General features: G+C 74.2%; 41 protein-coding genes (1 of these 41 only partly in view). 19 read left to right on the top strand and 22 right to left on the bottom strand.

From position 1 onward, the window contains the following. From FHL80_RS04895 to FHL80_RS04915, 6 genes are all read left to right on the top strand, one after another. Positions 1–1,222 carry the 3' portion of an acyl-CoA carboxylase subunit beta gene (locus FHL80_RS04895; RefSeq protein WP_138732338.1) on the top strand. The gene continues 407 nt to the left of window position 1, outside the view, so 1,222 of the gene's 1,629 nt are visible here — the last part of the coding sequence; its start codon lies beyond the left edge, outside the window; the stop codon is at positions 1,220–1,222. 137 nt (positions 1,223–1,359) lie between these two features. Further along, complete coding sequence (locus tag FHL80_RS04900) at positions 1,360–1,548, top strand: acyl-CoA carboxylase subunit epsilon (RefSeq protein ID WP_281283431.1); 189 nt, start codon at positions 1,360–1,362, stop codon at positions 1,546–1,548. Next, positions 1,545–2,153: a Maf family protein gene (locus FHL80_RS04905; protein ID WP_138732339.1), complete on the top strand. Its 609-nt coding sequence runs from the start codon at positions 1,545–1,547 to the stop codon at positions 2,151–2,153. Before FHL80_RS04900 ends, FHL80_RS04905 begins: the two co-directional genes overlap by 4 nt. Positions 2,154–2,220: 67 nt before the next feature. Then, on the top strand, positions 2,221–2,982 hold the full coding sequence (locus FHL80_RS04910) for a serine hydrolase (RefSeq protein ID WP_138732340.1): 762 nt from the start codon (positions 2,221–2,223) through the stop codon (positions 2,980–2,982). A gap of 145 nt (positions 2,983–3,127) precedes the next feature. Then, on the top strand, positions 3,128–3,265 hold the full coding sequence (locus FHL80_RS25225; protein ID WP_216870428.1) for a hypothetical protein: 138 nt from the start codon (positions 3,128–3,130) through the stop codon (positions 3,263–3,265). 74 nt (positions 3,266–3,339) lie between these two features. Beyond that, complete coding sequence (locus tag FHL80_RS04915) at positions 3,340–5,112, top strand: acetyl/propionyl/methylcrotonyl-CoA carboxylase subunit alpha (protein WP_138732341.1); 1,773 nt, start codon at positions 3,340–3,342, stop codon at positions 5,110–5,112. Positions 5,113–5,124: 12 nt separating this feature from the next. On the opposite strand, the gene FHL80_RS04920 is transcribed toward FHL80_RS04915, so the two are convergent. Then, positions 5,125–8,829, bottom strand: coding sequence for a S8 family serine peptidase (locus tag FHL80_RS04920; protein ID WP_138732342.1), 3,705 nt, complete (start codon positions 8,827–8,829; stop codon positions 5,125–5,127). 116 nt (positions 8,830–8,945) lie between these two features. Further along, positions 8,946–10,355: an NAD(P)H-quinone dehydrogenase gene (locus tag FHL80_RS04925; protein WP_138732343.1), complete on the bottom strand. Its 1,410-nt coding sequence runs from the start codon at positions 10,353–10,355 to the stop codon at positions 8,946–8,948. Positions 10,356–10,460: 105 nt separating this feature from the next. Here FHL80_RS04925 and FHL80_RS04930 point away from each other — a divergent pair, with 105 nt between their 5' ends. The 4 genes from FHL80_RS04930 (at position 10,461) to FHL80_RS04945 (ending at position 12,850) form a co-directional block, all read left to right on the top strand. Next, entirely contained in the window at positions 10,461–10,934 is a 474-nt protein-coding gene (locus FHL80_RS04930) for a gamma-glutamylcyclotransferase family protein (RefSeq protein WP_138732344.1), read from the top strand. A gap of 104 nt (positions 10,935–11,038) precedes the next feature. Further along, positions 11,039–11,722 carry an IspD/TarI family cytidylyltransferase gene (locus tag FHL80_RS04935; protein WP_138732345.1) on the top strand — a complete coding sequence of 228 codons (684 nt, stop codon included), beginning with the start codon at positions 11,039–11,041 and terminating at the stop codon, positions 11,720–11,722. After that, a complete protein-coding gene (locus FHL80_RS04940) occupies positions 11,715–12,428 on the top strand; it encodes an SDR family NAD(P)-dependent oxidoreductase (protein WP_246078464.1) in 714 nt (237 codons plus the stop codon). The genes FHL80_RS04935 and FHL80_RS04940 overlap by 8 nt, the downstream gene beginning before the upstream one ends. Before the next feature lie 5 nt (positions 12,429–12,433). After that, on the top strand, positions 12,434–12,850 hold the full coding sequence (locus FHL80_RS04945) for a GtrA family protein (protein WP_138732346.1): 417 nt from the start codon (positions 12,434–12,436) through the stop codon (positions 12,848–12,850). A gap of 5 nt (positions 12,851–12,855) precedes the next feature. On the opposite strand, the gene meaB is transcribed toward FHL80_RS04945, so the two are convergent. The 5 genes from meaB to FHL80_RS04970 are packed head-to-tail and all read right to left on the bottom strand — an operon-like array spanning position 12,856 to position 20,480. Beyond that, positions 12,856–13,851: a methylmalonyl Co-A mutase-associated GTPase MeaB gene (meaB, locus tag FHL80_RS04950; RefSeq protein ID WP_138732347.1), complete on the bottom strand. Its 996-nt coding sequence runs from the start codon at positions 13,849–13,851 to the stop codon at positions 12,856–12,858. 31 nt (positions 13,852–13,882) lie between these two features. Beyond that, positions 13,883–16,093, bottom strand: coding sequence for a methylmalonyl-CoA mutase (gene scpA / locus FHL80_RS04955; protein WP_138732348.1), 2,211 nt, complete (start codon positions 16,091–16,093; stop codon positions 13,883–13,885). Next, positions 16,090–18,036 carry a methylmalonyl-CoA mutase family protein gene (locus tag FHL80_RS04960; RefSeq protein ID WP_138732349.1) on the bottom strand — a complete coding sequence of 649 codons (1,947 nt, stop codon included), beginning with the start codon at positions 18,034–18,036 and terminating at the stop codon, positions 16,090–16,092. Before FHL80_RS04960 ends, scpA begins: the two co-directional genes overlap by 4 nt. A gap of 36 nt (positions 18,037–18,072) precedes the next feature. After that, positions 18,073–19,329, bottom strand: coding sequence for an amidohydrolase (locus FHL80_RS04965; protein WP_138732350.1), 1,257 nt, complete (start codon positions 19,327–19,329; stop codon positions 18,073–18,075). Further along, positions 19,326–20,480: a glutamate--cysteine ligase gene (locus FHL80_RS04970; protein ID WP_138732351.1), complete on the bottom strand. Its 1,155-nt coding sequence runs from the start codon at positions 20,478–20,480 to the stop codon at positions 19,326–19,328. Before FHL80_RS04970 ends, FHL80_RS04965 begins: the two co-directional genes overlap by 4 nt. 109 nt (positions 20,481–20,589) lie before the next feature. Between FHL80_RS04970 and FHL80_RS04975 the strand changes: the two genes are divergently transcribed. The 3 genes from FHL80_RS04975 (at position 20,590) to FHL80_RS04990 (ending at position 24,026) form a co-directional block, all read left to right on the top strand. Then, positions 20,590–21,438, top strand: coding sequence for a purine-nucleoside phosphorylase (locus tag FHL80_RS04975; RefSeq protein ID WP_138732352.1), 849 nt, complete (start codon positions 20,590–20,592; stop codon positions 21,436–21,438). Positions 21,439–21,543: 105 nt separating this feature from the next. Beyond that, positions 21,544–22,401: an NAD-dependent epimerase/dehydratase family protein gene (locus tag FHL80_RS04985; protein WP_138732353.1), complete on the top strand. Its 858-nt coding sequence runs from the start codon at positions 21,544–21,546 to the stop codon at positions 22,399–22,401. Next, positions 22,398–24,026 carry a phospho-sugar mutase gene (locus FHL80_RS04990; RefSeq protein ID WP_138732354.1) on the top strand — a complete coding sequence of 543 codons (1,629 nt, stop codon included), beginning with the start codon at positions 22,398–22,400 and terminating at the stop codon, positions 24,024–24,026. The genes FHL80_RS04985 and FHL80_RS04990 overlap by 4 nt, the downstream gene beginning before the upstream one ends. A 4-nt stretch (positions 24,027–24,030) precedes the next feature. On the opposite strand, the gene FHL80_RS04995 is transcribed toward FHL80_RS04990, so the two are convergent. Further along, positions 24,031–25,302 (bottom strand): ArgE/DapE family deacylase, encoded by a 1,272-nt coding sequence (locus tag FHL80_RS04995; RefSeq protein ID WP_138732355.1) that lies wholly within the window; start codon positions 25,300–25,302, stop codon positions 24,031–24,033. Between the two features lie 138 nt (positions 25,303–25,440). Between FHL80_RS04995 and FHL80_RS05000 the strand changes: the two genes are divergently transcribed. Then, the gene (locus tag FHL80_RS05000; RefSeq protein ID WP_138732356.1) at positions 25,441–25,899 is read left to right on the top strand and encodes an Lrp/AsnC family transcriptional regulator; all 459 of its coding nucleotides are present in this window, start codon (positions 25,441–25,443) and stop codon (positions 25,897–25,899) included. A gap of 9 nt (positions 25,900–25,908) precedes the next feature. Here the strand turns inward: FHL80_RS05000 and FHL80_RS05005 are convergent, their stop codons facing one another. The 4 genes from FHL80_RS05005 to FHL80_RS05020 all read right to left on the bottom strand — a co-directional run bounded on the left by FHL80_RS05005 (position 25,909) and on the right by FHL80_RS05020 (position 29,284). Beyond that, positions 25,909–26,379 carry a DUF805 domain-containing protein gene (locus FHL80_RS05005; protein WP_216870429.1) on the bottom strand — a complete coding sequence of 157 codons (471 nt, stop codon included), beginning with the start codon at positions 26,377–26,379 and terminating at the stop codon, positions 25,909–25,911. A gap of 66 nt (positions 26,380–26,445) precedes the next feature. Beyond that, positions 26,446–27,333, bottom strand: coding sequence for a Gfo/Idh/MocA family protein (locus FHL80_RS05010; RefSeq protein ID WP_138732358.1), 888 nt, complete (start codon positions 27,331–27,333; stop codon positions 26,446–26,448). An 84-nt stretch (positions 27,334–27,417) separates the two neighbouring features. Continuing rightward, on the bottom strand, positions 27,418–28,041 hold the full coding sequence (upp, locus tag FHL80_RS05015) for a uracil phosphoribosyltransferase (protein ID WP_138732359.1): 624 nt from the start codon (positions 28,039–28,041) through the stop codon (positions 27,418–27,420). Positions 28,042–28,171: 130 nt separating this feature from the next. Beyond that, positions 28,172–29,284: a calcium:cation antiporter gene (locus tag FHL80_RS05020; protein WP_138732360.1), complete on the bottom strand. Its 1,113-nt coding sequence runs from the start codon at positions 29,282–29,284 to the stop codon at positions 28,172–28,174. 83 nt (positions 29,285–29,367) lie between these two features. On the opposite strand from FHL80_RS05020, the gene deoC reads away from it, so the two are divergent. From deoC to FHL80_RS05040, 4 genes are all read left to right on the top strand, one after another. Next, a complete protein-coding gene (gene deoC, locus FHL80_RS05025) occupies positions 29,368–30,363 on the top strand; it encodes a deoxyribose-phosphate aldolase (protein ID WP_246078465.1) in 996 nt (331 codons plus the stop codon). Positions 30,364–30,366: 3 nt separating this feature from the next. Further along, positions 30,367–31,809, top strand: a complete 1,443-nt coding sequence (locus FHL80_RS05030) for an aldehyde dehydrogenase family protein (RefSeq protein ID WP_138732361.1) — start codon at positions 30,367–30,369, stop codon at positions 31,807–31,809. Next, positions 31,809–32,675, top strand: a complete 867-nt coding sequence (locus FHL80_RS05035; RefSeq protein ID WP_138732362.1) for an aldehyde dehydrogenase family protein — start codon at positions 31,809–31,811, stop codon at positions 32,673–32,675. Before FHL80_RS05030 ends, FHL80_RS05035 begins: the two co-directional genes overlap by 1 nt. Positions 32,676–32,809: 134 nt before the next feature. Further along, positions 32,810–34,240 (top strand): SatS C-terminal domain-containing protein, encoded by a 1,431-nt coding sequence (locus tag FHL80_RS05040; protein ID WP_138732363.1) that lies wholly within the window; start codon positions 32,810–32,812, stop codon positions 34,238–34,240. A gap of 74 nt (positions 34,241–34,314) precedes the next feature. On the opposite strand, the gene FHL80_RS05045 is transcribed toward FHL80_RS05040, so the two are convergent. The 10 genes from FHL80_RS05045 to FHL80_RS05090 form a co-directional block, all read right to left on the bottom strand. Further along, positions 34,315–35,886 carry a DEAD/DEAH box helicase gene (locus tag FHL80_RS05045; protein WP_246078466.1) on the bottom strand — a complete coding sequence of 524 codons (1,572 nt, stop codon included), beginning with the start codon at positions 35,884–35,886 and terminating at the stop codon, positions 34,315–34,317. 295 nt (positions 35,887–36,181) lie between these two features. Next, complete coding sequence (locus FHL80_RS05050; RefSeq protein ID WP_138732365.1) at positions 36,182–37,258, bottom strand: adenosine deaminase; 1,077 nt, start codon at positions 37,256–37,258, stop codon at positions 36,182–36,184. 68 nt (positions 37,259–37,326) lie between these two features. Next, on the bottom strand, positions 37,327–38,139 hold the full coding sequence (locus tag FHL80_RS05055; protein ID WP_138732366.1) for an ABC transporter permease: 813 nt from the start codon (positions 38,137–38,139) through the stop codon (positions 37,327–37,329). Beyond that, a complete protein-coding gene (locus FHL80_RS05060) occupies positions 38,136–38,993 on the bottom strand; it encodes an ABC transporter ATP-binding protein (RefSeq protein ID WP_216870431.1) in 858 nt (285 codons plus the stop codon). The genes FHL80_RS05055 and FHL80_RS05060 overlap by 4 nt, the downstream gene beginning before the upstream one ends. 153 nt (positions 38,994–39,146) lie before the next feature. Then, on the bottom strand, positions 39,147–40,427 hold the full coding sequence (locus FHL80_RS05065; RefSeq protein ID WP_138732367.1) for a thymidine phosphorylase: 1,281 nt from the start codon (positions 40,425–40,427) through the stop codon (positions 39,147–39,149). Continuing rightward, positions 40,424–40,852, bottom strand: coding sequence for a cytidine deaminase (locus FHL80_RS05070; RefSeq protein ID WP_138732368.1), 429 nt, complete (start codon positions 40,850–40,852; stop codon positions 40,424–40,426). Before FHL80_RS05070 ends, FHL80_RS05065 begins: the two co-directional genes overlap by 4 nt. A gap of 31 nt (positions 40,853–40,883) precedes the next feature. Beyond that, positions 40,884–42,173 carry an ABC transporter permease gene (locus tag FHL80_RS05075; RefSeq protein WP_138732369.1) on the bottom strand — a complete coding sequence of 430 codons (1,290 nt, stop codon included), beginning with the start codon at positions 42,171–42,173 and terminating at the stop codon, positions 40,884–40,886. After that, positions 42,170–43,336, bottom strand: a complete 1,167-nt coding sequence (locus FHL80_RS05080) for an ABC transporter permease (RefSeq protein WP_138732370.1) — start codon at positions 43,334–43,336, stop codon at positions 42,170–42,172. Before FHL80_RS05080 ends, FHL80_RS05075 begins: the two co-directional genes overlap by 4 nt. After that, positions 43,333–44,877, bottom strand: a complete 1,545-nt coding sequence (locus FHL80_RS05085; protein ID WP_138732371.1) for an ABC transporter ATP-binding protein — start codon at positions 44,875–44,877, stop codon at positions 43,333–43,335. Before FHL80_RS05085 ends, FHL80_RS05080 begins: the two co-directional genes overlap by 4 nt. A gap of 181 nt (positions 44,878–45,058) precedes the next feature. Beyond that, positions 45,059–46,114: a BMP family lipoprotein gene (locus FHL80_RS05090; RefSeq protein ID WP_246078467.1), complete on the bottom strand. Its 1,056-nt coding sequence runs from the start codon at positions 46,112–46,114 to the stop codon at positions 45,059–45,061. A 294-nt stretch (positions 46,115–46,408) separates the two neighbouring features. Between FHL80_RS05090 and FHL80_RS05095 the strand changes: the two genes are divergently transcribed. After that, positions 46,409–47,453: D-alanyl-D-alanine carboxypeptidase family protein (locus tag FHL80_RS05095; protein ID WP_138732372.1), on the top strand; the 1,045-nt coding region annotated here is incomplete at its 3' end.

Consider the following 47,453-nt stretch of genomic DNA (forward strand, 5'->3'; position numbering starts at 1 on the left):
GGTGCGCACCGGCTGCCCGATCATCGGCATCAACGAGGGCGGTGGCGCCCGGATCCAGGAGGGCGTGGTCTCCCTCGGCCTCTACGCGGAGATCTTCCGGCGCAACGTGCACGCCTCCGGCGTCATCCCGCAGATCTCCCTGGTGATGGGCGCCGCGGCCGGCGGGCACGTCTACTCCCCCGCCCTCACCGACTTCATCGTCATGGTCGACCAGACCAGCCAGATGTTCATCACCGGCCCCGACGTGGTCAAGACCGTCACCGGTGAGGACGTCACCCTCGAAGAACTGGGCGGGGCGCGCACCCACAACACCAAGTCCGGGGTCGCGCACTACCTGGCCGCCGACGAGACCGACGCCCTGGACTACGTCAAAGCGCTGCTGTCCTACCTGCCCAGCAACAACCTGGACCCGCTGCCGGTCATCGAGACCGCACCGGTGGACATCGGCCTGCCCGAGGCGGTCACCGAGGCAGACCGGGAGCTGGACACGTTCATCCCCGACTCGCCCAACACCCCCTACGACATGCACACCGTGATCACCTCCGTGCTCGACGACGGGGAGTTCTGCGAGGTGCAGGCGCTGTTCGGGCCCAACATCGTGGTCGGCTTCGGCCGGGTCGAGGGCCGCCCCGTGGGTGTGGTGGCCAACCAGCCCACCCAGTTCGCCGGCACCCTGGACATCGACGCCAGCGAGAAGGCCGCCCGGTTCGTGCGCACCTGCGACGCCTTCAACATCCCGGTGCTCACCTTCGTCGACGTCCCCGGCTTCCTGCCCGGCACCTCCCAGGAGTGGGACGGCATCATCCGCCGCGGCGCGAAGCTGATCTACGCCTACGCCGAGGCCACCGTCCCGCTGATCACCGTGATCACCCGCAAGGCCTACGGCGGCGCCTACGACGTGATGGGCTCCAAGCACCTGGGCGCCGACGTCAACCTGGCCTGGCCCACCGCCCAGATCGCCGTCATCGGCGCCCAGGGCGCGGTCGGCATCCTCTACCGCAAGGAACTCGCCGCCGCCGCCGACCCCGAGGCCCTGCGCACCGAGCTGATCGGCGAGTACGAGGACACCCTCGCCAACCCCTACATCGCCGCCGACCGCGGCTACGTCGACGCGGTCATCCCGCCCTCCCACACCCGGATCCACATCGTCCGGGCGCTCCGGCTGCTGGCCAACAAGCGCCAGACCCTGCCGCCCAAGAAGCACGGGAACATCCCGCTGTGACATCGCGATCCTCCGGACCGCACCGCGGCCAGGAGCCGTCCCCGGCCACCGCTGAGCCGCTCGGTCGCTCGATCGCGGGACCCTCCGGGCCCCACTCCTCACGACAGGACGACGAGCTGGTCCCCCCTCTCCTGCGGGTGGTGAAGGGCGAGCCCACCGCCGACGAGCTCGCCGCACTCACCGTCGTCCTCGCCGCGCTGTCCCAGCAGCGCCGGCCCCGCCGTCGGCCGACCCCGGTCGGTGCCTGGGCTTCTCGTGCGGACGTCGTCCGGACCCCGCTCCAGCCCGGCCCCGGTGGCTGGCGCGCCGCGGGACGGTTCGCATGAGCGACGTCCGCCGGCTGGTGCTGGCCTCGCAGTCGCCGGCCCGGCTGCAGTTGATGCGCCAGGCCGGGCTCGACCCGGACGTCGTGATCAGCGGCGTCGACGAGAGCACCGTGCGGGCCCCCCGGGTGGCCGAGCTGGTCGCCCTGCTCGCCGCCGCCAAGGCCACCGCGGTCGCCGGCCAGGAGACCGACGCGCTCGTCGTCGCGGCGGACTCGCTGCTGGAGTTCCGCGGCCAGGCGATGGGCAAGCCGGCCGACGTCGCCGAGGCCCGGCTCCGCTGGGAGCGGATGCGCGGCCGCAGCGGTGTGCTGCACACCGGCCAGGCGGTCTTCGACGTGCGGGACGGCGCGGTGACCCAGCGGGACGTCGGCGTCGCCTCCACCGTCGTCCACTTCGACTCCCCCACCGCGGCGGAGCTGGAGGCCTACCTGGCCAGCGGTGAGCCGCTGGCCGTGGCCGGCGCGTTCACCCTCGACGGCCTGGGGGCACCGTTCGTCCGCCGCATCGAGGGCGACCCGTCGGCGGTCATCGGCCTGTCCCTGCCCCTGCTGCGCACCCAGCTGTCGAAGCTCGGTACGTCACTGGTCGACCTCTGGCCCCATTGACCACGCCCCGGCTGGACCGGCCCTGACCCCCGTGTGAGCGTCGGTCGGGACCACGGGGGAGTTGTCGTTGAAGCGTCGTGCGAGGGCACTGCTGTGCCTGCTGACCGGACTGGTCGCCGTCCTCGGGCCGGTCTCGGCCGCCCGGGCGGACCAGTGGCAGGACCGGGTCTGGGCCGGCAGCGGCTACGCCGCCGGCGCGGGGAGCACGGTCGAGATCGCGATGCTGGACCGGCGCACCGGGCTGTACCGCGACAACGGCGCCGCCGCGCACACCCGGATCGAGTCGGCCTCGGTGATGAAGCTGTTCATCGCCGAGAACCTGCTGCACCGGCGCGACCTCGGGCAGATCCGGCTGTCCGCGACGGACATGGCCGACATGTCGCGGATGCTCCGCGAGTCCTACGACGCCGCGGCCAACCGGTTCTGGAGCGGCTACGGCACCAACGCGATCGTCAGCGACGTCATCGGCCGGTACGGCCTGACCGAGACCGGCCTGACCAGCAACGTCCGCTACTGGGGCAACACGCTGATCACCGCCCACGACATGGTGGTCTTCTACCAGCGGCTGATGGACGGCTCCGGCGGCCTGTCCGCCTCCTCCCGCACCTGGATCGTGGACCAGCTGCGGCAGTCGACCGAGCAGGGCGACGGTGGCCGGCAGTTCTTCGGGCTGCACGACGGCTTGCCGCTCGAGCAGGTGATCGCCCAGAAGCAGGGCTGGATCTGCTGCGTCAACGGCAACGCCTACCGGCACTCCACCGGCCTGGTGGGCCCGGACAGCCGCTACGTCCTCGTCGCGCTCAGCCGGCCACCGGGACGGCGGTGGTGACCCTGACCGGCGCCGGCGAGCTGCGGGCCCCTTCACCGGCCAGTGCTCCTCCACCGCGGGCGGCACCCGGCTGGAGGGTTCCGCAGACACCGCGACGATCCGGCTCGACGTCACCCCCGCCGGTGCCCACCTCGCGCTCGACGACGTGGGGTTGTCGGCCACCTCCGACGTCGCGACCGGGCGGTACGACGTCTCCGGGCGGCACCTCTCCCTCGCCGCCCTCCTCGTCCACGACGGCCGGTCGACCGGTTCGGTCGAACTGGAGATCGACTGCGGCGGCTGAGCTGCCCGCCCTGCGCGGGCAGGCGCCGACCGCGCTGGCTAGAGTCCGGGCGTCCGCTCGAAGGGAGTTCGTCGGTGCAGAAGGTCCTGATCGCCAACCGCGGTGAGATCGCGGTGCGGGTCGCGCGCGCCTGCCGGGACGCGGGGCTGACCAGCGTCGCCGTCTACGCCGAGACCGACCGGGACGCCCTGCACGTGCGCGCCGCCGACGAGGCCTTCGCCCTGGGCGGCACCACGCCCGGGGACTCCTACCTGGTCATCGACAAGATCATCGACGCCGCCCGGGCCTCGGGCGCGGACGCGGTGCACCCCGGCTACGGCTTCCTGAGCGAGAACGCCGAGTTCGCCTCCGCCGTGATCGACGCCGGGCTGACCTGGATCGGCCCCTCCCCCCAGGCGATCATCGACCTGGGTGACAAGGTCGCCGCCCGGCACATCGCCACCAAGGTGGGCGCGCCGCTGGTGCCCGGCACCACCGACCCGGTCGCCGATGCCGACGAGGTCGTCGCCTTCGCCCGCGAGCACGGGCTGCCGGTGGCGATCAAGGCGGCGTTCGGCGGCGGCGGTCGCGGGCTGAAGGTGGCCCGCACGATGGAGGAGATCCCCGAGCTGTTCGACTCCGCCGTCCGCGAGGCGGTGTCGGCCTTCGGCCGCGGCGAGTGCTTCGTCGAACGCTTCCTGGACAAGCCCCGCCACGTCGAGGCCCAGGTGCTCGCCGACACCCACGGCACCGTCATCGTCGTCGGCACCCGGGACTGCTCGCTGCAGCGGCGCAACCAGAAGCTGGTGGAGGAGGCCCCCGCGCCGTTCCTCACCGACTCCCAGCGCGAGCGGATCCACTCCTCGGCCAAGGCCATCTGCGCCGAGGCCGGCTACGTCGGCGCGGGCACCGTGGAGTACCTGGTCGGCACCGACGGGTCGATCTCCTTCCTGGAGGTCAACACCCGGCTGCAGGTCGAGCACCCGGTCAGCGAGGAGACCTCCGGCATCGACCTGGTGCGCCAGCAGTTCCGGATCGCCGACGGTCTGCCGCTGGAGATCACCGCCGACCCGACCCCGCGCGGGCACAGCATCGAGTTCCGGATCAACGCCGAGGACGCCGGCCGCAACTTCATGCCCGCCCCCGGCCCGGTCACGAAGCTGGAGATCCCCCAGGGACCCGGCGTGCGCTGGGACTCCGGGGTGGAGACCGGCGGCGAGGTCGCCGGCGCGTTCGACTCCATGCTGGCCAAGCTGATCATCACCGGCGCCACCCGCACCGAGACGCTGCAGCGGGCCCGCCGCGCGCTGGCCGAACTGGTCGTCGAGGGCATGCCCACCGTCGTCCCGTTCCACCGCGCCGTCGTCTCCGACGAGGCGTTCACCAGCGAACCGTTCAGCGTGCACACCCGCTGGATCGAGACCGAGTGGGACAACCGGGTCACCCCCTACGGCCCGGCCGCCGAGAGCGACGAGGCCGAGCCGCGGCAGACCGTCGTCGTCGAGGTGGGCGGCCGCCGGCTCGAGGTGTCCCTGCCCGCCGGGCTCACCGCCGGCGGACCGGCCCCCGCCGCCAACGGGGCCGCCAAGCCGCGCAAGCGCGCCGGCGGGCACGGCGGGACGGCCGCCTCCGGGGACTCCCTCACCGCGCCCATGCAGGGCACCATCGTCAAGGTCGCCGTCGCCGACGGCGCCACCGTCGCCGCCGGCGACCTCATCGTCGTGCTCGAGGCGATGAAGATGGAACAGCCCATCACCGCCCACAAGTCCGGCACCATCGTGGGCCTGTCCGCCGAGGTCGGCGCCAGCGTCACCAGCGGCGCCGTCCTCTGCACCATCACCGACGCCGCGGAGCAGCCTGCCGGGTGACCGACGCGGCGGTCAGTAGGCGACCCGGACCTCGTTGGTGGCCGCGACGTAGCTGAGGATCCCGCCCTGGAAACGCTGGGCGGTCCCCCCGGGCACCGCGCGCTCCTCCTCGACCGGGTAGCCCAGCCGGCCGTTCTCCCAGCCCAGGGAGCCCCAACGGTCACGGGTGTACCGGTTGGTCAGGGTGTGCGCGCCGCTGGCCGGCGACCAGTAGGCCGAGCCCTTCTGGAACACCTGGAAGCAGCCGCCGTCACGCAGCCCGCACACCTCATCGGCGGTCGGGTAGCCCAACGGGCCGTTCTCCCAGCCCGAGGCGCCCCACCGGTCGCGCAGCGCCCCCTTCACGATCGCAGCGGGTGACCCGGAACTGGTGTACACCGACCCGCCCTGGAACTGCTGGAAGCAGCCACCGCCGGTCAGCCCGCAGATCGTGTCACCCGTCGGGTAGCCCAACGTCCCGGTCTCCCAGCGCGTCGCCGCCCACCGGTCCCGGACCGCCCCCGACAGCACCAGCCGCGCACCGGTGGAGGTCGACCGGTAGACCGCGCCCCTCTGGAAGACCTGGAAGCAGCCGCCGTCACGCAGCCCGCACACCTGGTCGGCGGTCGGGTAGCCCAGCGGGCCGTTCTCCCAGCCCGAGGCGCCCCACCGGTCGCGAAGCGCGCCCTTCACGATCGCAGCGGGTGACCCGGAACTGGTGTACACCGACCCGCCCTGGAACTGCTGGAAGCAGCCTCCGCCGGTCAGCCCGCAGATCGTGTCACCCGTCGGGTAGCCCAGCGTCCCGGTCTCCCAGCGCGTCGCTGCCCACCGGTCCCGGACCGGTCCCGACAGCACCAGCCGCGCGCCCGTGCCCGGCGACCAGTAGACGACCCCGCGTTCGAAGGCCTGGAAGCAGCCACCGCCCGTCAGGCCGCAGGTCTCCTCGCCGACCGGGTAGCCCAGCGGCCCGGCCTGGTGGCCGGATGCGGCCCACCGGTCCCGGATCGAGCCCCACACCACCCGGGCTCCGCCGGCCGTGCTGCTGTAGACCGACCCGAACTGGAATGCCTGCGAGCAGCCGCCGCCGGCGAGCCCGCACACGGTGTCGCCCACCGGGTAGCCCAGCGCCCCGTTCTCCCAGCGCGTCGCCGCCCACCGGTCCCGGACCGGTCCGGACAGCACCAGCCGCGCGTCCGTGCCCGGCGACCAGTAGACGGCACCGCGCTCGAACGTCTGGAAGCAGCCACCGCTCCTGAGCCCGCACACCCTCGGCGCGGTGGACGCGCCGAGCGGTCCGGCCGAGCCACCACTGGCGGCCCAGGCCTGGCCGATCGGGTCGGTGGACCGCGGCACGGCCGGGGGGCTGGGCGTGCTGGCCGGGCCGGTGCCCGCCGCGTTGGTCGCGGTGACGGTGAAGGTGTACGCCGTGCCGTTGGCCAGCCCGGTCACCGACCCGAAGGTGTCCCCCGTCGTCCTCGTCGCCCCACCCGGGGACGCCGTGATGGTGTACCGGGTGACGGGGCTGCCGTTGCCGTCCGCCGGCGTCCACTGCAGGGCCACGCTGCCGTCGTTGGGCGTCGCCGCGACCGGGCCCGGGGCCCCGGGCACCCCGAAGGGCACCGCGTGCGCCGCGGCGCTGGTGGGCCCGGTGCCCGCGGCGCTGGTCGCCGTGACCGTGAGCGTGTACCAGGTGCCGTTGGTCAACCCGGTCAGCGTCGCCGTCGTCGCGCCGGTCGTGGTCGCCGTCGCCCCACCCGGGGACGCGGTCACCGTGTAGCCGGTGACCGGGCTGCCGTTGGCGGTCGCCGCGGTCCAGGACACGGTCGCGCTGCGGTCGCCGCCGACGGCGGTCACGCCGGTCGGTGCGGCCGGGGGCGAGGCGCCGTCCGGGGTGAGGGTCACGGTCGACGTCGGGCCGGACTGCCCCCAGGCGTCGACGACGGCGACCGCGTAGGTGCGGGTCACGCCCACCGGGGCGGAGAGCGTGGCCCCCGCGGTCCTCGGGCCGGCCACGACCGAGCCGCCCACGCTGACCGTGTAGGTGTACGCGGGGCCGGCGTCGTCCCAGCTGAGCAGCACACGGCCGCCGTCGGTCGTGCCGGTCAGCCCGGTCGGCGCCGCGGGCGGAGCGGGGCGGTTCGTGCCGGTGGTGATCGCGTTGGAGGCGGCCGACGCGCGCCCCAGGTCGTCGACGCCGCGCAGCTGCCACCGCGTCTCGTAGGCCGGCATCGCGCCGAGGGTCAGGCCGAAGGTCTGCGGCGAGCCGGTGAGCGGGAGGGCGTAGGTCCCGACGCTGACGCCGTCCTGGAGCAGCGAGTAGCGCGACGCGACCGGGCCGCTCACCGACGCGGTGACGTCCAGGACGGCGCTGCTGCCGGAGGTGCGCAGCATGGCCGCCTGCAGGGTCGGGGTGGCCGGGGCCCCGGCGCCGACGGACGCCAGCGCGGGGAGGCTGCGTGCGCCGCCGTCCGGTTGCACGTCGACCGCGACCTGGGTGCCGTCGGTCAGCCCGGTCACCCGGGCGCTGGTCCCCGGCACGGTGGCCCGGACGACGCCGTCCACCCGCACCGTGTACTGGGTGGCCCCGGCGACCGCGGGCCAGGAGACGTCGACGGTCCCCGCGGACGGCGTGACGGTGGGCGCGGTCCCGGCCCGGTCGGCGGCGGCGAAGGCGGCCGGCACGTCGAGCCGGCCGGCGCCGTGACCCCGGTCCCAGGTGCCGCCGCTGTCCGCGCCGGCCTGCAGCGCAGCCTGCACCTGCGCGGGGCTGATCCCCGGGTGCCCGGCGCGGAGGAGGGCGACCGCCCCGGCCACGGCCGGACCGGAGAACGACGTCCCGGACCCGCTCAGGTAGCCGCCCCGGCCCGGCAGCAGGACGTTCTCGCCGACGGCGGAGACGTCGACCTGCCAGCCGTGCTGCGCCCACGGCGCCGGGTCGGCGTAGGGCGTGGTGGCCGAGACCGCGACGACCCCCTCGAGGGCGGCCGGGTACATCACCGCGTTGCCGGTCTGCCCGTCGTTGCCGGCGGAGGCGACCACCGAGATGCCCTTGTCCAGCGCGTAGCGGACGGCGGCGGCGGTGACGTCGGAGTACCCGCCGGACAGGGACATGTTGATGACGTCCGCGCCGTGGTCGGCGGCCCAGAGGACGCCGCGGGCGACGGCGGCCGACGGGCACGTCGCGCTGCTGCAGACCCGCACGGGCAGGAGCCGGGCCTCCGGCGCCATCCCGGCGCTGCCCTCGTCGTTCCCGGCGCGCGCGGCGATGACCCCGGCCACGCCCGTGCCGTGCCACTCGTCGGGATCGGTGGCCAGCCCCGTGGTGTCGGTGCCGGGGAGGGCCGCGCCGACGAGGTCGGGGTGGCTGCTGTCGACCGCGGTGTCCAGCACGGCCACCACCTGGCCGGCGCCGCGCGTGCGGGACCAGACGTCGAGGACGTGGCTCATCGCCTGCGGGTCGTCGGCCGACCAGAGGGGGTCGGTGCCCGCGTCGAGCCGGTAGTCGACCGCGGCGTCGGCCGCGACGACGTCGGCCCGGTCCTCCAGCGTCTCCTCGGTCGCCGCCGCCCGGTCCCGGGGCGCGGTGACGGTGTCGACGACGTACTCGCCGTCGACGACGGTGAGCACGTCGATGGTGACCTGCTCGCCGTCGGCGGCCGACGCGGACGGGGCGCCCGCCACGCAGGTGAGCACGCCGAGGAACGAGCCGGCCAGCGCGACGGAGAGCCGGCGCAAGGGGTGATGCTGCACATCGGTGTCATCGGCAACCTGCTGCCGCGACCGGATCCCCCGATCGCGTGTCGCCCGGCCGGGGTGCCCGCTCCCCCTGCCTCAGCCCCGCCGTGCGCAGGTCAGCTGTGCTCGTCCTCGATGCCCATGAGCCGGCGGCCGGCCTCGGTGATCGAGCCGGACAGCGACGGGTAGATCGCGAAGGTCTGCGCCAGGTCACCCGCCGTGAGCCCCTTGGTGACCGCCAGCGCGATCGGCAGGATCAGCTCCGACGCCCCGGGGGCCACCACGACACCGCCGATGACGACATCGGTCGAGCGCCGGGCGTACAGCTTCACGAAGCCGGAGTGCAGGTCGCCCATCTTGGCCCGCGCGTTGGTGGCCAGCGGCAGCTGGATGACCTCGACGTCCGCCCCCTCGGTGAGCGACTTCTCCTGCACGCCGACGGTGGCGATCTCCGGGTGGGTGAAGACGTTGGCCGCGACCGTCTTGAGCCGGATCGGCGCCACCGCCTCCCCGAGTGCGTGCCACATCGCGATGCGGCCCTGCATCGCCGCGACCGAGGCGAGCTGGAAGACGCCGGTCACGTCACCGGCGGCGTAGATCCCCGGGGTGGTGGTGCGGGAGACCCGGTCGACCACGATGTGCCCGGCCTCGGTCACCTCGACGCCGCACGCCGCCAGGTTCAGGCCGTCGGTGTTCGGGACGGTGCCCACGGTCATCAGCGCGTGCGAGCCCTCGACGACGCGGCCGTCGGTCAGCTCGACCCGGACGCCCTTCTCGGTGCGCAGCACCTTCTCGGCCCGGCCGCGCTCGGCGATCCGCCCGCCGCGGGACTGGAAGACCTCCTCGACGACGGCCGCCGCGTCGGCGTCCTCACCGGGCAGCACCTGGTCGCGGGAGGAGACCAGGGTCACCGGGACGCCGGCCTCGAGGTAGCCGGAGGCGAACTCGGCGCCGGTCACGCCCGACCCCACGACGACCAGGTGGTCGGGCAGCTCGTCGAGGTCGTAGACGTCCCGCCAGGACAGGATCCGCTCGCCGTCCGGCTCGGCGCCGGGCAGCACCCGGGGGTCGGCGCCGGTGGCGATGAGGACGACGTCGCCCTCCAGCTCCTCGACCACCGTGCCCGCCCGGTCGAGCACCTCGACGCGGTGCGCGACCAGGCCGCGCTCGTCGTCGGAGAGCCGGCCCTGGCCGTTGACCAGCCGGACGCCCTCGGACTCCAGCCGGGCGTGGATGTCGGCGGACTGGGCCACCGCCAGGCCCTTGATCCGCTGGTTGACCGCCGCCAGGTCCAGGCCCACGGTGCCCAGGTCGGTGCCGCGCAGCCCCAGGACGGCGGAGTCGCGGACCGCGGTCATCGCGCCCGCGGCGGCGATGAAGGTCTTGGACGGGACGCAGTCGGTGAGCACGCTGGCGCCCCCGACGCCGTCGCGTTCGATCACGGTGACGTCCGCACCGAGCTGGGCGGCGACGAGCGCGGCCTCGTAGCCGGCCGGGCCACCGCCGATGATGACGATGCGGGTCATGAGTGCTGGTCTCCAGTCTGGGTCGACGATCCGGGCCCATTGTCCCCGCTGCCCGCGACCGACGCCGGGAGGCCTCGGCCCCGCGCGCTCGCTATCGTCAGTGGGATGGCCCTCTACGCCGCGTACGGGTCGAACATGGACCCCGCGCAGATGCTGCAGCGCTGCCCGTCGTCCCCGTTCTCCGGCACCGGCTGGATCCCGGGCTGGCGACTGACCTTCGGCGGGGAGGAGTACGGCTGGGAGGGCGCGCTGCCCACCCTGGTCCCGGCCGAGGGTGCCGGGTCGGGTGGGGAGGACGCCGGCGTCTTCGTCGCCCTCTACGACCTCACCGAGGCCGACGAGTCGGCGCTGGACGCCTGGGAGGGCGTCGACCACGGCCTGTACCGCAAGGTGCGGCTGCGGGTGCACACCCTGGCGGGGGACGTGGTGGCCTTCGCCTACGCCCTCGACGCCTTCGAGGGCGGGCTGCCCGCGGCCCGCCACCTGGGCGCCATCGCCGACGCGGCCGAGGCCGCCGGTGCGCCCGCCGACTACCTGCTGGAGCTCCGCCGCCGCGACTGCCGCTCCACCAGCATCTGACGCCCCACCCGTCGCGGGGGTCCTCCGCGCGCGGCGGGACGCCGCCCCGTCCCGGTTACCCTCGAGCCGCCTCCGGTTCCCCCTCAGCCAGTCAGAGGATCAACGTGTACACACTCGTGCTGCTCAACGGCGGCAGTGGACGGCGGATGGGTGCCCCGCAGCCCAAGCAGTTCATCAAGGTGAACGGCATCCCGATCCTGGTCTACTCGCTGGTGGCCGCGGACGCCGTGCCGGAGATCGACCAGATCGTGCTGAACTACCCGGAGGGCTGGCGCGACGACGTCGCGGCCCTGGTCCACGACTACGCGATCCGCACCCGGGTGGACCTCGTCCCCGCCGGGGAGACGCGGCAGGCGTCGGTGGCCGCCGCGCTGGACGTGTGCACGAACGACGACGTGGTGCTGCACGAGGCCGCCCGCCCGCTGGTCCGGTCCGCCGACTTCGCCCGGCTGATCGCCGCGCCGGGGCGGAACGTGAGCTACATGGCCCCCCTCACCTTCACCGTGGCGCCGGTCGACCCGGCGACGCACACGGTCACCGGCTACCTGGACCGCGACCGGCTGCGCAACGTCCAGCTGCCGCAGAAGTTCAGCCTCGCCGACCTGAAGAAGGGCCACGAGTTCGCCGCCGGCCAGGACGTCGTCTTCACCGAGGACGCGACCCTGCTCGCCGCCGCCGGGCTGGCGGTCCACTTCGTGGACGGCGCGGACACCAACATCAAGGTCACCACCCCCACGGACATCCACCTGGCCGTCTCCCTGCTGCACGGCCAGGCAGACGATGAGTGACCGCCGGGGCACCGTGCTCGTCACCGGCGGGTCACGGGGCATCGGCCTGGCGACGGCCGAGCGCTTCGCCCGCCGGGACGACGTCGAGCAGGTCGTCCTCGTCGCCCGGGACTCCCCCGCCTTCGACGCCGCGATCGCCCACCTGACCGAGGTCGCGTCCCCCTCGGTCAAGGTGTGGCCCTACCGGCTGGACCTGGCCGACCGGGCCGGCGTCCTGGACCTCGTCGACCTCGTCCACGCCACCCACGGGAACGTCGACGTGCTGGTCAACAACGCCGGCTACACCAAGCCCGAGCCCGTCCACCAGATCGACTTCGCCGAGTTCGAGCGCACGATGGCGGTCAACCTGTACGCCCCGTTCAGCGTCATCCAGGGCCTGCTGCACGCCGGCAACCGGTTCAGCCTGGTCGTGAACATCGCCTCGACCGCCGGTCTGCACGGCCGGTCGGGCTGGCTGACCTACTCCGCGTCCAAGGCAGCCGTGATCAACATGAGCGAGGTGCTGCGCGAGGAGCTGGCGATCTTCGGCACGCGCGTCGTGTGCATCTCCCCCGGCCGCACCGCGACCGACCTGCGCCGCACGCTGGCGCCCGAGGAGGACCCGAGCACCATCATGCAGCCCGAGGACGTCGCCGCGGTCATCGAGATGCTCAGCACGGACGTCGGCCGGTTCGTGGACAGCGCCAACCTCGTCGTGCGGCAGTGAGAGCCGTGGACGAGCAGCCGACGACGGCCGGCAAGCGGGAGAACGACCTCCTCGGCCAGGTCATCAGGTTCGGGGTGGTCGGCGTGCTCAGCGCCGTCGTCGACCTCAGCGTCTACACCCTGGCCCTGCACCTGGGCCTGTGGGTGCACGCCGCCCGTGCCCTGAGCTTCGTCTGCGGCACCAGCACCGCCTACGCGCTCAACCGCCGGTGGGCGTTCGGGGTGGAGGGCGGCCGGCGCCGGGCGCTGGGGTTCGTGCTGCTCTACGGCACGACGTTCTTCGTCATCCTCGGCGTGAACGCGCTGGCCCTCGCCGTCCTGCCGGACCGGTGGTGGACGGTGACGCTGGCCTGGGCCATCTCGCAGGGCTTCGGGACGGTCTGCAACTTCGTGATGCTGCGGACCGTCGTCTTCAAGGACTGAGCCGCTCAGCCCGCCGACGGTCCCAGGAACGCGTCCAGCAGCCGGCTGGCGGCCAGCGCCGGGGTGAGCCGGCCAGCGGTCACCGCCGCCTCCAGCTCCGGGGTCAGCGCGCGGACCCCGGGGTCGCTGCGCAGCCGGTGGTCCAGGCCGTCCCGGACCATCTGCCAGACCCAGCGCACCTGCTGGTCCCGGCGCCGCTCGGCGAGCTCCCCGGAGGCACGCATCCGGTCCTGGTGCTCGACGACCTTCCCCCAGACCTCGTCGAGGCCCCGCCCGGTCAGCCCCGCGCAGGTGAGCACCGGCACGTCCCAGCCGTCCCCGCGCCCGCGCAGCATGCGGATCGCCCCGGCCAGCTCCCGGGCGGCGCGGCGGGCGTCGACCTCACCGGGCCCGTCGGCCTTGTTCACCGCGATGACGTCGGCGATCTCCAGGATGCCGCGCTTGATGCCCTGCAGCTGGTCGCCGGTGCGGGCGAGGGTGAGGAACAGGAAGGAGTCGACCATCTCCGCGACGGTCACCTCCGACTGACCGACCCCGACGGTCTCCACCAGCACGACGTCGTGGCCGGCCGCCTCGACCACGACCATCGACTCCCGGGTGGCCTGGGCCACCCCGCCGAGCGTGCCGGCGGTCGGCGCGGGCCGGATGAAGGCGCGCTCGTCGACCGCCAGCCGGGACATCCGGGTCTTGTCGCCCAGGATCGACCCACCCGAGCGCGCTGACGAGGGGTCGACGGCCAGGACCGCGACCTTCGAGCCGGCCGCGGTCAGCGAGATCCCGAGGGTGTCGATGAACGTCGACTTCCCGACGCCGGGCACGCCGCTGATCCCGACCCGGCGCGCGCCGCCGGCGTGCGGCAGCAGCGCGACGAGCAGCTCCTGGGCCGCCTCCCGGTGGTCCCCGCGCCGGGACTCGACCAGCGTGATCGCCCGCGCCATCGCCCGCCGGTCACCGGCCAGCACGCCGTCCGCGAGCCCGGTGACGTCCACCGGCCCGCTCACCGGTGGGCCATGTCGGCCGACACGGCCCTTCTCATGCGTGGCCGAGGCGGTCGGACAGCGTGCGCAGGAGGTCCTGGGCGGCGTCGGCGATGACGGTGCCGGGTGGGAAGACCGCGGCGGCGCCCATCTCCCGCAGGGTCGGGACGTCGTCGGGTGGGATGACCCCGCCGACGACGACCAGGACGTCGTCGGCGCCGAGGGCGGCCAGCGCGTCGCGCAGCGCCGGGACGAGGGTGAGGTGCCCGGCGGCGAGGGAGGAGACGCCGACGACGTGCACGTCGGCCTCCACGGCCTGGCGGGCGACCTCGTCGGGGGTCTGGAACAGCGGGCCGACGTCGACGTCGAAGCCGAGGTCGGCGAAGGCGGTGGCGATCACCTTCTGCCCGCGGTCGTGACCGTCCTGGCCCATCTTGGCCACCAGGATCCGCGGCCGGCGGCCCTCGGCGTCGGCGAACGCGGCGGCCATGTCGCGGGTCTGGGCCACCGCCCCGTCGGTGCCGGCCTCGTCGCGGTACACACCGGAGATGGTGCGCACCTGCCCGGCGTGCCGGCCGTAGACGGCCTCCAGCGCGTCGGAGATCTCCCCGACGGTGGCCTTGGCGCGGGCCGCGTCGACGGCCAGCTTGAGCAGGTTGGACTCCAGCGAGGAGTCGCGCCGGCCGTCGGCGGCGGCGCGGGCGGCGTCGGTGAGCCGGGACAGCGACTCGCGGGTGGCCGTCTCGTCGCGGGAGGCGCGCAGCTCGGTCAGCCGCGCCTTCTGCTGGGCCAGCACGTCGGCGTTGTCCACCCGGAGCACCTCGACCGCCTCGTCGGCGTCCACCCGGTACTTGTTCACCCCGATCACCGGCTGCCGGCCCGAATCGATCCGCGCCTGGGTGCGGGCGGCGGCCTCCTCGATGCGCAGCTTGGGGATGCCGTCGTCGATCGCCTGCGCCATCCCGCCGTGCGCGGCGACCTCACCGATGTGCGCCCACGCCCGGCGGGCCAGGTCGTAGGTGAGCTTCTCCACGTAGGCCGACCCGCCCCACGGGTCGATCACCCGGGTCGTCCCGGACTCCTGGGCCAGCAGCAGCTGGGTGTTGCGGGCGATCCGGGCGGAGAAGTCCGTGGGCAGCGCCAGGGCCTCGTCCAGTGCGTTGGTGTGCAGCGACTGGGTGTGCCCCTGGGTGGCCGCCATCGCCTCCAGGCAGGTGCGGACGACGTTGTTGTAGACGTCCTGCGCGGTGAGCGACCACCCGGAGGTCTGGGAGTGGGTGCGCAGCGACATGGACTTGTCCTTCTGCGCGCCTGCTTCCTTCACGAGCTTGGCCCACAGCAGCCGCCCGGCACGGAGCTTGGCGACCTCCATGAAGAAGTTCATCCCGATGCCCCAGAAGAAGGACAACCGGGGGGCGAACACGTCCACGTCCATCCCGGCGGCCTTGCCCGCCTGCAGGTACTCCACCCCGTCGGCGAGGGTGTAGGCCAGCTCCAGGTCCGCGGTCGCCCCGGCCTCCTGGATGTGGTAGCCGGAGATGGAGATCGAGTTGAACTTCGGCATCTGCGTGGAGGTGAAGCTGAAGATGTCGCTGATGATCTGCATCGAGGGCTTGGGCGGGTAGATGTAGGTGTTGCGGACCATGAACTCCTTGAGGATGTCGTTCTGGATCGTCCCCGTCAGCTGGTCCGGCTTGACGCCCTGCTCCTCGGCGGCGACCACGTAGAGCGCCAGCACCGGCAGCACGGCGCCGTTCATCGTCATCGACACGCTCATCTTCTCCAGCGGGATGCCGTCGAACAGCTGCCGCATGTCCAGGATCGAGTCGATCGCCACCCCGGCCATCCCGACGTCACCGACCACCCGGGGGTGGTCGGAGTCATAGCCCCGGTGGGTGGGCAGGTCGAAGGCGACGCTCAGCCCCTTCTGCCCGGCGGCGAGGTTGCGCCGGTAGAACGCGTTGGACGCAGCGGCGGTGGAGAACCCGGCGTACTGCCGCACCGTCCACGGCTGGGTGGTGTACATCGTCGGATACGGGCCGCGCAGGTACGGGACGATCCCGGGCCAGGTGGACAGGAAGTCCACGTCGGCCAGGTCGCCCGGGGTGGCCAGCGGGGGGACCGCGATCCCCTCCGGCGTCTCCCACGTCGCCTCCGCCACGCTCCGCCCGGTGGCCTGCTCGTACGCCTGCGCCCAGTCCGCCGGGGTCGCCGTCGTCTGCGGCCGCCCCAGCTCCAGGGAGCCGAAGTCCGGGATGGTGCTCATGTCGTGACCTCCTCGGGGCCATGGTGGCCACCATGGCCCTCGTCGGGGACTCCGAGTTGCTCGAGCGTGCGGCGCAGCACCGCGATCGCGTCACACCCGGCGTACACGTACCCGTCTATGCCGTCCAGACTGCCGTCGACGTCCAGGGACGGCGGTCCGGCCAGCCACACCTGGCCGGCCCCGGCGGCCCGCAGTTCGGCGGCCAGGTCGGCGGCGTCGGCGGCGTAGTCCCTGTCGGTGCCGCAGATGCAGGCGACCGTCGTCCCCGCGTCGGCGAACCCGGCGGCGCGGTCGCCGGTGGAGGTCTGCAGGCCGCCGGCGCCGAAGAGGTTGGCCGCGAACGTCGCCCGGGCGGTGTGCCGCGCGACCGGGCCCAGGGTCGCCAGGTGGACCCGCGGCCGGGGTTCGACCGCCTCCACCGCGTCGCGCAGGTCCTCGAACGCCGCAGCGGCGCGCACCCGGGGCAGCCCGCCGGACGGCGGAGCGGCAGCCGGACGGCGGGTGGGCAGCACCTCCGCCGGGTTGGGGAACTCGCTCACACCGGTGATCGCGTCGGTCCGGGTGGCCAGCCGGTGCCCGCGGTCGGCCCAGGCGGCGGCGATCCGCTCCCCGACCAGACCGCTGGACAGCGCCGCGGCCAGCCCGCCGGCCCGCTCGATCTCGGTGAACCACGCCCACGCCGCCTGGGCCAGGTCCTCGGTGAGCGACTCGACGTACCAGGAGCCGCCGGCCGGGTCGAGCACCCGGGCCAGCGACCCCTCCTCGACCAGCAGGCTCTGGGTGTTGCGGGCGATCCGCCGGGCGAAGGCGTCGGGCAGGCCGAGTGCTGCGTCGAAGGGCTGCACGGTGACGACGTCCGCGCCGCCGACGCCGGCGGCGAAGCAGGCCACCGTGGTGCGCAGCATGTTCACCCACGGGTCGTGCTTCGTGACCATCACCGAGGAGGTGACCGCGTGCTGGCGCATCGCGCGGGCCTCGGCGGGGACGCCGCTGGCCTCGCCCACCCGGTCCCACAGCCGGCGGGCAGCCCGCAGCCCGGCGATCGTCGTGAACTGGTCCGCGCTGGCGGCGAACCGGAACTCCAGCTGGCCGAAGGCCTCGTCCACGCCCAGGCCCTGGTCGGTGAGCGCCCGCAGGTAGGCCACCCCGGCGGCGACCGCGCAGCCGAGCTCCTCCACCGCCGAGGCGCCCGCGTCGGCGAAGACGGTGCCGTCGACGACCACGCTGCGCCACCCCGCCGGCGCCCGGCGCGCCAGGTCGGCCAGGCCGGTGAGGTCCTGCTCCACGCCCGTGGCCGCCTGCACCCCCAGCGGGTCCAGGCCCAGGCAGCCCCCCGGCGCCAGGTCGGTACGACCGGCGACGAGGGCGAGGAACGCCTCCGCGGCCGGCAGGCCACCGGACAGGCTCACCGGCGCCAGGTCCAGCAGGACGTCGGCGAGCACCTCACCGAGCGACTCGACCGGCACGGCTCCCTCCCCGCACACCAGCCACAGCGAGGAGACCCCGTTGTCCAGGTCCGCCGCGATCGCCTCGCGGGTGCCCGTGACGTCGGGGTCGGCGTGCCGCTGCCGCACGTCCCAGCCGGCCGGCACCTCGGTGTCGGCGCCACCGGCCGCGGTCACCCCCGCCGCACCGGCCCGCGAGCCGCGGACGAACGGCGGCAGGCCGGGCACCCCGGCCAGCGACGGCAGGTCGCCGGCGTCCTCGGCCGTGTACAGCGGGGCGACGGTCACACCGGTGGCGACCGGCACCCGCAGCGCGTCCTCGACCGGTTCGGGCAGCTCGTCCCGGCCGGCCTTGCGGAGCACCCCCGCGACCAGGTCCCGCCACTGGGCCCGGCCGGCGGCGGGGAACTCCGCGGCGAGCTCGAGCAGCTCGGGCGCCGCCGGTTCGGCCGGCGGCGCACCCTCGGGTCGCGCGGTCTGCTGGTCGGTGGAACGCATCATCGGGTCCCTGCCTCTCAGGTGCCTGTGCAGCCTCTACCGCGGCACGTTACCGAGCACCGCCGCGGCGTCCGCCGCCAGCGCGTGCAGGGCGGTGCGGGCCATCAGCCGCACGCCCACCCCGATCGCCCGCTCGTCGACGTCGAAGGTCCCGCGGTGCAGGTCCAACGGCTCGCCGCGGCCGTGCGTGCCCAGCCGGGCCAGCGCGATCGGCAGCACCTCGGCGAACCAGCCGAAGTCCTCCCCGCCCATGCTCTGCGGCGACTGGGCCAGGCCCTCGCTGCCCACCGTCTCCAGCGCCGCCGAGCGCAGCAGCGCGACGCTGCGCGGGTCGTTGACCACCGGCGGCACCCCGCGCACGTACTCGATGGCGACGCCGGCGCCGGACAGCTGGGCCACCTCGGTGACCAGCCGGCGCACCAGGTCCTCCGCCTCGCTCCACACCGCGCGGTCCAGCACGCGCAGCGTGCCGCGCAGGGTGCCGGTCTGCGGGATCGCGTTCGGCGCCACCCCCGAGCTGACCGCCCCCCAGACCAGGGAGACGCTGGAGCGGGGGTCGACCAGCCGGGACAGCAGCCCCGGCACCTCGGTGACCACCCGGCCCAGCGCGTGCACCAGGTCGACGGTCAGCTGCGGGCGGGCGGTGTGCCCACCAGGACCGGTGAGCGTCACCTCGACCCGGTCGCAGGCCGCGGTGATCGAGCCGGTGCGCAGCCCCACCATGCCGGCCGGGAGCGACGGGTCGCAGTGCAGCGCGAAGGCGCGGCTGGCCCCGGTGAGCAGGCCCTCGTCGACGATCTGCAGGCCGCCGCCGGGCACCTGCTCCTCGGCCGGCTGGAAGACGCAGCGCACCGTGCCGGGGAACCGGTCCAGCGAGGCCAGCACGAGCGCGACGCCCAGCAGCACGGTGGTGTGCACGTCGTGCCCGCAGGCGTGGCAGAGCCCGTCGCGGGTCGAGGCGTAGGGCACGTCCTTGAGGTCCTGCAGCGGCAGCGCGTCGATGTCGGCCCGCAGCACCACCACCGGGCCGTCCCCGTCCCCGTCCCCGTCGCCGACGTCGCAGACCAGCCCGGTGCCGCTCTCGAGGCGCCGCGGCTGCAGGCCGGCGGCGGTCAGCCGCTGCTCGAGGAACGCGGTGGTCTCGACCTCGGCGAAGCCCAGCTCCGGGTGTGCGTGCAGGTGCCGGCGGACGGCGACCAGCTCGTCGTGGTGGGCCCGCGACCAGGCGTCCACCGCGGCGCCGGCGTCGTCCCCGGGCCGGCCGGTCACGTCGTCCGCCCCCTGGACCGTCACGGGCGCGCCGGCGAGGCCGCGGGCAACCCGTCGCGCATCTCGGCGAGCAGGCTGTCCACGACCGGCAGCAGGTCGCCGTCGGAGGCGGCGGCGACGGCCCGCTGGCGCTGGTAGGAGGCGCCCACGGTGAGCACCCGCGTGACGTCGGCGAGCTCGGCCTCGCAGCCCAGCCGCCGGGCCACCGGGGTGAGCTCCTCGACCAGGTCGGCGATCGCCTCGCGGACCGGCGCGACGGTGCCCTGCTCGTCGACGACGATCTCGGCGTCCAGCCCGTAGCGGACCGCCCGCCACTTGTTCTCCCGCAGGATCCACTCGGTCGGGGCGGGCAGCGTGTAGCCCCGGTCGAGCTGGGTGTCGAACTGCTCGACCAGGCACTGCGCCAGGGCGGCGACGGCGCCGATCTCGTCCAGGGTGGGCAGGCCGTCGCAGACCCGCAGCTCCACGGTGCCGAAGTCCGGGTGCGGGCGGACGTCCCACCACACCTCGCGGACGCTCTCGATGGCCCCGGCCCGGATCAGGGTCGCCATGTACTCCTCGAACTCGGCCCAGTCGGCGAGCTGGTGCGGCAGCCCACCGGTCGGCATGCCCTCGAACACCTTGGTGCGCGCCGAGGCGAGCCCGGTGTCGCAGCCGGCCCAGAACGGCGAGGACGCCGACAGGGCGAGGAAGTGCGGCAGGTACTGGGACAGCGCGTTGACGATCGGGATCGCCTTCTCCGGCGACTGGACCCCGACGTGCACGTGCACCCCGAAGATCTGCAGCCGGCGGGCGAGCCACTGCATCCGCTCGACGAGCTGGGCGTAGCGGTCCTTCGGCGAGATCTCCTGGGAGTTCCAGCGCGTGAAGGGGTGGCTGCCGGCGCACATCACGCCCAGGCCCCGGCGGTCGGCGGCCGCGACGACCTCGGCGAGGGTGCCGGCCAGGTCGGCCTTGGCCTCCGCCACGGTGCCGCAGATGCCGGTGATGATCTCGATCGTCGACTGGAGCAGCTCGTGCTTGGCCTTGGGGTGCTCCTCGAGGCCGGCCGGGGTGATGTCGGCGAGGATCTCGGTGGCTCCCGCGGTGAGCTCGCGGCTCTGCGGGTCGATGAGCTGGAGCTCCCACTCGACGCCCAGGCTGGAGCGCTCGGAGGAGTGGAAGGGTATCTGCACGCGGCGAGTCTAGGCAGGGACGTGGGCACCCGCCGGGCGATGACCTGCCGTCCACAGGCGGCACGCCCGCTGTCGGCGGAGCCGACGGGCGCCCGCTAGTTTCCCCGGTGTGGCCGAGCAGACCCCCTCCCCGCACGCCCTGCGGGGGACCCCCACCCGCCTCTCCGACCCGGCCGCGCTCGCGGCCCGGGCGGCCGACGACCTCACCGCAGCCCTGGGCGGCGGGCGGCACGACGTCGCGGTGGTGATGGGCTCGGGCTGGGCCCCGGCCGCCGAGGCGTTCGGGCCGGCGTCGGCCAGCGTCGCCATCGGGGAGCTGCCGGGGTTCGCCGCCCCCACGGTGACCGGGCACGGCGGCGAGATCCGCTCGGTGCAGGTCGGCGGGCAGCGGGTGCTGCTCTTCCTCGGCCGCACCCACCTGTACGAGGGCCGGGGCGTGGAGCCGGTGGTGCACGGCATCCGCACCGCCGCCGCCGCCGGTGTGCGCACCGTCGTGCTCACCAACGCCGCCGGTGGGCTGCGGCCCGACCACCGGGTCGGCCAGCCGGTGCTGATCAGCGACCACCTCAACCTGACCGCGCGCTCGCCGCTGGTCGGTGCGGAGTTCGTCGACCTGACCGACCTGTACTCCGCCCGGCTGCGCGCGCTGGCCAAGGAGATCGACCCGTCTCTGGCCGAGGGCGTCTACGCGGCCCTGCCCGGCCCGCACTTCGAGACCCCGGCCGAGATCCGGATGCTCACCACCCTCGGGGCCGACCTGGTCGGCATGTCCACCGCGCTGGAGGCGATCGCCGCCCGCGCCGCGGGGGTGGAGGTGTTCGGCCTGTCGATGGTCACCAACGCCGCTGCCGGGATCACCGGCGAGGCGCTGGACCACCTGGAGGTGCTCGCCGCGGGCAAGGCCGCGGCCGGCCGGCTCGGTTCGTTCCTGGTGGAGTTGATCGGCCGGATGCCGTGAGCGGAGCACCGCGCGGGAGCGAGCCATGGGCACCGTGAGCGGACAGCGGTGTGAGCATCGCAGCGAGGAACGAGCGAGGAGCGGAGCACCGCGCGGGAGCGAGCCATGGGCACCGTGAGCGGACCGGTGCTCGTCACCGGCGCGGCCGGGCTGATCGGCGGCTGGCTGCGCGGCGGGCTGCCGGAGCGCGGCTGGGCGCTGCGCAGCGTCGACGTCGTCGCCGTGCCCGACCCGCGCCCCGGTGAGGAGCTGCTGGTCGCCGACGTCACCGACCTGCCGGCGATGGTCGAGGCCGCGACCGGTGCCGCAGCTGTCGTCCACCTGGCCGGCGTCGTCGGCGAGTCGACCTGGCCGGCGATCAGCGCGACCAACATCGAGGGCACGTACTGCGCACTGGAGGCCGCCCGCCGGGCCGGTGTGCAGCGCGTGGTGCTGGCCAGCAGCAACCACGCCACCGGGTACACCCCCCGCCCCGAGCACGGGCTGCTCACCGAGGCCGACGCGCCGCCCCGGCCGGACACCTTCTACGGCGTCTCCAAGGTCGCGATGGAGGCGCTCGGGTCGCTGTACGCCGACCGGCACGGCATGGACGTCGTCTGCCTGCGGATCGGCAGCGCCTTCCCCCGGCCGACGACCGTCCGCCACCTCGCCACCTGGCTCTCCCCCACCGACACGGTCGCGCTGGTCGACGCCGCGCTGACCGCGCCCGAGCCCGGGTTCGCCGTCGTCTGGGGCGTCTCGGACAACACCCGCCGCTGGTGGGACCTCACCGCCGCGGAGGCGCTGGGCTACCGCTCGGTCGACGACGCCGAGACCCACGCCGCCGCCGTCCTCGCGGCGCACGGCGAGCCCGACCCGGCCGACCCGGTGCTGACCCGGGTCGGCGGCGAGTACACCACCGCCACATTCGAGGACGACGCCGTCGTCGAGGCCGAGCGCCGCGCCCGGGAGCTGCCGTCATGACCGACCTGCTGGCCACGGCCCGGGAGTGGGCCGCCGACGACCCGCACCCCGGCGACCGGGCGGAGATCGAGGCGCTGCTCGCGGCGGGCGACACCGCCGAGCTGGCCCGCCGGTTCACCGGGCCGCTCACCTTCGGGACGGCGGGGCTGCGCGGACCGCTGCGTGCGGGCCCGGCCGGGATGAACGCCGCCGTGGTGAGCCGCGCCGCGGCGGGGCTCGGCTCCTGGCTGGCCGCGCACGGGCACGCCGGCGGCGGGGTCGTCATCGGCTACGACGCCCGGCGACGCTCCGCCGAGTTCGCGCACGCCTCCGCCGCGGTGCTCGCCGCGGTCGGGTTCGCCGTCCAGGTGCTCCCCCGGCCGCTGCCCACGCCGGTGCTGTCCTTCGCCGTCCGGCACCTGGGCTGCGTCACCGGCGTGATGGTGACCGCCAGCCACAACCCGCCCGACGACAACGGCTACAAGGTGTACCTGGGCGACGGGGCGCAGCTGGTGCCCCCGGCCGACCGGGAGATCGAGGCGGCGATCGCCGCCGTCGGACCGGCCCGGGAGCTGCCGCTGTCCGACGACTGGCTGACCCTCGGCGACGACGTCGAGGCCGACTACGTGGCGGCGGTCGTCGACGCGCTGCAGCCCGGCCGGGTGCCGGTGGCCGACCGTCAGCGGCTGCGGGTCGCCTACACCGCGATGCACGGCGTGGGCTCGGCGACGACCCGCCGGGTGTTCGACGCCGCCGGCTTCGCCCCGCTGCACGCTGTCGCCCAGCAGGACCGGCCCGACCCGGCGTTCCCGACCGTGGCCTTCCCCAACCCGGAGGAGCCCGGCGCGGTCGACCTGCTGGTCGACCTGGCCGTGCAGGTGGACGCCGACGTGGCGATCGCCGAGGACCCCGACGCCGACCGCTGCTCGGTGGTCTGCGACGACCGGCAGCTGACCGGGGACGAGGTGGGTGCGCTGCTGGGCGACTGGCTGCTGCGCCGCGGTGTGCGCGGCACCTACGCGCGGTCGCTCGTCAGCGGTTCCCTGCTGGGCGAGCTGGCCCGGGCGCACGGGGTGCCCGCGGAGGAGACCCCGACCGGCTTCAAGTGGATCATCCGGGCCGGCTCGGCCGAGGCCCCGCTCGCCTTCGGGTACGAGGAGGCGCTCGGCTACGCGGTGACCCCCGGCGTGGCGCACGACAAGGACGGCATCTCCGCCGCGCTGGCCGTCGCGCTGCTGGCCGCCGAGCTGGCCGCCGAGGGCCGTACGCTCACCGGCCGGCTGGACGAGCTGGCGGTCGAGCACGGCCTGTTCGCCACCGGCCAGCTGTCCGTGCGGGTGGAGGACCTGTCGCTGATCTCCGACGCGATGGTCCGGCTGCGCGACCGGCCCCCGGCGCGGCTGCTCGGCCGGGACGTGACGGCAACCGACCTCGCCGACGCCCAGCCGCCGGTGGACGCCGTGCGGCTGGCCGGGGACGGCGTCCGGGTGATCGTCCGGCCCAGCGGCACCGAGCCGAAGCTCAAGGCCTATCTCGAGGTCGTCGTCCCGGTGCCGGACGCCGACGGTCTGCCGGCCGCCCGCGAGCGGGGCAGCGACGAGCTGGACCGGCTGCGCACGGAGATGTCCGCCGCCCTCGGCCTGTAGCCGGTCACCCCGCGCCGCAGGACCGCAGCACCGCGAGCACGAGCGCGCGGGTGACGGTGACGACCTCGTCGAGGTCGACCGCCTCGTGCGGGCCGTGCGCCAGCCGGACGTCGCCGGGGCCGTAGTGCAGGGTCGGGATGCCGGCGCCGGCGTACAGCCGCAGGTCACTGCCGTACGGGGCACCCCGCTCGCGGAGCCGGTCGCCGCCGGTGACGTCGGCGTGCCCGGCAGCCACCAGGTCCCGCAGCGCGGCCCCGGCCGGCAGGTGGCCCCCGGCGAACTGGCCGCCGGACCAGGAGAGCACGGGCGGGTGGTCGCGCAGGAAGGGGTCGCGCGCGGCCACCTCGGCGACGCACTGCTCGAGCTCGCGGCGGGCGGCGTCCGGGTCCTCCTCGATGCGCAGCCCCAGCCGCCCCTCGGCGACCAGCACGTCCGGCACGCTGCTCGACCAGTCACCGGCCTGCACCCGGCCGACGACGATCGGGTAGGGCACCGGGTACTCCCGCATGAGCGGCTCGACGGTGCGGTTGCGTCGTTCCGCCAGCTCCGCGAGGGCCCGGTGGAACGGCAGGTAGGAGTCCAGCGCGCTGTGCCCGGCGTAGGGCGTGCTGGCGTGGGTGGCCAGGCCGGACAGCCGCAGGGTGAACGTCAGTGCGCCGGCCGCCCCGGTGATCAGGGTGCCGCTGGTCGGCTCGGTGATGATGCACGCGTCCCCGGTGTGCCCGCGCTGCAGCGTGCCGAAGGCGCCCAGCCCGCCGTCCTCCTCGCCGATGACGAACTGCAGCGCCACCCCGCGGCGCAGGCGGACGCCGGACCGGGCGATGGCCGCGTACGCCGCCAGGTTGGCCGCCACGCCGGCCTTCATGTCGCAGGCACCGCGGCCGTGCACCCGCCGTCCCCGCCACGTCGGCTCGAACGGGTCGCTGCCCCACGGCGCGAGGTCGCCGGGCGGGACGACGTCGACGTGACCCTGGAGCACCAGCGCCGGCCGGTCCCCGCCGCCGTGCGCGGTGCCGACGAGCCCCCACGCCTCGCTGCGTGCGGCCTCCGTGCCGGGGAAGCCGGGCGCCGCGGTGAGCGCCGGGAGGTCCAGCGACCACAGGTCGACGTCCAGGCCGAGCGCGGTCAGCTGCTTGGCGAGCACGTGCTGCACGTCGGACTCGGCGTCGGAACCGGTGACGCTGGGGACGGCGAGCAGCTCGGTCAGCGAGGCGGCCAGCCCGTCGGGGTCGACGGCGTCCACCGCCCGGGCCTCGAGGGCGGTCAGTCGCGACATGGGTCCTCCGGCGCTCGACGATCAGCTGGTGGCCGAGCGTAGGAAACAGGTGGTTTCGTCCATGTTGCGGCACGCGCGCGTCCACGTGCGACTTCCTCGCGCCTTTCGGCGGTGGACGCAAGGAAATACGATCGACCGGTGGACGACATCGACCGGCAGCTGGTGTCCCGGCTGGTGCGCGACGGGCGGGAGGCCTACGCCGACCTGGCGCGCGCGGTCGGGCTCTCGCTGTCGGCCACGAAGCGCCGGGTCGACCGCCTGGTCGGCGACGGGGCGATCCGCGGGTTCACCGCAGTGGTCGACCCGGTGGTCATGGGCTGGGCGCTGTCGGCGTCCGTCGAGCTGTTCACCACCGGCACGGTGCCGTTCGAGCGGATGCGCCGGGACCTGGACGCCATGCCCGAGGTGGTCTCGGCCTCGACGGTCTCCGGCGGTGCCGACGCGATGCTGCGGGTGGTCGCCTCCGACGCCGGGCACCTGGAACGGGTGATCAGCCGACTGCGCGACCTGCCCTACGTGCAGCAGACCAACACGGTGCTGCTGCTGAGCAGCCTGCTGTCCCGGCCGACCCCGCTGACGACCGACGGCCCGCACTGAGCAGGCCGGTCAGCCCCAGTAGGGCGGGGCGGACGGCGGCGGGACCGGTGGCCCGGAGGGCGGAGCCGCCGGTGGCGGGTACAGCGGCTGCTGGGCGACCGGGCCGTAGGCGGCACCGTGCGCGGGGCCGTAGCGGTTCGCGCCGGCGTCCCCGCGCAGGAACCCGTTGAGCACCAGCAGGGCGAGGCCGCCGACGTAGGGCACCAGCCCGAGCAGCAGCCACCAGGCCGGCATGCCGCGGTCGTGCAGCCGGGCAGCGCTGGACGAGATCGACGCCGGCAGGGTGAGCAGCCCGACGGCGAGCACGATCGGCCCGTACGGCGACCCGCCGGCCGCGATCGCGTCGAGGTCGCTGTCGCCCATGGCGAGGTCGGCGAACAAGCCCAGCACGGCCAGGCCGGCCAGCGGCGCCGTGTACTGCAGCCACCAGGTGCGCCGGTCGATGCGCCCACGGCGCACGTACCACTGCCAGAAGCTCACGACGTCAGTCTCCCCTGTTCGTGCCAGGCGCGCGGGAGGACGTCCCGCGCCAGTGGGCGATGGACGTCAGCCGCCGACGGCCTCCCGGCAGCCGGTGTCCAGGGCACGCTGCGCGGCCTCCAGCACAGCGACGACGTCCCGGCCGAAGTGCACGTCGCACGGGTGGGCGCCCCCGGTGAGCGCGGCGGCCTGCAGTTCGGTGACCGCGACCTGGTGCGCCTCCACCGCGACCCGCCCCTCGGGCAGCAGGACCAGCCGGCCGGCATCGCCGTGCACCCAGGTCTCGATGCCCGACGCCAGCGGGGCGGCGGTCGAGGACACCGTCACCGTGCTCGCCCGGCCGTCGGGGTGGCTGAGCACCAGGTGCACGGTGTCACCCTGCCCGCGACCGGCCTGCACCGCGCCGACCGGCCCGAGCGCAGGCACCAGCAACGACAGCGCGTGCGGGCCGACGTCCCAGAGGGCTCCGTGCTCCCGCCGCCACGGGGTGTCGAACGGTGAGCCGGCCAGCGAGCCCAGCCAGGTGACCGAGCCGCCGCCGAGGGTGGTCCGGGCGGCCTGCTCCAGCCAGGTGGAGGTCGCCGTCCGGAACCGGTTGGTGAAGAAGACCACCGAGGCGACGCCCGCGGCGTCGACCGCGGCGACCACCCGGTCCGCGGCGTCGACCGACAGGGCGACCGGCTTCTCCAGCAGCAGGTGCTTCCCGGCGGACGCCGCGCGCTCGGCGAGCGGGGCCTGCACGTCCGGCGGCAGCGCGAAGCTGACCGCGTCGACGTCGGCGAGCAGGGCGTCGACGTCGTCGGTGCCCGGGACGTCGAACTGCGCGCCGGCCGCCTTGGCCTTCGCCAGGTCACGACCCCAGATGCCGACCAGCTCGGCGTCGGGGTGCCCGGCCAGTGACGTGGCGTGCACATCGCTGGCCCAGAACCCGGTACCGAGCACACCGAACCGCATGTCAGGCCACTTCCCTACGTCTGCCCACGGCCACTCCGCTCCGCTCCTCGCTCGTCCCTCGCTGCGATGCTCACTCCGTTGCGGTCAGACGGCGCCGAACTGGCGGTCTCCGGCGTCGCCCAACCCGGGGACGATGTAGGCGTGCTCGTTGAGCCGCTCGTCGACGCTCGCGGTGAAGACCCGGAGCGGCAGTCCGCTGTGCTCCAGCCGCTCGAGGCCCTCCGGCGCGGCCAGCGCGCAGAGCACGGTGATGTCGGTCGCGCCGCGGTCGGTGAGCAGGGTGCAGCACTTCACCAGTGAGCCGCCGGTCGCCAGCATCGGGTCCAGGACGAACACCGCGCGGCCGACGAGCGACTCCGGCAGCGAGGCCATGTAGGGCTCCGGCTCGAAGGTGACCTCGTTGCGGGCGAGCCCGACGAACCCCATCTGGGACTCCGGCAGCATCCCGTGGGCGGTGTCGGCCATGCCCAGCCCCGCGCGCAGCACGGGCACGATCAGCGGCGGAGCGGCCAGCCGGAAGCCGATGGTGTCGGTGACCGGCGTGGTGATCGGCTCCTCGGCGACCTCGAGGTCGCGGGTGGCCTCGTAGACCAGCATCTGGGTGAGCTCGCGCAGCGCGGCGCGGAACGTCGCGTTGTCCGTGCGCTCGTCACGCATCCGGGAGAGGCGGGCGCGGGCGATCGGGTGGTCCACGACGGTCAGCTGCACGCCGCACACCGTATCCGCCCTGGTGATCACCGCCCCTGCCGCGCCGGGCCTGGCCCGACCGTGCCACCTGACGGGGAGCCGTGCCACGGCGCGGCTCCCCGTCAGGTCGACCGGCTCACGTCGGCGTTCGTCAGGGGTTGACGGCGAGGAAGACGAAGCTGGCCAGCAGCGCCAGGTGCACCGCGCCCTGGAGCCGGGTCGCCCGCCCGGGCACGACGGTGAGGACGCCGGTCACCACGGTCACCGCCAGCAGCACCATCTGCGTCGGCTCGAGCCCCAGGACCAACGGTCCGTCGAGCCAGATCATGGCCAGCGCTATCGCCGGGATGGTCAGGCCGATGCTCGCCATCGCCGAGCCGAATGCCAGGTTGAGGCTGTTCTGCAGCCGGTTGCGCCGGGCGGCCTTGGCGGCGGCGAGCGTCTCCGGCAGCAGGACCAGCAACGCGATGACCACGCCGACGAACGACTGCGGCGCACCGGCGGCGGCCACGGCGTCCTCGATCGCCGGTGACTCGACCTTGGCCAGGCCGACCACTGCCACCAGGGCGACCAGCAACAGCCCCAGCGAGGTCAGCGCGGCCCGGGAGCTCGGCGGATCAGCGTGGCTGTCCTCCTCCAGCGCCACACCGTCCTCGGCGACAGGCAGGAAGAAGTCCCGGTGCCGGACGGTCTGGGTGAGCACGAACGCGCCGTAGAGCACCAGCGACGCGACGGCGGCGAAGGCCAGCTGCGACGGGGAGAACTGCGGGCCCGACTCGGCCTCGGTGAAGGTCGGCAGCACGAGGCTGAGCACGGCCAGGGTGGTCACGGTGGCCAACGCAGCACCGGTGCCCTCGGCGTTGAAGGAGACGATGCCGTGCCGCAGCGCCCCCAGCAGCAGGGAGAGCCCGACGATGCCGTTGGCGGTGATCATGACGGCGGCGAAGACGGTGTCCCGGGCCAGCGCGGCGGTGTCGTCACCACCGGACACCATCAGCGTCACGATGAGCGCCACCTCGATGATCGTCACCGCGACAGCGAGCACGAGGGACCCGTAGGGCTCGCCCACCCGGTGCGCCACCACCTCGGCGTGGTGCACGGCGGCCAGCACCGCCCCGATCAGCACCACCGCGACGAGCACCACCACGGCGGTGGGGAGGTCGCGACCCCAGGAGGCGGCGAGCACCACCAGGGCGAGCACGGGTACGGCGGTGGTCCAGGTCAGAGCAGCGGGCAGCGGACGACGTCGGGTCCCAGGCGTCATGCGGCCCACGGTTCCACAGTGGCCGTGGCCACCCCGGCAAGCAGGACGCAGTCGGGCACCGGACGCAGTGGAGAATGCGCGGCATGACCCACGTGCTGGACCCGAGCGCGCTCACCGGTGCGGGGAGCCTGACCGGCCCCCTCCCGGACCCGTTCGCCGACGTGACCCGTTCGGGCGACGCCTTCCGGGCCTTCCTGCACGGCCTGCCCGGCGTCGACCAGGTCGGCGCCGAGAACAGGGTGAAGGTGCTGGGCACCCGCTCGATCAAGACCACCGCCAAGGCGTGGGCGATCGACACCGCCATCTCGATGGTCGACCTCACCACGCTGGAGGGCTCCGACACCCCGGGCAAGGTCCGCTCGCTGGCCGCCAAGGCCCGCCGCCCCGACCCCGAGGACCCCGACTGCCCGCCGGTCGCGGCGGTCTGCGTCTACGGTGACCTGGCCGGCGTGGCCAAGCAGGCCCTGGTCGGCACGGACGTCAAGGTGGCCGCCGTCGCCACCGCGTTCCCCAGCGGCCGGGCCAGCCGGGCGGTGAAGCTCGCCGACGTGCAGGACGCCGTGGCGAACGGCGCCGACGAGATCGACATGGTCATCGACCGCGGTGCCTTCCTGGCCGGCCGCTACCTCGACGTGTTCGAGGAGATCGTCGCGGTCAAGGAGGCCTGCGGGTCCGCGCACCTCAAGGTCATCCTGGAGACCGGCGAGCTGGTCACCCTGGACGCCGTCCGCCGCGCCTCCTGGCTGGCGATGCTCGCCGGCGGTGACTTCATCAAGACCTCCACCGGCAAGATCTCCCCCGCCGCCACGCTGCCGGTCTGCCTGGTGATGCTGGAGGCGGTCCGCGACTTCCGTGCCGCCACCGGCCGCCAGGTGGGCGTCAAGCCGGCCGGTGGCATCCGGACGACGAAGGACGCCGTCAAGCACCTCGTGCTGGTCAACGAGACCGCCGGGGCCGACTGGCTCTCCCCCGACTGGTTCCGCTTCGGCGCCTCCAGCCTGCTCAACGACCTGCTCCTGCAGCGCCAGAAGCTCCGCACCGGGCACTACAGCGGCCCCGACCACGTATCGGTGGACTGATCCATGACACAGCTGTTCGAGTACGCCCCCGCGCCGGAGTCCCGCTCGATCGTGGACATCCGGCCCAGCTACGGCCTGTTCGTCGACGGCGAGTTCACCGACGGCACCGGCGCGCCGCTGAAGACCGTCAACCCGGCCACCGAGGAGGTGCTCAGCGAGGTCGCCACCGGCAGCGACGAGGACGTCGACCGCGCCGTCCGGGCCGCCCGCCGCGCCTACGCCCGGGTCTGGGGGCCGATGCGCCCGGCCGACCGCGGGAAGTACCTGTTCCGCATCGCCCGGCTGCTGCAGGAGCGCGCCCGGGAGTTCGCCGTCCTGGAGACGCTGGACAACGGCAAGCCGATCCGGGAGAGCCGCGACGTCGACGTCCCGCTGGCCGCGGCGCACTTCTTCTACCACGCAGGCTGGGCGGACAAGCTCGAGCACGCAGGCCTCGGCCCGGCCCCCCGCCCCCTCGGTGTCGCCGGGCAGGTCATCCCGTGGAACTTCCCGCTGCTGATGCTGGCCTGGAAGGTCGCCCCGGCGCTCGCGGCCGGCAACACCGTCGTCCTCAAGCCGGCCGAGACGACGCCGCTGACCGCGCTGCTGTTCGCCGAGGTCTGCCGGCAGGCCGACCTGCCGCCGGGTGTGGTCAACATCGTCCCCGGCGCCGGTGCGACCGGCCGCGCCGTGATCAGCCACCCGGACGTGGACAAGGTGGCGTTCACCGGTTCCACCGAGGTGGGGCGGTCCATCGCCCGCGCGGTGGCCGGCACGTCCAAGCGGCTCACCCTGGAACTGGGCGGCAAGGCGGCCAACATCGTCTTCGACGACGCCCCGGTCGACCAGGCCGTCGAGGGCATCGTCCGCGGCATCTTCTTCAACCAGGGCCACGTCTGCTGCGCCGGCTCCCGGCTGCTGGTGCAGGAGTCGGTGCACGACGACGTGGTCGCGGCGCTGCAGCGGCGGATCGGCACCCTGCGGGTCGGTGACCCGATGGACAAGAACACCGACCTGGGCGCGATCAACAGCGCCGAGCAGCTGTCCCGGATCCGGGAGCTGACCGCCTTCGGGGAGACCGAGGGCGCCACCTGCTGGCAGCCCGAGGGCGAGCTGCCCGGGCGCGGGTGGTGGTTCAAGCCGACCGTCTTCACCGACGTGTCGCCCGCGCACCGGATCGCCCGCGACGAGGTCTTCGGCCCGGTGCTGTCGGTGATGACCTTCCGCACCCCCGACGAGGCCGTCGCCAAGGCCAACAACACCACCTACGGGCTCTCGGCCGGCATCTGGAGCGAGAAGGGCTCGCGGATCCTGTCGGTCACCAGCAAGCTGCGGGCCGGCGTGGTGTGGGCCAACACGTTCAACGAGTTCGACCCGACCTCGCCGTTCGGCGGCTACAAGCAGTCCGGGTACGGCCGCGAGGGTGGCCGGCAGGGCCTGGCCGCGTACCTGGAGGCTTCCCACTGATGTCCGACCGGCTGACCGTCCGCAAGACCTACAAGCTGTACCTGGGTGGGGCGTTCCCCCGCTCGGAGTCCGGTCGCACCTACGAGGTCCGCGACGCCAAGGGCCACTTCCTGGCCAACGCCGCCTGGGCCTCGCGCAAGGACGCCCGGGACGCCGTCGTCGCCGCCCGCGGCGCGTTCGCGACGTGGTCCGCGGCCACCGCCTACAACCGCGGCCAGGTGCTCTACCGGGTCGCCGAGGTGATGGAGGGCCGCGCCGCCCAGTTCGTCGAGGAGGTCGCCGCCGGCGAGGGCATCTCGTCGTCCAAGGCGCGGGCCGAGGTGGACGCCGCCATCGACCGGTGGGTCTGGTACGCGGGCTGGACGGACAAGCTGGCCGCGGTGCTGGGCAGCACCAACCCGGTCGCCGGGCCGTACTTCGGCTTCTCGCTGCCCGAGCCGACCGGGGTGGTGGCCGTCCTGGCGCCGCAACGCAGCTCGTTGCTGGGCCTGGTCAGCGTGCTCGCCCCGGTCCTGGCCGGCGGCAACACCGCCGTCGTCGTCAGCTCCCGGGACCGCCCGCTGCCGGCCATCACCCTCGGCGAGGTGCTGGCCACCTCAGATCTCCCTGCGGGTGTGGTCGCCCTGCTGACCGGGGACGCCGCCGAGATCGGCCCGTGGCTGGCCGAGCACGCCGACGTCGACGCCATCGACCTGGCGGGCGCCCCGGCGCCGCTGGCGATGGAGCTCGAGCGCTCCGCGGCCGGCACGGTCAAGCGGGTGCTGCGGGCCCCCGCCGAGGAGCCGGACTGGACCGCCGACCCCGGCCTCTCCCGGCTCCGCCCGTTCCTGGAGACGAAGTCCGTCTGGCATCCGATGGGCGTGTGAGGCCCCGTCCCGGGTCCCGCCCTGAGCTCGCGAAGGGTGGGGGGACGGGGTCCTTCTACTGGCATCCGATCGGCGTGTAGGACCACGTCGACACCGCCATGCGGGCGCACAGCTCCACCGGGCAGGATGGGCCGGTGGCCAGGCCCAGCATCGTCCCCATCGCCCTGACTCTCGACGACCGCACGGGCTACACGCTCTGGGCGCCGCCCTGGGAGGAGGACGGCGAGGAGTGGCAGGCGTTCCTCGGCAGCACCGTCGACCTCCCGGCCGACATCAATGACGACGACCCGGAGGCCCCCGGCCCCACCGCCGTCGTGCACCTGTTCCCCTCCCCCGCCGCGCTGGCCGCGTTCTGCCGGGTGAACACCGACCACGACCTGGCCGACCACCCCGTCTGGCCGGTCGTGGCGGCGCTCGGGCCCGAGGACCTGACCCCCGACGAGGACCACCGCTTCGACCTCGACGGGGTCTACGACGTGGTCGCGGAGAACCCCGACCGGTGGGCCGTCGACGAGCTGGCCGCGACCCTCGACATCGTCGGCCGGCTGGCCGAGTGCTGCGACACCCCGGCAGAGGACGACGACGAGGACGACGACGAGACGGCGTTCGAGTCCGTCGCCGAGCTGGTCTCCCGCCCGGAGGCGGCCGCGCTGGGCCTGGGCATCGACGCGTTCCTCGGCCGCGACGGCGAAGAGGCCTGGGCACGTCTGGGCACCGCGATCGACGAGCTGTGGGAGGACGTCCTCGAGGAGCTGGACGACCACCTGGACTGGACCGGCGCCGGCGCCGTCTCCACCGAGGCCTACCCGTCCGCCGCCGAGGAGGCCGAGTCCCGGGCCGCCGAGCCGGCGGACGACGAGGACGACGAGGACGACGACGCCACCCCGGCCCGTCCCGCCACCGGCTCCACCGCCGTCGCCCCGGCCGAGGCGGCGTCCGCCGGCATCCGGACCATCCGGAGCGGCAGCGAGCTCACCGCCACCCCGGCCGCCGTCGCCGCGGCGCAGGAGTTCTGGGAGGCGGTCGGCATCCTCCCGGTCGAGGTCGTCGTGCCCGAGGGCGCCGGGCTGACGCTGCGCTGCTACGTCGAGGACCGGGCGCGCTTCCTCGGCCGCGAGGGGCAGGTCTTCGTGTTCCCGACCCCGGTCGACCTGGCCCGGTTCTGCGCCGGCGACGAGGCCCACGACCTCACCGAGATCGCGTCGTGGGCCGAGGTGGCCGACACCGACACCCTGCCGCTGCCGGCCGACCAGGACCGCTACGACCTGGTGGAGATCTCCGAGGTCCTCGCCGAGGTGGCCCAGGGGGCCGGCGGCCTGGTCGAGCTCCGGGCGCTGCTGCAGCCGGTCGAGGGCGCGCTCGACCTCGCCGAGTACGCCGAGCTGCCGCGGGTGCAGCAGCAGCTGGCCGCCGACGCGCCGTTGGGCCGAGCCGTGGCCCGCGCCGACAGCGACCCGCGCGCACCGCTGGCCGCCGAGGAGGCACCGGCACTGGTGACCGCGTGGCAGCAGATCGTGGAGGACATCGGCACCGCGCTCGTCTTCCGGAGCGACGTCGTCCGCTGAACGACGGACCCCGGGTACGGCAACGGCCGGCCCCTGCAGTGCGGGGACCGGCCGTTGCCGTCAGTGCTGCTTGCTCAGAAGGAGCGAGCCGGGCGCGCGGGGCGTCCGCCGGGGCGGTGCCCCTCACCCGAGCTGCGGTACCCACCGGGACGATGGTCCCGGTCGCCGCCACCCGCAGAGCGATCCCGATCGCCGTAGGAGCGCTCGCCCGAGGGGCGGCCTCCGTACGAGCGGTCGCGGTCGCCACCGGCGGGCCGGTCAGCGGCGGTGCGATCCCGATCGCCGTAGGAGCGCTCGCCCGAGGGGCGGTCTCCGTACGTGCGCTCGCGGTCGCCGGCAGGCCGACGCGGGCCACCCCGGAAGCCGGGACGGTCCCCGGTGGGACGACGCCCGTCGCGGCCACCGGCCGGACGGCGCGACTCGCGCACCGGGCGGACGATCGGCTCCACGAACGTGCCACCGGCGACGAGGTCGGTGATCGGCGCGTCGCCGGGACGGATCCGGCTCACCTGCGGGTCCAGCTTGGCCTGGCGGAACCGGCGCTTGGCCTGCCCCACCTGGTCGGGCAGCAGCAGGGAGACCACGACACCCGCGGCACCGGCGCGCGCGGTGCGGCCGGAGCGGTGCAGGTAGGTCTTGTGGTCTGCCGGCGGGTCGTAGTGCAGCACCAGCGAGACGTCGTCCACGTGGATGCCACGCGCGGCGACGTCGGTGGCCACCAGCACCGGGCTACGGGCGTCGGTGAACGCCTCCAGCGCCCGGCGACGGGCCGCCTGCGGCAGGCCGCCGTGGATGGGCTCGGCCTGGATGCCGACGCGCTGCAGGTTCTCGGCCAGCCGGTCGGCACCGTGCTGGGTGCGCACGAAGATGATGATCCGGCCCGGACGGGCGGCCATCGCCTCCGCGATCTTCAGCTTGTCCGGGAAGGACACGCTGTAGGCGAGGTGCTCGGCCTGCGGGCCGGTGTCGGCGGCCTTGGCGACCTCGTGCCGCGCCGGGTCCTTGAGGTAGCGACGCACCAGGGTGTCGACCTCGCCGTCCAGCGTGGCGGAGAACAGCAGCCGCTGGCCGTCGGAGCGGGTCTGGTCGAGCAGCTCCTTGACCACCGGCAGGAAGCCGAGGTCGGACATGAAGTCGGCCTCGTCGATGACCGAGACGACGACCTCGGAGAGGGTCGCCTCGCCCTGGTTGATCAGGTCCTGCAGCCGACCGGGGGTGGCGATGAGCACGTCGACGCCGCGACGCAGCTGCTGGATCTGGCGGTACATCGAGGCGCCGCCGTAGACGGCCGCCAGCTGCACGCCGTTGCTCTGGCCGAGGGGGGCCAGGTTGTCGTGCACCTGCTGGGCCAGCTCGCGGGTCGGCACCAGGATCAGGCCGCGGGGTGCGCGGCGACCCTGCTGCACGTCCGCGCCGAGGCGGGCCAGCAGCGGCAGGCCGAAGGCCAGCGTCTTGCCCGAGCCGGTGGCGGCCTTGCCGAGCACGTCGCGCCCGGCGAGGGCGTCCGGCAGGGCGCTGGTCTGGATGGCGAACGGGTGGCGGATGCCCTTGCGCTCGAGCGCGGTGACCAGCGGCTGGGGCAGGCCCAGCTGGGCGAAGGTCGGGCCGGTGGGCTCGGCGGGGATCTCGGGGGTCTCCTCGGTCACGGCTGCCGTGATCTCGGGGAGGTCGTTCTCAGGTGCGATGTGCTGGGTGTCGACAGAGTCGAACGAGGACAAGCGGGAACTCCGATACAGATCGGTGCGCGTCCCGTGGTGATGCTTTCCGCCGGAAGCCCGACGTCCACACTGGTGATCGCCGCCGTCTGCGATGACGCGTGATCTGCACGGATGCGCTGCCCGGACAGGACCGCCCGGGAGGATGACCGGCACTCACCGGCACATTGAGGTTAGCAGCGTCCGGACCTGCATGATTCCTGCAACCCCCCGAGGGCGATGCAGGTCACTCCGACGGGCGCAGTGCGGCGTAGCCCGGGCGGATGACGTCGCGCTGCAGCCGGGAGCGCTCGGCGTCGTCCAGGAACGTCCCGGCCAGCGCGCGCTCGGTCACCTCCTGCACGTCGTCCCAGCTCCACCCGTGGGCGGCCGCGACGTCGGTGAGCTCGCTGGTCAACGACACCCCGCTCATCAGCCTGTTGTCGGTGTTGAGGGTCACCGTGAAGCCGCCGCGGTGCAGCCGGCCGACCGGGTGCTCGGCGAGCGAGGGGTACGCGCCGGTCTGCACGTTGGACGAGGGGGCGACCTCCAGCGGCACCCGCTCCTCCAGCACCCGCCGGGCGACCGGGCCCAGCGGACCGTCCAGCGGCACCTCGTCGGCGATCCGCACGCCGTGCCCGAGCCGCTCGGCGCCGGCCCCGTCCAGGGCGGCCCGGATGGACTCGATCCCGGCCGCCTCCCCGGCGTGGACGGTGCGGTGCGCGCCGGCCCGGTCCAGCAGCGCGATGGCTTCGGGGATCCGGTCCGGCGGGAACCCGTCCTCGGGCCCGGCGAGGTCGAAGCCGACGACGCCGGAGCCCTGGTACCGGACGACCAGCTCGGCGACCTCGACCCAGCGGTCGGCCTGGCGCATCGCGCACAGCAGGGCCCCGACGCCGATGGGCCGGCCGGCCGCGGCGGCCTCCCGGCTGCCCTGGGCGTACCCGTCGAGCATCGCCTCCACGGCGGTCTCCAGCGGCATGCCGGTCAGCAGCTCGGGGGCCATCCGCACCTCAGCGTGGACCACCCCGTCGGCCGCCAGGTCCAGCGCGCACTCCCGCGCCACCCGCTGCACCGCCTCCGGCCGCTGCATCACCGCGACGGTGTGCGCGAAGGTCAGCAGGTACCGCTCCAGCGAGCCGGAGTCCGCGGACTCACGGAACCAGCGGCCCAGCGCCTCCGACTCGTCGGCCGGCAGCTCGCGGTACCCGATCTCGTCGGCGAGCTCGAGGACGGTCTGCGGCCGCAGCCCGCCGTCGAGGTGATCGTGCAGCAGCACCTTCGGAGCGCGGGCGAGGGACTCGGCGTTCAGCGGTGCGACCACACACGAACGCTACCCAGCGCACACCTCCGCCCACCCTCCGGGTTCGTTCCGGGGAGGATGCCGGCTAGCTAGCGGTCGATCCGGTCCTGCCACCGGAAGGTGCGGACGCAGAGCACCAGCCCGACGACGCACCAGCTGCCCAGCACCAGCGCGACCCGGCCCAGCTCCCAGCTGCCGGCCGGCTCCTGCGCGGCGAGGGCGTCGGGGAGGAACACCGAGCGCAGGCCCTGGGCCATCCACTTCAACGGGAACAGCGCGGCGACCGTCTGCAGCCAGGTCGGCACCTGGCTGAACTGGAAGAAGACACCGGAGATGAACTGCAGCACCAGGGCGATCGGGGTGACCGTCGCCGAGGCCGACCGGCCGTTGCGCGCCAGGCTGGAGACGGCGATGCCCAGCAGGGTGCAGGCCGCGGAGCCCAGCCCGGCGACCCAGGCGAAGGTGATCCAGTCCGACCCGGAGGGCAGGTCGACGCCGTAGAAGAGCGCGCCGATGGCCAGCAGCACCACGATGATCGCCACCGTGACGGCGAAGACCTGCACGACCTTGCCGACGAAGTAGGCCGCCTTCGGCATCGGGGTGCCGGCCAGGCCCTTCAGCGTGCCGTCGCTGCGCTCGGTGGCGATGTTGATCGCCATGTTCTGCAGGCTGGCGCCGAGGATGCCGGCGGCGATCACCCCGGCCATGAAGTACTGGGTGAAGGAGACGCCGCTGCCCAGGTCGTAGTCCAGGACCGCGCCGAAGACGAGCAGCAGGATCACCGGGAACATCAGCGTGAAGACGACGGACTCGCGCTGTCGGAAGAACTCCTTGAGCTCCACCCCGGCGCGGGTCCGGCAGACGCTGCCGATCGACGGGAGCGCGCGCTCCGCGGTGGTCATGAGGGTTCTCCGATCATGCGCAGGTACACGTCCTCGAGGGTCGGCCGGGCGACGGCCAGGTCCGGCACCTCCCCGGGGAACCGCGCCGCCAGCTCGGCGACGAACGCGGTCGGGGTGGCGGTCTCGGCGGTGCGCCGGACGCCGTCCTCTGTCCAGTGCACCACCGCGGGCGCCTGCCCGCGGCCACCCAGCTCGCTGGGGACGGCGACCTCGACCAGCCGGCCGTGGGCGATGACCCCGACCCGGTCGGCGAGCTCCTCGGCCTCGTCCAGGTAGTGGGTGGTGAGCAGCATCGTCGTCCCCAGGTCCCGCAGGGAGCGGATGAGCGACCAGAACTGACGGCGCGCCTCGGGGTCGAACCCGGTGGTCGGCTCGTCGAGGAACAGCAGCCGCGGGCGGCCGACGATGCCCAGCGCCACGTCCAGCCGGCGCCGCTGCCCGCCGGAGAGGGTGCGCCCGCGGGATCCGGCCTTCTCGGTCAGCCCGACCAGCTCGAGCACCTCGGCGGGGTCGCGCGGCTCGGGGTAGTAGGCGGCCTGCGCCCGGAGCAGCTCCAGGCAGGTCAGCTGGCTGTCCCCGGCGCCGGACTGCAGCACGATGCCCAGCTCGGCCTTCCAGCGGCGGCCGCCGCCGGCGGGGTCGACGCCGAGCACCCGGACCTCCCCGCCGTCGCGCTCGCGGTAGCCCTCGAGCACCTCGACGGTGGTGGTCTTGCCGGCGCCGTTGGGACCGAGCAGCGCGAAGATCTCGCCGCGCCCGATGTCGAGGTCCAGGCCGTCGACGGCGTTGCGGTCGCCGTAGCGCTTCACCAGGCCGCGCACCGAGATGGCGGCATCGGGGTCCACCGGGTTCATGACCGGCGCTGACACGGTCGACGGGCGGCTCACGGGGGACCAGTCTGCCCCGCGCAGCTGAGCGCGCCCGTCAGGCCCCGTCCCGAGGTTCGCCCAGGCCCCCTCGCAGGGTCCCGCCGCGAGCCTGCGAGTGGTGGGGGGCGAGGGGGTCCTTCAGCAGAGGCGGTCGAGGACCAGCGGGAGCGGCTCGTCGGCGGTGTCGACGCCGATCGCGCCCTCCAGCGCCTCCAGCGCCCGCGGGATCCGCGCGGCGTCGTCGGTCTGCAGCTCGAGCAGCGGCTGACCGGCGGTCACCTGCTCCCCCACCCCGGTGGTCCACACGACGCCGGCCGCGGCCGAGACCGGGTCCTCCTTGCGTGCCCGTCCGGCGCCCAGCCGCCAGGCGGCGACGCCGAGGGCGTAGGCGTCCAGCCGGGTGAGCGTGCCGGTGGCCGGCGCGGTGACCACGTGCCGCTCGGCCGGCTGCGGCAGCGCGGCGTCCGGGTCACCACCCTGGGCGGTGATCATCCGCCGCCACACGTCCATCGCCCGGCCGTCGGCGAGGGCGTCGGCGGGGTCGACGTCGTCCCGGCCGACCCCGGCGAGCATCTCCCGGGCCAGCGCCAGGGTGAGCTCGACGACGTCGGCTGGGCCGCCGCCGGCGAGCACCTCGACGGACTCGGCGACCTCGACGGCGTTGCCCGCGGCCCGGCCCAGCGGCCGGTCCATGGCGGTGACCAGCGCGACGGTGCGCACCCCGGCGGCCTCGCCGAGACCGACCATCGTGCGGGCCAGCGTGCGGGCGTCGTCGGGGTCGCGCATGAACGCGCCCGACCCGGTCTTCACGTCCAGCACCAGGGCGTCGGCGCCCTCGGCGATCTTCTTGCTCATGATCGAGCTGGCGATCAGCGGGATCGACTCGACCGTGCCGGTGACGTCGCGCAGTGCGTAGAGCACCTTGTCCGCCGGGGCGAGGTCGTTGCCGGCCGCGCAGATGACCGCGCCGACGTCCCGCAGCTGCTGCACGTACTCCTCGTCGCTCAGTGCGGCCCGCCAGCCGGGGATCGCCTCGAGCTTGTCCAGCGTCCCGCCGGTGTGGCCGAGACCACGGCCGGACAGCTGCGGCACCGCCACCCCGCAGGCGGCGACCAGCGGCGCGAGCGGCAGGGTGATCTTGTCGCCGACGCCGCCGGTGGAGTGCTTGTCCGCGGTCGGCCGGCCCAGCGCGGAGAGGTCCTTGCGGACCCCGGAGTCGATCATCGCCTGCGTCCAGACGGCGAGCTCGTCCGGCGACATGCCGCGGAAGAACACCGCCATGAGCAGCGCGCTCATCTGCTCGTCGGGCACCTTCCCGCCGGTGTAGGCGCCGATCACCCAGCGGATCTGCTCCGCGGTGAGGGCCACCCCGTCGCGTTTGGCCCGGATGACGTCGATGGCGTCGAAGGGCGCCGTCACGCCGAGCGCTCCGCTGCCGCGACCAGGTCCTCGGGACCGAAGGCGTCGGGCAGCACCTCGCGCATCGGCACGATGCCCAGCGACACCGTCTCGATGAGCATGTCGGCGCCGCCGTGCTCCCACAGCAGCTGCCGGCAGCGGCCGCACGGCATCAGCGGCTGGCCGTCCCCGCCGACGCACGCCACCGCCACCAGCCGGCCGCCGCCGCTGCGGGCCAGGTCGCTGACCATGCCGCACTCGGCGCACAGGCCCAGCCCGTAGGAGGCGTTCTCGACGTTGCAGCCGGTGACGACCCGGCCGTCGTCCACCAGGCCAGCGACACCCACCGGGAAGTGCGAGTACGGCGCGTAGGCGTGTGTCATCGCCTCCCGGGCCGCTGCGCGCAGGGCGTCCCAGTCCAGGTCCGGGACCGAGCTCCGCGTCATCGGGTCGCTCCTGCGGTCTGCTCCGCTCCCATCAGTGCTCTCCTCGTCGGTAGACCAGGCCGTCGGCCTTGGGTGGGCGCAGCCGCTGGGAGGCCAGCGACAGCACCAGCAGCGTGACCAGGTGCGGGGTGAAGGAGACGATGCCGGTGGGCAGCTCGTCGATGGTCAGGTAGCCGACCAGGGCGAGGACGGCGAAGAACACGGCCAGCGAGCCCTGCACCCAGCGGCGCCGGGGGAACTGGAAGACAGCGACCACGGCGAGGATCAGCGCGACGATGAGCAGCAGCGCGACGACGGCGCTGCGGCTGCGCAGCTGCAGGCCGTCGGCGAAGCCGAACAGGAACGCGCCGCCGGTCAGGCCGCCCGGGCGCCAGTTGCCGAAGATGAGCGCGGCCAGGCCGATGTACCCGCGACCGTTGGTCTGCCCCTCGCGGTAGATGTTGGCCACGAAGACCAGCACCACACCGCCCAGCCCGGCCAGCGCGCCGGAGATGACCACCGCGATGTACTTGATCCGGTAGACCGGCACGCCCAGGGAGTCGGCGGCGGCCGGGTTCTCCCCGCAGGAGCGCAGTCGCAGCCCGAAGGCGGTGCGCCACAGCAGCAGGTAGACGGCCGGCACCAGCAGCACCGCCACCACGGTGAGCACCCCGACGTCGGAGGTGAGGCCGCGCAGGATGCCGGCGACGTCGCTGACCAGGAACCAGTGCTCAGCCTCGAGGTCGCCCAGCAGGTCCGGCCCGCTGGAGAGCACCGGCAGCGAGAACGACGGCGGCTTCGACGACAGCGACGGCGACTGGGTGATGCCGGCACCGTCGCTGCGGCCGGTGTAGAGCGACTCGGACAGGAAGCGGACGACGCCGGCCGCGAGGATGTTGATCGCGACGCCGGAGATGGTGTGGTCGACGCCGAAGGTGACCGTGGCGACCGCGTGCAGCAGCCCGCCCAGTGCACCCATCAGCAGCCCACCGGCGATCGCCGCGGCCCAGCCCCACTGGTAGCCGGCGTACCCGGCGCCCCAGGTGCCCAGGATCATCATGCCCTCGAGGCCGATGTTGACCACGCCCGCACGCTCGGAGAACAGCCCGCCGAGGGCCGCCAGCAGCAGCGGGGTGCTCAGCAGCAGCGCCGCCGTCATCACCGACGACGAGGTGAGCGCGTTCTGCCCGCTGACCACCCGCACGACGGAGAACAGCACGACCAGCCCGGCCACGCCGATCGCCAGCCGGCCGGGCGTGCCGGCGGACATCAGCCGGCGCACCGGCGAGGGGCGACCGGCGCCGGCGCCGGCGGCGTCCGTCGTCGTCACTGCGGTGCTCATGGGGTTCCCTCCGAGACGACACCGGGCACCTGGCGGGTGGTCATCGAGTCATCGGGCGGTGGGCCCGACGACTGGCGGCTGGCCCGCTCGGCGGCCCGGCGGGTGATCCGCCCGGCGATCTCGTTGGCGACCACGACGGCCAGCACGATCGTGCCCTGGATGATCGTGACCACCGAGGACGGCAGGCTCGCCGACTGCAGCGGGACCGACGCCCGGTCGAGGAAGGCGTAGAGGATCGCGGCGAGCGCGATGCCGCCGGGGTTGTTGCGGCCCAGCAGCGCGACGGCGATGCCCAGGAAGCCCAGCCCCGAGGTGAAGTCCGAGCTGTACTCGTAGGTGCGGCCCAGCAGGTCGGGCAGCCCGACCAGGCCGGCCACCGCGCCGGAGAGCAGCATCGTCTTGACGACCATCCGGCGGGCGTCGACGCCGCTGGCGCTGGCTGCCGAGGGCGACAGCCCGGTGGCGCGCAGGTCGAAGCCGAAGCGGGTGCGCTGGAGCAGCACCCAGATGACGACGCCGACCACGACGGCGATGAGGAGGAAGCCGTACAGCTGACGCGGCGGGTTGGCCAGGCCCAGCACGTCGAAGACGCCGTTGAGCCCACCCAGCCGGCCGGACTCCGGGATCTGCGCGGTGCTGACGATCGAGGCGCCCTCGGGGCTGCCCCGAAACGGGCCGGTGAGCAGGTAGGACGCCAGGCCCAGCGCGATGAAGTTCAGCATGATCGAGCTGATCACCTCGCTGACCCCTCGGGTGACCTTGAGGACGGCGACGATCCCGGCCCAGATCGCACCGACGGCCATGGCGACCACGATGATCAGCGCGATGTGCAGCGGCGCGGGGAGCGCCACCGCGGCACCGATGGTGGCGGCCATGATCGTGGCCATCCGGTACTGGCCCTCGACGCCGATGTTGAACAGGCTCATCCGGAAGCCGATGGCCACCGCGAGCCCGGCCAGGAACAGCGGCAGCGCGCGGTTGAGGATCGCGACGACCGCGGTGATCTGCTGGCTGGGGGTGTCGCCCAGGTCGACCATGACCTTGAGCACCTGCACCGGGCTGACGCCCAGCAGGCCCATCACCACCGCGGAGATGACGACGGCGATGGCCACCGCCAGTGCGGGGGCCAGCAGCAGCGTGCCGACCCGGCGGACCAGGGTCACGCGGCACCCGCCGGGGTCGCCTCGTGCCCACCGGTCATGTAGCCGCCGAGCTCCTCGGGGGTCACCTGCCGCGGGTCGACGGTGGCCACCAGCTGCCCGCGGAGCATCACGTGCAGGGTGTCGGACAGACCGATCAGCTCCTCGAGGTCGGCGGAGACCAGCACGATGCCCAGGCCCTCGGCCCGGGCGTCCTTCAGCAGTTCCCAGATGACCGACTGCGCGCCGACGTCGACGCCGCGGGTGGGGTGGGCGGCCAGCAGCACGCGGGGGTGCGCGCTCATCTCGCGGCCGACGATCAGCTTCTGCTGGTTGCCGCCGGACAGCGCCACCGCCGGGGTGTTCGGCCCGGGCGCGCGCACGTCGTACTCGCTCATGATCCGCGCGGTGTCCTCGCGGGCGGCCTTGCGGTCGATGAAAGCCCCCTTGACCGCGGGCGGGCGGGTCTGGTGCCCGAGGATCCGGTTCTCCCACAGCGGCGCCTCCAGCAGCATCCCCTGCCGGTGCCGGTCCTCGGGGATGAAGCCGACGCCTCCCTCGCGGCGCTGCCGGGTGGACCAGTCGGTGATGTCCTCGTCGCCGAGCACCACCGTCCCGGCCGAGGGCACCCGCAGCCCGAGGACCGCGTCGATCAGCTCGGACTGGCCGTTGCCCTCCACCCCGGCGATGCCGACGACCTCGCCCTCGCGGACGGTCATCGACACGTCGTCGACCACGGCGCGGCTGCCGGGGGCGCCCGGGACGGTGAGGTGGTCGATCCGCAGCACCGGGGTCTCCCGGACGGTGGAGTCCCGGGTCGCCGGGGTGGGCAGCTCGGCGCCGACCATCATCTCGGCGAGCTGCCGGGCGGTCGTCGTCCTCGGGTCGGCGGTGCCGACGGTGGTGCCGCGGCGGATCACGGTGATCGAGTCGGCCACCTTGCGGACCTCGTCGAGCTTGTGCGAGATGAAGATGACCGTGAGGCCCTCGCGCTTGAGCTCGGCCAGGTTGCCGAACAGCTCGTCGACCTCCTGCGGCACGAGGACGGCGGTCGGCTCGTCGAGGATGAGGATCGTGGCGCCGCGGTAGAGGACCTTGGCGATCTCCACCCGCTGCCGGTCGCCGACGCCGAGTTCCTCGACGAGCGCGTCGGGCTCGAGCCCGAGGGAGTAGCTGTCGGAGATCTCGGTGATCCGGCGGCGGGCGGTCGCCCGGTCCAGCCGGCCGCCCTTGGTGGGCTCGCTGCCCAGGACGATGTTCTCCAGGACGGTGAAGTTGTCGGCCAGCATGAAGTGCTGGTGGACCATGCCGATGCCGGCGGCGATCGCGTCGTTGGGGCTGCGCAGGTGCACCTCGCGGCCGTCGACGAGGATCTGGCCCTCGTCCGGGCGGTGCATGCCGTACAGCGTCTTCATCAGCGTCGACTTGCCCGCGCCGTTCTCCCCGACGATCGCGTGCACCTCACCGCGGGCGACCCGCAGTTCGATGTCGGAGTTGGCGACCACGCCGGGAAAGCGCTTGGTGATCCCGCGCAGCTCCACCGCCAGCGGTGTCGACTCGGTCAACGGAGCTCCTCGGGGCCGGGTGTGGCGCGGGACGGGGCGTGGACCGGAGGTCTTCCGGCTGCGCGGGCGCCGGGCGGTGTCCCCGTCCGACGCGGAGACGGTACACACGGAAAACGGCGGGTCCGGGGGCGTGTACCGCCCCCGGACCCGCCGCTGTCGGTGTGTCGTCACGACGACCGCATCACGGGGTCGTGGGGACCTCGATGTCGCCGGAGATGATCTTCTGGGTGTAGTCGTCGATCTGGGTCTTGATGTCGTCGATCTGACCACCGGAGGTGGACAGGCCCACACCACCGCTCGCCAGGTCGTTGACCTCGTCCGTGCCACCCGAGATGGAGCCCTCGGAGTAGTCGGTGAGGTAGGCCTGGATGGCGTTGTCGACCCGCTTGAGCACCGACGTCATGATCACGGCCTGCAGGGCCGGGTCACCGACGGTCTCGTACTGGTCGGAGTCGACGCCGATCGCCCGGCCACCGGCCTCGCTGGCCGCCTCGAAGACGCCCTGACCCGAGCCGCCCGCGGCGTGGTAGACGATGTCCGCCCCGCCCTGGAACATGCCCTGCGCCAGGATCTTGCCCTTGGCCGGGTCGGAGAAGCCGGAGAAGTCACCGTTCGGCGAGATGTACTGGCGGTCGATGACGATGCCGGGCTTGGCGGCCTGGGCGCCGGCGACGTAGCCGGCCTCGAACTCCTGGATCAGCGGGGACTCGACGCCGCCGACGAAACCGATGTGGCCCGACTCGGACTTCAGCGCCGCCGCGACACCGCCGAGGAACGAGCCCTCGTTGGCCGCGAAGAGCAGGCCGGTCACGTTGTCCAGGCCGGTGCCCTCGACCGAGGAGTCGACGACGGCGAACTGGGTGTCGGGGTACTGCGGGGCGACCTCGGCCAGCGCGTCGGCGAAGGCGAAGCCCACGGCGAGGACCGGGTTCTTGCCGTCGTCGGCGAGCTGGGTGAGCAGGTCGACCCGGTTGGAGGCGTCGGCGTTGGGGGTGAGCTCGGTGACCTCCCCGCCCAGGTCCTTGATCGCCGCCTCGACGCCGGCGTAGGCCGAGTCGTTGAACGACTTGTCGCCGCGGCCGCCGGTGTCGTAGGCCAGGCCGATCTGCAGGTCGCCGCCGGCGGCGCTGCTCTCGCCGCTGCCCCCGCTGCCGCTTCCGGTGTCCTCGTCGCTGGCGCAGGCCGCCAGGGCCATGCTCCCGGCCAGCAGCAGCGCTGCGGCCTTCATCCCACGCACTCGGCGCAAGACGGTCTCCTCTCTCGGAGGGCGCGGACGGCCGTCGGCAGGCCGCGCCCCGGTGCTGTGTCGTCCAGGCTCCCCCGCCGTCCGGCTCCCGCGGTGAGGCGGCTCGGCCAGCGACGGCGACCCCGGCACGCTAACCGCGGGGCTCTCGCTGGTGAGCGCCCGGGAACGGATAGAGATGCGATCGTTGCCAACGGGCAACACCCGGCACACACCGCGGGTGAGCGCGGCCACACCGCCGTCGCGGCCGTGCCCCGCGACGCCCCGGCGCCGGGTTAGCGTCCGGGGGTGCATCGAATCCCCCCGTTGCGCCGGCTGACCGCCGCGGCCCTGGTGACCGCGACGCTGGTGCTGGGCGTCACCGGCCCGGCGCTGGCCGAGGGGAGCCGGCCGACGGTGGACCCGTCGGCGCCGACCCCCACCGCGCCCTTTCCCGGGCTGCCGCCGCAGGGCAGCGCGCCGGACGGGAGCACGGTCGGCGGCCCGGGGCTGGGCACCCGCGGGATCGCCACGGTGCCCGGCGCGCCGGTGCTGCCGGCCGGGACCGACGCGCACGGATGGCTGGTCGCCGACGCCGGCACCGGGGAGGTGCTGGCCGCGCAGGACCCGCACGGCCGCTACTACCCGGCGAGCACGCTCAAGACGCTCACCCTGCTGACCCTGGCACCGGTCCTGGACCACGGCCTGGTCGTCGAGGGGACCACCGAGGACGAGGCGGTCGAGGGCAGCCGGGTCGGGCTCGTCCACGGCGGGCAGTACCCGGTCGACCTGCTGTTCCGGGGGCTGGTCATGCAGTCGGGCAACGACGCGGCCAACGCGCTGGCCCGGGCGGCGGGCGGGGTGCAGGCCACGCTGGCGGCGATGAACACCACCGCGGAGCGGATCGGCGCGTTCGACACGGTCGCCGGCACCCCGTCGGGACTGGACGTCGCCGGCCAGTCCTCCTCGCCCTACGACCTCGCGCTCATCATGCGGCAGCTGGTCGCCGACCCGTACACGCTCGACGTGCTGCAGACCCGCACCGCGCAGATGCCCGCCGTCGCGGACCTCACCGCCGGCTACCAGATCCAGAGCCAGGACACCCTGCTCGACAGCTACCCCGGCACGCTCGGCGGCAAGACCGGGTTCACCGACGCCGCCCGGCACACCTTCGTCGCCGCGGCCGAGCGCAACGGCCGGCGGCTCGTGGTCAGCCTCATGCAGGCCGAGCGCCGGCCGGTGCCCGAGCTGCAGCAGGCCGTGAACCTGCTGGACTGGGGGTTCAGCACCGCTCCCGACGCCTCCGGGCTGGGCCGGCTCGTGAACCCCGGCGAGGTGTCGACGGTGCCCACCC

This window comes from Modestobacter excelsi (genome assembly GCF_005930495.1).
In the GTDB taxonomy this organism is placed as follows: domain Bacteria; phylum Actinomycetota; class Actinomycetes; order Mycobacteriales; family Geodermatophilaceae; genus Modestobacter; species Modestobacter excelsi.

Coding starts and splice junctions, on each gene's coding strand:
- FHL80_RS04905 (WP_138732339.1), top strand. CDS start 1,545: ATGAGCGACGTCCGCCGGCTGGTGCTGGCCTCGCAGTCGCCGGCCCGG.
- FHL80_RS04925 (WP_138732343.1), bottom strand. CDS start 10,355: ATGACCCGCATCGTCATCATCGGCGGTGGCCCGGCCGGCTACGAGGCC.
- FHL80_RS04930 (WP_138732344.1), top strand. CDS start 10,461: ATGGCCCTCTACGCCGCGTACGGGTCGAACATGGACCCCGCGCAGATG.
- FHL80_RS04940 (WP_246078464.1), top strand. CDS start 11,715: ATGAGTGACCGCCGGGGCACCGTGCTCGTCACCGGCGGGTCACGGGGC.
- scpA (WP_138732348.1), bottom strand. CDS start 16,093: ATGAGCACCATCCCGGACTTCGGCTCCCTGGAGCTGGGGCGGCCGCAG.
- FHL80_RS04960 (WP_138732349.1), bottom strand. CDS start 18,036: ATGCGTTCCACCGACCAGCAGACCGCGCGACCCGAGGGTGCGCCGCCG.
- FHL80_RS04985 (WP_138732353.1), top strand. CDS start 21,544: ATGGGCACCGTGAGCGGACCGGTGCTCGTCACCGGCGCGGCCGGGCTG.
- FHL80_RS04990 (WP_138732354.1), top strand. CDS start 22,398: ATGACCGACCTGCTGGCCACGGCCCGGGAGTGGGCCGCCGACGACCCG.
- FHL80_RS04995 (WP_138732355.1), bottom strand. CDS start 25,302: ATGTCGCGACTGACCGCCCTCGAGGCCCGGGCGGTGGACGCCGTCGAC.
- FHL80_RS05010 (WP_138732358.1), bottom strand. CDS start 27,333: ATGCGGTTCGGTGTGCTCGGTACCGGGTTCTGGGCCAGCGATGTGCAC.
- FHL80_RS05020 (WP_138732360.1), bottom strand. CDS start 29,284: ATGACGCCTGGGACCCGACGTCGTCCGCTGCCCGCTGCTCTGACCTGG.
- deoC (WP_246078465.1), top strand. CDS start 29,368: ATGACCCACGTGCTGGACCCGAGCGCGCTCACCGGTGCGGGGAGCCTG.
- FHL80_RS05030 (WP_138732361.1), top strand. CDS start 30,367: ATGACACAGCTGTTCGAGTACGCCCCCGCGCCGGAGTCCCGCTCGATC.
- FHL80_RS05035 (WP_138732362.1), top strand. CDS start 31,809: ATGTCCGACCGGCTGACCGTCCGCAAGACCTACAAGCTGTACCTGGGT.
- FHL80_RS05055 (WP_138732366.1), bottom strand. CDS start 38,139: ATGACCACCGCGGAGCGCGCGCTCCCGTCGATCGGCAGCGTCTGCCGG.
- FHL80_RS05060 (WP_216870431.1), bottom strand. CDS start 38,993: ATGAACCCGGTGGACCCCGATGCCGCCATCTCGGTGCGCGGCCTGGTG.
- FHL80_RS05070 (WP_138732368.1), bottom strand. CDS start 40,852: ATGACGCGGAGCTCGGTCCCGGACCTGGACTGGGACGCCCTGCGCGCA.
- FHL80_RS05075 (WP_138732369.1), bottom strand. CDS start 42,173: ATGAGCACCGCAGTGACGACGACGGACGCCGCCGGCGCCGGCGCCGGT.